The organism is Stenotrophomonas sp. SMYL41, assembly GCF_036319965.1.
Classification (GTDB): Bacteria; Pseudomonadota; Gammaproteobacteria; order Xanthomonadales; family Xanthomonadaceae; genus Stenotrophomonas; species Stenotrophomonas maltophilia_R.
This window is the reverse complement of sequence record NZ_JAWIRX010000004.1, coordinates 1-52504: the sequence shown is the minus strand read 5'-3', so window position 1 is coordinate 52504 and position 52504 is coordinate 1. Positions and strand designations below refer to the sequence as shown.

The 52504-nt window shown below is 66.2% G+C and carries 62 protein-coding genes, 5 tRNA genes and 1 riboswitch (1 of these 68 cut by a window edge); of the genes, 45 read left to right on the top strand and 22 right to left on the bottom strand.

Going from position 1 to position 52504, the window contains the following annotated elements; genetic code table 11:
• Both V3B30_RS06085 and V3B30_RS06080 read left to right on the top strand, forming a co-directional pair.
• Positions 1 to 903, top strand: the 3' portion of a protein-coding gene (locus V3B30_RS06085; RefSeq protein WP_262084448.1) for an NAD(P)/FAD-dependent oxidoreductase. Its footprint begins 204 nt before the window's first position; only the last 903 of its 1107 coding nucleotides appear in the window; the start codon falls outside the window, past its left edge; the stop codon is at positions 901 to 903.
• Between the two features lie 113 nt (positions 904 to 1016).
• Positions 1017 to 1092 (top strand) — tRNA-Gly (locus V3B30_RS06080).
• Positions 1093 to 1161: 69 nt separating this feature from the next.
• Here the strand turns inward: V3B30_RS06080 and V3B30_RS06075 are convergent.
• The gene (locus V3B30_RS06075) at positions 1162 to 1701 is read right to left on the bottom strand and encodes a hypothetical protein (protein ID WP_262084447.1); all 540 of its coding nucleotides are present in this window, start codon (positions 1699 to 1701) and stop codon (positions 1162 to 1164) included.
• Between V3B30_RS06075 and V3B30_RS06070 the strand changes: the two genes are divergently transcribed.
• Genes V3B30_RS06070 through V3B30_RS06055 form a run of 4 tightly spaced genes read left to right on the top strand, consistent with a single transcriptional unit; the run spans position 1700 to position 5949 of the window.
• Positions 1700 to 3163: a TolC family protein gene (locus V3B30_RS06070; protein WP_262084446.1), complete on the top strand. Its 1464-nt coding sequence runs from the start codon at positions 1700 to 1702 to the stop codon at positions 3161 to 3163. The two genes, V3B30_RS06075 and V3B30_RS06070, sit on opposite strands and share 2 nt — an antisense overlap.
• Entirely contained in the window at positions 3160 to 4299 is a 1140-nt protein-coding gene (locus V3B30_RS06065) for an ABC transporter permease (RefSeq protein WP_100471864.1), read from the top strand. The genes V3B30_RS06070 and V3B30_RS06065 overlap by 4 nt, the downstream gene beginning before the upstream one ends.
• A 10-nt stretch (positions 4300 to 4309) precedes the next feature.
• Positions 4310 to 5038 (top strand): ABC transporter ATP-binding protein, encoded by a 729-nt coding sequence (locus V3B30_RS06060; RefSeq protein ID WP_100471865.1) that lies wholly within the window; start codon positions 4310 to 4312, stop codon positions 5036 to 5038.
• On the top strand, positions 5035 to 5949 hold the full coding sequence (locus V3B30_RS06055) for an HlyD family efflux transporter periplasmic adaptor subunit (protein ID WP_262084445.1): 915 nt from the start codon (positions 5035 to 5037) through the stop codon (positions 5947 to 5949). Before V3B30_RS06060 ends, V3B30_RS06055 begins: the two co-directional genes overlap by 4 nt.
• Before the next feature lie 6 nt (positions 5950 to 5955).
• Here V3B30_RS06055 and V3B30_RS06050 read toward each other — a convergent pair whose 3' ends face one another.
• The 3 genes from V3B30_RS06050 to V3B30_RS06040 all read right to left on the bottom strand — a co-directional run bounded on the left by V3B30_RS06050 (position 5956) and on the right by V3B30_RS06040 (position 7363).
• Positions 5956 to 6342 carry a hypothetical protein gene (locus V3B30_RS06050; RefSeq protein WP_157804595.1) on the bottom strand — a complete coding sequence of 129 codons (387 nt, stop codon included), beginning with the start codon at positions 6340 to 6342 and terminating at the stop codon, positions 5956 to 5958.
• Positions 6343 to 6528: 186 nt separating this feature from the next.
• Positions 6529 to 6966: a hypothetical protein gene (locus tag V3B30_RS06045; RefSeq protein ID WP_262084444.1), complete on the bottom strand. Its 438-nt coding sequence runs from the start codon at positions 6964 to 6966 to the stop codon at positions 6529 to 6531.
• The gene (locus V3B30_RS06040; protein ID WP_262084443.1) at positions 6959 to 7363 is read right to left on the bottom strand and encodes a hypothetical protein; all 405 of its coding nucleotides are present in this window, start codon (positions 7361 to 7363) and stop codon (positions 6959 to 6961) included. Before V3B30_RS06040 ends, V3B30_RS06045 begins: the two co-directional genes overlap by 8 nt.
• A gap of 128 nt (positions 7364 to 7491) precedes the next feature.
• Here V3B30_RS06040 and V3B30_RS06035 point away from each other — a divergent pair.
• From V3B30_RS06035 to V3B30_RS06015, 5 genes are all read left to right on the top strand, one after another.
• A tRNA-Gly gene (locus tag V3B30_RS06035) sits at positions 7492 to 7567 on the top strand.
• A 142-nt stretch (positions 7568 to 7709) separates the two neighbouring features.
• Positions 7710 to 7785: transfer RNA gene (locus V3B30_RS06030), tRNA-Gly, on the top strand.
• A 66-nt stretch (positions 7786 to 7851) separates the two neighbouring features.
• Positions 7852 to 7925 (top strand) — tRNA-Cys (locus V3B30_RS06025).
• A gap of 109 nt (positions 7926 to 8034) precedes the next feature.
• A complete protein-coding gene (locus V3B30_RS06020; protein WP_262084442.1) occupies positions 8035 to 8352 on the top strand; it encodes a hypothetical protein in 318 nt (105 codons plus the stop codon).
• A 51-nt stretch (positions 8353 to 8403) separates the two neighbouring features.
• Positions 8404 to 8925, top strand: coding sequence for a GNAT family N-acetyltransferase (locus tag V3B30_RS06015; protein WP_262084441.1), 522 nt, complete (start codon positions 8404 to 8406; stop codon positions 8923 to 8925).
• Between the two features lie 10 nt (positions 8926 to 8935).
• Here the strand turns inward: V3B30_RS06015 and V3B30_RS06010 are convergent, their stop codons facing one another.
• Positions 8936 to 9577: a flavin reductase family protein gene (locus V3B30_RS06010; protein ID WP_262084440.1), complete on the bottom strand. Its 642-nt coding sequence runs from the start codon at positions 9575 to 9577 to the stop codon at positions 8936 to 8938.
• 105 nt (positions 9578 to 9682) lie between these two features.
• On the opposite strand from V3B30_RS06010, the gene V3B30_RS06005 reads away from it, so the two are divergent.
• A complete protein-coding gene (locus V3B30_RS06005) occupies positions 9683 to 10387 on the top strand; it encodes a winged helix-turn-helix domain-containing protein (RefSeq protein ID WP_262084439.1) in 705 nt (234 codons plus the stop codon).
• A gap of 124 nt (positions 10388 to 10511) precedes the next feature.
• Entirely contained in the window at positions 10512 to 10781 is a 270-nt protein-coding gene (locus tag V3B30_RS06000) for a hypothetical protein (protein ID WP_008267735.1), read from the top strand.
• Positions 10782 to 10796: 15 nt separating this feature from the next.
• Here the strand turns inward: V3B30_RS06000 and V3B30_RS05995 are convergent, their stop codons facing one another.
• Together V3B30_RS05995 and V3B30_RS05990 are read right to left on the bottom strand one after the other, a co-directional pair.
• A complete protein-coding gene (locus V3B30_RS05995) occupies positions 10797 to 11561 on the bottom strand; it encodes a thioesterase family protein (protein WP_262084438.1) in 765 nt (254 codons plus the stop codon).
• Positions 11562 to 11616: 55 nt separating this feature from the next.
• Positions 11617 to 12237: an NAD(P)H-dependent oxidoreductase gene (locus V3B30_RS05990; RefSeq protein ID WP_262084437.1), complete on the bottom strand. Its 621-nt coding sequence runs from the start codon at positions 12235 to 12237 to the stop codon at positions 11617 to 11619.
• Positions 12238 to 12343: 106 nt separating this feature from the next.
• On the opposite strand from V3B30_RS05990, the gene V3B30_RS05985 reads away from it, so the two are divergent.
• Positions 12344 to 13276, top strand: coding sequence for a LysR family transcriptional regulator (locus tag V3B30_RS05985; RefSeq protein ID WP_262084436.1), 933 nt, complete (start codon positions 12344 to 12346; stop codon positions 13274 to 13276).
• A gap of 34 nt (positions 13277 to 13310) precedes the next feature.
• Here V3B30_RS05985 and V3B30_RS05980 read toward each other — a convergent pair whose 3' ends face one another.
• A complete protein-coding gene (locus V3B30_RS05980) occupies positions 13311 to 13511 on the bottom strand; it encodes a hypothetical protein (protein WP_100471878.1) in 201 nt (66 codons plus the stop codon).
• Positions 13512 to 13601: 90 nt separating this feature from the next.
• Entirely contained in the window at positions 13602 to 14678 is a 1077-nt protein-coding gene (locus tag V3B30_RS05975; RefSeq protein WP_262084435.1) for an alpha/beta fold hydrolase, read from the bottom strand.
• 260 nt (positions 14679 to 14938) lie between these two features.
• On the opposite strand from V3B30_RS05975, the gene V3B30_RS05970 reads away from it, so the two are divergent.
• A complete protein-coding gene (locus V3B30_RS05970) occupies positions 14939 to 15451 on the top strand; it encodes an ATP-binding protein (protein ID WP_262084434.1) in 513 nt (170 codons plus the stop codon).
• A gap of 96 nt (positions 15452 to 15547) precedes the next feature.
• Positions 15548 to 16381 (top strand): AraC family transcriptional regulator, encoded by an 834-nt coding sequence (locus tag V3B30_RS05965; RefSeq protein WP_262084433.1) that lies wholly within the window; start codon positions 15548 to 15550, stop codon positions 16379 to 16381.
• A gap of 3 nt (positions 16382 to 16384) precedes the next feature.
• Here V3B30_RS05965 and crcB read toward each other — a convergent pair whose 3' ends face one another.
• Positions 16385 to 16777 carry a fluoride efflux transporter CrcB gene (gene crcB, locus V3B30_RS05960; RefSeq protein WP_262084432.1) on the bottom strand — a complete coding sequence of 131 codons (393 nt, stop codon included), beginning with the start codon at positions 16775 to 16777 and terminating at the stop codon, positions 16385 to 16387.
• Positions 16778 to 16858: 81 nt separating this feature from the next.
• Positions 16859 to 16922, bottom strand: a riboswitch (Fluoride riboswitch).
• A gap of 22 nt (positions 16923 to 16944) precedes the next feature.
• A complete protein-coding gene (locus tag V3B30_RS05955; RefSeq protein WP_005415999.1) occupies positions 16945 to 17346 on the bottom strand; it encodes a helix-turn-helix transcriptional regulator in 402 nt (133 codons plus the stop codon).
• A 111-nt stretch (positions 17347 to 17457) separates the two neighbouring features.
• Here V3B30_RS05955 and V3B30_RS05950 point away from each other — a divergent pair, with 111 nt between their 5' ends.
• Positions 17458 to 17661, top strand: coding sequence for a Cro/CI family transcriptional regulator (locus tag V3B30_RS05950; RefSeq protein WP_262084431.1), 204 nt, complete (start codon positions 17458 to 17460; stop codon positions 17659 to 17661).
• Positions 17662 to 18021: 360 nt separating this feature from the next.
• The gene (locus V3B30_RS05945) at positions 18022 to 18258 is read left to right on the top strand and encodes a hypothetical protein (RefSeq protein ID WP_262084672.1); all 237 of its coding nucleotides are present in this window, start codon (positions 18022 to 18024) and stop codon (positions 18256 to 18258) included.
• Positions 18259 to 18267: 9 nt separating this feature from the next.
• On the opposite strand, the gene V3B30_RS05940 is transcribed toward V3B30_RS05945, so the two are convergent.
• Positions 18268 to 19311, bottom strand: a complete 1044-nt coding sequence (locus tag V3B30_RS05940) for a 4Fe-4S dicluster domain-containing protein (protein WP_262084671.1) — start codon at positions 19309 to 19311, stop codon at positions 18268 to 18270.
• Positions 19312 to 19313: 2 nt separating this feature from the next.
• The gene (locus V3B30_RS05935) at positions 19314 to 19598 is read right to left on the bottom strand and encodes a hypothetical protein (RefSeq protein WP_262084430.1); all 285 of its coding nucleotides are present in this window, start codon (positions 19596 to 19598) and stop codon (positions 19314 to 19316) included.
• Between the two features lie 179 nt (positions 19599 to 19777).
• On the opposite strand from V3B30_RS05935, the gene V3B30_RS05930 reads away from it, so the two are divergent.
• From V3B30_RS05930 to V3B30_RS05920, 3 genes are all read left to right on the top strand, one after another.
• Complete coding sequence (locus V3B30_RS05930) at positions 19778 to 20218, top strand: group III truncated hemoglobin (protein ID WP_262084429.1); 441 nt, start codon at positions 19778 to 19780, stop codon at positions 20216 to 20218.
• A 44-nt stretch (positions 20219 to 20262) separates the two neighbouring features.
• Positions 20263 to 21672 carry an oxygen-independent coproporphyrinogen III oxidase gene (hemN, locus tag V3B30_RS05925; RefSeq protein WP_262084428.1) on the top strand — a complete coding sequence of 470 codons (1410 nt, stop codon included), beginning with the start codon at positions 20263 to 20265 and terminating at the stop codon, positions 21670 to 21672.
• Between the two features lie 214 nt (positions 21673 to 21886).
• Entirely contained in the window at positions 21887 to 22357 is a 471-nt protein-coding gene (locus V3B30_RS05920; RefSeq protein ID WP_100471888.1) for a GNAT family N-acetyltransferase, read from the top strand.
• A 514-nt stretch (positions 22358 to 22871) separates the two neighbouring features.
• Here V3B30_RS05920 and V3B30_RS05915 read toward each other — a convergent pair.
• Positions 22872 to 22958, bottom strand: a tRNA-Leu gene (locus V3B30_RS05915).
• A 131-nt stretch (positions 22959 to 23089) separates the two neighbouring features.
• Here V3B30_RS05915 and V3B30_RS05910 point away from each other — a divergent pair.
• The 4 genes from V3B30_RS05910 to V3B30_RS05895 all read left to right on the top strand — a co-directional run bounded on the left by V3B30_RS05910 (position 23090) and on the right by V3B30_RS05895 (position 27117).
• Complete coding sequence (locus V3B30_RS05910; protein WP_100471889.1) at positions 23090 to 23524, top strand: BLUF domain-containing protein; 435 nt, start codon at positions 23090 to 23092, stop codon at positions 23522 to 23524.
• 143 nt (positions 23525 to 23667) lie between these two features.
• The gene (locus tag V3B30_RS05905; RefSeq protein WP_100475181.1) at positions 23668 to 24954 is read left to right on the top strand and encodes a nucleotide sugar dehydrogenase; all 1287 of its coding nucleotides are present in this window, start codon (positions 23668 to 23670) and stop codon (positions 24952 to 24954) included.
• 55 nt (positions 24955 to 25009) lie between these two features.
• Positions 25010 to 26632 (top strand): FMN-binding glutamate synthase family protein, encoded by a 1623-nt coding sequence (locus V3B30_RS05900; RefSeq protein ID WP_100471890.1) that lies wholly within the window; start codon positions 25010 to 25012, stop codon positions 26630 to 26632.
• A gap of 23 nt (positions 26633 to 26655) precedes the next feature.
• Entirely contained in the window at positions 26656 to 27117 is a 462-nt protein-coding gene (locus tag V3B30_RS05895; RefSeq protein ID WP_100471891.1) for a GNAT family N-acetyltransferase, read from the top strand.
• 78 nt (positions 27118 to 27195) lie between these two features.
• Here the strand turns inward: V3B30_RS05895 and V3B30_RS05890 are convergent, their stop codons facing one another.
• Entirely contained in the window at positions 27196 to 28443 is a 1248-nt protein-coding gene (locus V3B30_RS05890) for a TIGR03862 family flavoprotein (RefSeq protein WP_262084427.1), read from the bottom strand.
• Complete coding sequence (locus tag V3B30_RS05885; RefSeq protein ID WP_262084426.1) at positions 28430 to 28864, bottom strand: FKBP-type peptidyl-prolyl cis-trans isomerase; 435 nt, start codon at positions 28862 to 28864, stop codon at positions 28430 to 28432. Before V3B30_RS05885 ends, V3B30_RS05890 begins: the two co-directional genes overlap by 14 nt.
• Positions 28865 to 28934: 70 nt before the next feature.
• Between V3B30_RS05885 and V3B30_RS05880 the strand changes: the two genes are divergently transcribed.
• From V3B30_RS05880 to V3B30_RS05865, 4 genes are all read left to right on the top strand, one after another.
• On the top strand, positions 28935 to 29300 hold the full coding sequence (locus V3B30_RS05880; RefSeq protein WP_100471894.1) for a DUF6164 family protein: 366 nt from the start codon (positions 28935 to 28937) through the stop codon (positions 29298 to 29300).
• Between the two features lie 321 nt (positions 29301 to 29621).
• Positions 29622 to 30389, top strand: a complete 768-nt coding sequence (locus V3B30_RS05875; protein WP_262084425.1) for a sulfurtransferase — start codon at positions 29622 to 29624, stop codon at positions 30387 to 30389.
• 152 nt (positions 30390 to 30541) lie between these two features.
• Positions 30542 to 31537 (top strand): LLM class flavin-dependent oxidoreductase, encoded by a 996-nt coding sequence (locus tag V3B30_RS05870; RefSeq protein WP_100471896.1) that lies wholly within the window; start codon positions 30542 to 30544, stop codon positions 31535 to 31537.
• A 68-nt stretch (positions 31538 to 31605) separates the two neighbouring features.
• Entirely contained in the window at positions 31606 to 32103 is a 498-nt protein-coding gene (locus V3B30_RS05865) for a pyridoxamine 5'-phosphate oxidase family protein (protein ID WP_100471897.1), read from the top strand.
• An 88-nt stretch (positions 32104 to 32191) separates the two neighbouring features.
• Here V3B30_RS05865 and V3B30_RS05860 read toward each other — a convergent pair whose 3' ends face one another.
• Both V3B30_RS05860 and V3B30_RS05855 read right to left on the bottom strand, forming a co-directional pair.
• A complete protein-coding gene (locus V3B30_RS05860; RefSeq protein ID WP_262084424.1) occupies positions 32192 to 32851 on the bottom strand; it encodes an exopolysaccharide biosynthesis protein in 660 nt (219 codons plus the stop codon).
• Entirely contained in the window at positions 32835 to 34139 is a 1305-nt protein-coding gene (locus tag V3B30_RS05855) for a hemolysin family protein (RefSeq protein WP_100471899.1), read from the bottom strand. Before V3B30_RS05855 ends, V3B30_RS05860 begins: the two co-directional genes overlap by 17 nt.
• Before the next feature lie 292 nt (positions 34140 to 34431).
• On the opposite strand from V3B30_RS05855, the gene V3B30_RS05850 reads away from it, so the two are divergent.
• The gene (locus V3B30_RS05850; protein WP_004152833.1) at positions 34432 to 35058 is read left to right on the top strand and encodes a DUF47 family protein; all 627 of its coding nucleotides are present in this window, start codon (positions 34432 to 34434) and stop codon (positions 35056 to 35058) included.
• Positions 35059 to 35071: 13 nt separating this feature from the next.
• Positions 35072 to 36193 (top strand): inorganic phosphate transporter, encoded by a 1122-nt coding sequence (locus V3B30_RS05845; RefSeq protein WP_014036730.1) that lies wholly within the window; start codon positions 35072 to 35074, stop codon positions 36191 to 36193.
• A 314-nt stretch (positions 36194 to 36507) separates the two neighbouring features.
• On the opposite strand, the gene V3B30_RS05840 is transcribed toward V3B30_RS05845, so the two are convergent.
• The 3 genes from V3B30_RS05840 to parE form a co-directional block, all read right to left on the bottom strand.
• On the bottom strand, positions 36508 to 38004 hold the full coding sequence (locus V3B30_RS05840; protein WP_262084423.1) for a S10 family peptidase: 1497 nt from the start codon (positions 38002 to 38004) through the stop codon (positions 36508 to 36510).
• A gap of 110 nt (positions 38005 to 38114) precedes the next feature.
• Positions 38115 to 38693: a GNAT family N-acetyltransferase gene (locus V3B30_RS05835; RefSeq protein ID WP_262084422.1), complete on the bottom strand. Its 579-nt coding sequence runs from the start codon at positions 38691 to 38693 to the stop codon at positions 38115 to 38117.
• A 148-nt stretch (positions 38694 to 38841) separates the two neighbouring features.
• On the bottom strand, positions 38842 to 40731 hold the full coding sequence (parE, locus tag V3B30_RS05830; protein WP_100471902.1) for a DNA topoisomerase IV subunit B: 1890 nt from the start codon (positions 40729 to 40731) through the stop codon (positions 38842 to 38844).
• 172 nt (positions 40732 to 40903) lie between these two features.
• Here parE and V3B30_RS05825 point away from each other — a divergent pair, with 172 nt between their 5' ends.
• The 10 genes from V3B30_RS05825 to truD all read left to right on the top strand — a co-directional run bounded on the left by V3B30_RS05825 (position 40904) and on the right by truD (position 48796).
• Positions 40904 to 41137: a hypothetical protein gene (locus V3B30_RS05825; RefSeq protein WP_262084421.1), complete on the top strand. Its 234-nt coding sequence runs from the start codon at positions 40904 to 40906 to the stop codon at positions 41135 to 41137.
• 399 nt (positions 41138 to 41536) lie between these two features.
• Entirely contained in the window at positions 41537 to 43201 is a 1665-nt protein-coding gene (locus tag V3B30_RS05820) for a CTP synthase (protein WP_014036735.1), read from the top strand.
• An 89-nt stretch (positions 43202 to 43290) separates the two neighbouring features.
• Positions 43291 to 44121, top strand: a complete 831-nt coding sequence (kdsA, locus tag V3B30_RS05815) for a 3-deoxy-8-phosphooctulonate synthase (RefSeq protein ID WP_014036736.1) — start codon at positions 43291 to 43293, stop codon at positions 44119 to 44121.
• A complete protein-coding gene (locus V3B30_RS05810) occupies positions 44118 to 44465 on the top strand; it encodes a hypothetical protein (protein ID WP_262084420.1) in 348 nt (115 codons plus the stop codon). Before kdsA ends, V3B30_RS05810 begins: the two co-directional genes overlap by 4 nt.
• Complete coding sequence (locus tag V3B30_RS05805; RefSeq protein WP_262084419.1) at positions 44465 to 44794, top strand: hypothetical protein; 330 nt, start codon at positions 44465 to 44467, stop codon at positions 44792 to 44794. The genes V3B30_RS05810 and V3B30_RS05805 overlap by 1 nt, the downstream gene beginning before the upstream one ends.
• Before the next feature lie 96 nt (positions 44795 to 44890).
• Entirely contained in the window at positions 44891 to 46183 is a 1293-nt protein-coding gene (gene eno / locus V3B30_RS05800; RefSeq protein ID WP_100471906.1) for a phosphopyruvate hydratase, read from the top strand.
• A 4-nt stretch (positions 46184 to 46187) separates the two neighbouring features.
• On the top strand, positions 46188 to 46541 hold the full coding sequence (gene ftsB, locus V3B30_RS05795) for a cell division protein FtsB (protein WP_100471907.1): 354 nt from the start codon (positions 46188 to 46190) through the stop codon (positions 46539 to 46541).
• A complete protein-coding gene (gene ispD, locus V3B30_RS05790; RefSeq protein ID WP_262084418.1) occupies positions 46538 to 47236 on the top strand; it encodes a 2-C-methyl-D-erythritol 4-phosphate cytidylyltransferase in 699 nt (232 codons plus the stop codon). The genes ftsB and ispD overlap by 4 nt, the downstream gene beginning before the upstream one ends.
• 34 nt (positions 47237 to 47270) lie before the next feature.
• Positions 47271 to 47768, top strand: a complete 498-nt coding sequence (gene ispF / locus V3B30_RS05785; RefSeq protein ID WP_094000066.1) for a 2-C-methyl-D-erythritol 2,4-cyclodiphosphate synthase — start codon at positions 47271 to 47273, stop codon at positions 47766 to 47768.
• Entirely contained in the window at positions 47765 to 48796 is a 1032-nt protein-coding gene (gene truD, locus V3B30_RS05780; RefSeq protein WP_100471909.1) for a tRNA pseudouridine(13) synthase TruD, read from the top strand. The genes ispF and truD overlap by 4 nt, the downstream gene beginning before the upstream one ends.
• A 69-nt stretch (positions 48797 to 48865) precedes the next feature.
• Here the strand turns inward: truD and V3B30_RS05775 are convergent, their stop codons facing one another.
• Positions 48866 to 49405 carry a Smr/MutS family protein gene (locus V3B30_RS05775; protein WP_262084417.1) on the bottom strand — a complete coding sequence of 180 codons (540 nt, stop codon included), beginning with the start codon at positions 49403 to 49405 and terminating at the stop codon, positions 48866 to 48868.
• Between the two features lie 219 nt (positions 49406 to 49624).
• Here V3B30_RS05775 and surE point away from each other — a divergent pair, with 219 nt between their 5' ends.
• Genes surE through V3B30_RS05755 form a run of 4 tightly spaced genes read left to right on the top strand, consistent with a single transcriptional unit; the run spans position 49625 to position 52493 of the window.
• A complete protein-coding gene (surE, locus tag V3B30_RS05770) occupies positions 49625 to 50404 on the top strand; it encodes a 5'/3'-nucleotidase SurE (protein WP_262084416.1) in 780 nt (259 codons plus the stop codon).
• Entirely contained in the window at positions 50401 to 51078 is a 678-nt protein-coding gene (locus tag V3B30_RS05765; RefSeq protein ID WP_100471910.1) for a protein-L-isoaspartate(D-aspartate) O-methyltransferase, read from the top strand. Before surE ends, V3B30_RS05765 begins: the two co-directional genes overlap by 4 nt.
• Before the next feature lie 18 nt (positions 51079 to 51096).
• Positions 51097 to 51711 (top strand): YqaA family protein, encoded by a 615-nt coding sequence (locus tag V3B30_RS05760; RefSeq protein ID WP_100471911.1) that lies wholly within the window; start codon positions 51097 to 51099, stop codon positions 51709 to 51711.
• Complete coding sequence (locus tag V3B30_RS05755) at positions 51708 to 52493, top strand: peptidoglycan DD-metalloendopeptidase family protein (protein WP_100471912.1); 786 nt, start codon at positions 51708 to 51710, stop codon at positions 52491 to 52493. Before V3B30_RS05760 ends, V3B30_RS05755 begins: the two co-directional genes overlap by 4 nt.
• The last annotated feature ends 11 nt before the right edge of the window (positions 52494 to 52504 follow it).

Below are 52504 nucleotides of genomic sequence, written 5' to 3'. Positions count from 1 at the left end.
GAACACCTCGTGCAACGCGTCGCGAATGTGCGCCTGTATGCGCCGAACCTGCGCAGCGTGTTGCTGGCCGCGCCGGGCTACTACTTCCTCACCACCGATACGCCGAACCTGATGCGCTGGTTGGCCAGCGAACTGCGCGCGAACGGGGTCGACCTTCGCCTGCAGCAGTCTTTCACTGATGCCCATCGCAGTGGTGACGGCTGGCAGGTGGATGGGGCAGGGCGATGCGCCTATCTGGTCGGCGCCGATGGCGCACGTTCGCGCGTGGCCCAGCGCACCGGACTCGGGCAGGTGCGCGACAACCTCTTCGGCGTCGAGCGTGAGTTTGCCGGCCGTCAATTGCCGCAGGGCGATGCGTTGCATTGCTTCGTCAGCAAGCGCTACGCGCCGGGCTATATCGGCTGGGTCGTGCAGAATCCAACCGGCCTGCAGGTCGGCTTGGCGCTGCGGCATGATCCGCAACAGGTACGGCCGCCGGATATTGATGGCTTCCTCGGCCACGTGCGCGATGTGGTCGGCATTCCGCCTTCAGCGCGTCCTTCGGCCACCCGTGCCGGCCTGGTGCCCTGTGGTCGGCCGGATGGGCCGATCACCGGCCATCGCCTGATCCTGACCGGTGACGCCGCCGGCATCGTCTCGCCGCTGTCGGCTGGCGGCATCCATTCCTCGTGGCGGCATGGCTGGGCGGTCGGAGAGGCGATTGCCCGCCATCTGCGCGGCCAAGGGCCGGACGCCGAACGGGTGGCGCGGCAGGCCGCCCCGGCCTTCCCTGGCAAGCGCCTGCTGCGCTGGGCGATGGACCATCTGCAGGCCGACTGGCCGCTCAATGCACTGCTGCACACGGGCGCCACGCGGCGTATCGCCGAGCAGATCTACTTCCATCGCCGTGGCCTGCGCCCCTGAGGCCAGGGCCCAGGGCCTGAACGCCGCACCGCGATGCACCTGAAAATTCCTGTTGACGCCGTGCAGCAATATCGACACAATAGCGCTCCTTCGACGCAGGTCGAACGAAATCTGCGGGAATAGCTCAGTTGGTAGAGCGCAACCTTGCCAAGGTTGAGGTCGCGAGTTCGAGTCTCGTTTCCCGCTCCAGATTCAAGAAGAACGCTCCCGCAAGGGGGCGTTTTTCGTTTGTCACACGGGTTTCATCGCAGGGGGGCGCTAGCGCGGCTTGCCGGGCAGGGGGCTGCACCAGGTCCGGGCGTCATGCTGGTCGAAGCCGGGGCAGCGGCTGTCCCGCGGGATGTAGACGTAGGGAACATCGACTTCGTAGGTGAAATGGTAGTAGTAGGTCCGGTCCTTCCCGTACAGCCAGTAATTCGACGAGCCTTCATTGATGGCATAAGGCTCGAAGGTGAGGATCGAGGATTCGGCAGGAATGAAGTTGCTGCGCTCCATCAGGAGCAGCAGGACGTTCGAGGCCAGTGGGGTGGTCAGCGCGACAACGAGCGCACCGGCGATCAGTGACGTAATCGAGGCAGTCAGTAGCCCGGCATGGGTACGATTCACGGGCAGGCAGCATCGAGGCAGGGCGACGCCGCAATGTGCAATACGCAGTGGAGGGCGTCCAGTGTTCCGTGCTGGGAACGCATTGAAAGCGTGGTGAAAGACTGGGGCAGCATTGCCTGAACCGAACGCCTGTTGTGACTGATTTTCGACCAGTTCTCCATGTTTGCTCCACAATCCCACGGTAGCCTTCATGCTCCTTCTACACGTTGGCGGGCTGGTGGTCAGGCGTATCAGTTCAGTGGCAGTGCCCAGGGCCGGGCACGGACTTTCCCTGCATCCAGTGCTCCGCCCCGCTGCGTTGTTGGCAAGCCTGGCCCTGGCCGGTTGCATGCCGGTGCTGGTGCCGGACCTGCCTGATCGCACGCCCAGCACCTGGACCCGGGTGCCGCAGGGCCAGGGCGTGGCCGTGGACGCCAAGCAGTGGTGGAAAGTGCTGGCCGACCCGGCGCTGGATGGACTGGTCGATCAGGCCATTGCCGGCAACCTCGACCTGCAGCAGGCCACGCTGCGCCTGCAGGCCGTGCGGATCGTCGCCGGCACGTCGGACTCGCGTTTCCTGCCCGAAATCTCGGCCAGCGCCAAGCAGGTGCAGGACGCCGCCGCGGTCGACACCTATTTCCACGCAGGTATCGAAGCGATCTGGGACCTGGGGCTGTTCGGCGCTGCCGAGAGCGCGCAGCTCAGCGCGCAGGCCTCGGCCGGGAATGCCGAGGCGCTGCGCAATGCCGCGCAGGTGGCGGTGATTGCCGACGTGGTGCGCAGCTATCTGGATCTGACCATGGCGCAGGCCCAGCAGGATCTGCTGGTGCGCCAACAGGCCGTGGACGATCGCGGCGAACAACTGGCGCTGGTCCGCCAGCGCCTGCGCCTGGATGAGCCCGGCGAACTTGATCGCCTGCGTGCACGCCAGGCCGCCACCCGTGCGGCGACGGCGCAGGCCCGCGAGACTGCGGACAACGCTGCCCGTGCGTTGGCCTTGTTGCTGGGACGTGATGGCCCGGACCCGGCGTGGCGTGCCTATCGCACGCCGCCGACGCTGGGCGCATTCTCGCTGCAGCAGGTCCCGGCCGATCTGCTGCGCCATCGGCCGCAGATCCTGCTGGCCGAATCGGAGGTGATGCAGGCCGCGGCCAGCAAGGGCTCGGCGCGCGCAGCGATGTATCCGCGGGTCAGCCTCGGCGGCTCCATCCTGTACGCGTACAACCTCACCCAGAACGCCCGTTCCAATTCCGATTCCAGTCCGTCGATCGGCCCGTACGTCGATATTCCGCTATGGGACTGGGGCCAGCGTCGCGCGCGCTTCCACGCCGATGAAAAGCAGCTGGATGCCGCGCTGCTTGGCTACCGCAAGGCGGTGCTCGAAGGTGTGAGCGAAGTGGAAGGCGCGCTGGGCAGCCTGGCGCGGCAGGAAAGCAGCATCCAGTCGCTGCGTGCGGCCGATGATGCCGCGGGCCAGCATGTCAAGCGCCAGGCGCGGCAGGTGCAGCTTGGCCTGTCCAGCGAATTCGATGGGCTCGACACGCAGCGTGCCGCACTGGCCGCGCAGGCCGATCTGATCGGTGCGCAGGGCGCGCGCGTGCTCGCATTCGCCTCGCTGTACCGCGCCCTGGGCGGCGCGCCGCTGCCGGTCGAGCCTGAGGGCGGCTCGCAATGATCGCGCTGGCCCGCAAGACCCTGGCCTACGAGTGGCGCCGGTTCCTGCCGGTGGTGCTGGCGATGTGTTTCGCCGGCGTGCTGTTGATCGTGCAGGCGGCACTGGTGCTGGGTATCTTCGGTACCGCGGCGATCTACGTGAAGGCATCCTCCGCCGATATCTGGGCCGGTTTCCCTGGCACCCAGAGCGTCAATTACGGCCATGCCATCAGCGCGGATGTGGAAAGCCATCTGCGCATGGATCCGGACGTCACCCGCGTCGAACCCTACGAATGGGTCGATGGCGAGTGGCGTTCCAGCGCGCAGGGTACCGGCAACGTGTCGGTGTACCTGTCCGGCATCTCTACCCGGGACGACGCGATGATGTTCGCGCGCATCCTGCCTGCCGACCTGCGCGCGCAGCTGCGGGAGCCGGGTGCGGTGATCGTCGACAGCGCTGACCTGGACACGCTGGGCGTGGACCTGCAGAACAACCGTGCGTGGATCAACGGCAAGGCGGTGCGCGTGGTGGCTGCACAACCGGGCCTGCGTGGCCTTGGTGGTGTCAACGTGCTGGCGTCGCTGGATACCGCGCGCGCCATCGCGGGTACCGATCCGCACGAGGGCAGTACCTATTTCGTGGCGGGCCTGCGCTCGACGGACCTGGCCGACCGTGTGCGCGACCGCCTGGCCGCGTCGATGGGCCAGGCCACGCCGGTCGAGTTCTGGACCGCACCGGAGTTCGCCAGCCGTTCGCAGCAATACTGGCTGTTCGATACTGGCGCCGGCATCGCGGTGCTGTTCATGGCGGTCATCGTCTGCTTCGTCGGCGCGGTGATCACCAACCAGTCGTTTGCTTCCGTGGTGGCTGGGTCGGTACGCGAATACGCCACGCTCAACGCACTCGGTGCCGGGCGCTATGCACTGGCGCGGGTGGTGTTCGAGCAGGCATTGCTGATCGGCGGCGTGGGCATGTTGCTGGCGGCGGCGTTCAGCACCGTCGTGCTGTTGATCGCACAGACGCAGCGCGTGCCGGTGCAGCTGACGCCGATGGTCATCATCGGCTGCGTGGCGCTGGTCGCGGTGATGGCCATGCTGTCGAGCATCATGGCGGTACGCAGTGTCGTCCGCTCCGATCCATCGTTGCTGCTGCGTTGAGGGCCGGCCGATGATTTCTACACGCGCCGCCGCCCCGACCCTGCAGGCCGACGCACTGGAAAAGGGCTTCATGTCCGGCGACGTGCAGGTGCCGGTGCTGCGCGGCCTGTCGCTGGACATCTATCCCGGCGAGCTGACCCTGGTATCGGGCCCGTCCGGCTGCGGCAAGAGCACGCTGCTGTCGTTGCTGTCCGGCCTGTCTGCGCCCGATGGCGGCCGCGTGCACGCACTCGGCCAGGACGTGGGCCACATGACGCGCAGCGAAGTGGAGCGCTTCCGCCTGCACCATGTCGGCTTCGTGTTCCAGGGCTTCAATCTGTTCCCGGCGCTGACCGCGCTGGAACAGGTGCAGTTGCCGCTGGGCTACCGCGGGATGAGCAATCGCGAAAGTGAACCGCTGGCCCGCAGGGCGCTGGAAGAGGTGGGCCTCGGCCACCGCAGCCACATGCGCCCGGCGCAGTTGTCCGGCGGTGAGAAGCAGCGTGTGGCCGTTGCCCGCGCATTCGCCAAGTCGCCGACGCTGATCTTCGCCGACGAACCGACCAGCGCGCTGGACGCCGAGAACGGCCAGCGCGTGATCGACATCCTGCACCGCTACGCACGTGCACATGGCGCCACCGTGCTGTGCGTGAGCCACGATCCGCGCCTGATCCGGCATGCCGATCGGGTGATTGCCATGGAAGACGGCATGGTCCGTGATGACCGCCGCCAGAACGAAACTGTAGAGCCCGCCCCATGACCAAGATGTTGTACCTGCTCCCGCTCAGCCTGGCCCTGTCCGCAGCGTTCCTGCTGGGTGCCTGTTCCAGGGGCGTGCCTGCCCAGGCACCCGCAGCCAAAGCCAGCACTGCAACCGCAAGCAAGGTCGCGGTGGCGCGCGGCATCATCGACGTCGAGGGTGGCCTGGTTGCGCTGGCGCCACCGGTGGATGGCTCGATCACCGCCGCGCCGGTGAAGGAGGGCGCCACGGTGAAGAAGGGGCAGCTGCTGCTGTCGCTGGATGGCGCCCTGCTGCAGCAGGAGGTGGCGATGGCCACTGCCGATCTCGCTCTGGCCAATGACCGCCTGAAGGGCAGCCAGGCGCAGCTGCGCGAACTGGAGCGCAATGCCACGCGCCTGTCCACCGGCGCCAGCGAAGGTGTGTCGTCCAACCAGCAGGCCGATGCGGCCAAGCAGCAGCTGGCCGCTGTGCGCGCTGATGTCGACGTGGCCGGTGCGCAGGTTGACATGGCCCAGCACAAGCTGGAGCACGCGAAACTGAAACTGCAGCAGATGTCGCTCAGTGCGCCGGAAGCCGGCACTGTGGTCGGCCAGGTGCCGGGCCTTGGTGCGTTCGTGCAGGCTGGCAAGCCGGCGATTTCGCTGCTGCCGGCGCGCCCGCTGCAGGTGCGTGCGGAACTGAGCGCCGCCTACGCCGATGCCGTGCAGGTGGGCATGAAGGCCACCGTGGTGCCGGACAGCGATGGTGCCGAGAGCACCAGCGCACTGCCGCCCGCACGCGTGGTGCGCATCAGCCCGGTGTTCGCGCAGGCACGCCTGCCTGAAGATGCCGGGCGCGGCGTGGCCAAGGTCGTGGAGTGCGTGCTGGAATTCGACGGTGAGGCCAAGGTGCGCTTCGGCCAGCACGTGCGGGTGGAGTTCCGGAAGTAGATTCGATCAGCCGTTGGGCCAGCGGCGTAGGCGCGGCCAGTACTGGACGGGGACGATGATGGCAAGGGTCAGCAACATGCCTGCGCTGAGCGCCTGCAGCCACTGGGAGTGCAGGCCGCGCACCGGGGGTTGATGGATGGCGGACACGCTCCATAGCAATGTCCAGGCGAGCAGCGGTACCAGCATGATCGTCAGCCGCAACCACAAGCGAAAGAGAGACCAGGGCCGGAGCAGCAACGCAACGACGACGATCTCTCCCAGGCAAAGCATCGAGAATCCAATGACGGCTTGCAGCGGATAGGTTGGTGTCGTGCTTCTTCCCAGGCGTATCTGCCAGTGATCGGGTTGGAAACCAGCGTGCACGAATCCGGCAACAAGCAGCAGCCAAAGCATGGCCAGGCACAAGCAGAACATCCGGGGAGGCCGAGGGAGGAGCGCGCGGGGCGACATTGACGCAGGCCCATTCGAAGGAGGGGCGACAAACTTCCCGCCGCTACCGGGGTTGCGTACATGCAATTGATACGAAATTCTGTGCGTGGCGGCCTGCAGGTGGATCCGTGCAGCGGCCATGCTCCCTGCCTAGGGTTGCGTTCCACGCCGCGCCCTGGCAACTGCCTTCGCTGCACTCACTGCCGATACCGCGCAAAGCGCCAGCAGCAGCCCCACGTCCAGCAGCAGCAACCACAGCAGATGCGTGCCATGCACCGGCGGCTGGTGCATCGCCGACAGCATCCACGGCACCGACCACACCACCAGCAACGCGAACGCGATCAGCAGGCGCAGCCACAGCCGCTTCAGTTTCCATGGGCGCACGATCAGTGCCGCCACCACCAGCTCGACGGCGCCCAGCAGCGCGAACACGATGACGGTGCTGGTCGGGTAGGGCAGCTCGGCGCCTTCCAGGTGGTGCAGCAGCCAGTAGTCCGGAGTGAAGCCGGCATTGACCAGTGCAGCGATCAGCGCCAGCCAGGTCAGTGCGACCAGCAGCCAGAACAGGCGGATGTAACGTCTAGGCATCGGCGGTGTCCGTGGTCGGGCGGGAGGTCCCGCGCGACGAGTAGCGCAGGCTTGCCACGATGGCGGCCAGTGCCAGCAGGCTGGGCCCGGCGGTGAAGTAGAGCAGGCGCAGCGGGTGGTTGTGCATCAGCGTCCAGGTCGCGAAGGCCAAGGGAATGGCCAGCACCAGCAGCTTGGCGCAGAGCGGTCGCAACACCGCGATCATGGGCTGGGCGCCTAGGAACATCCAGAAAAGTTGGAACTGGGCGATGCCCAGGCTGATGCCGCGACCGGAGGTGAAGCCGACATGGTCGCGATACCAGTTCATTCCCAGCGGAATCAGCGCCGAGTACAGCAGCGCCACCAGCAGCAGATGCAACAGCAGGGCGATCAACAGGGGCTTGCCGCGAAGGAACATGGGCGAACGGGGCCGGGCGGGGCAGCGTACCCCAGTGCGGACGCCCATGACCGCATGATGTGAAGACTGTTGACGGCGTGAAGGAATTTGGACACAATAGCGCTCCTTCGACGCAGGTCGAAGAATCTGCGGGAATAGCTCAGTTGGTAGAGCGCAACCTTGCCAAGGTTGAGGTCGCGAGTTCGAGTCTCGTTTCCCGCTCCACATTCTACAGGGCCCCGGTAGGGGCCTTGTTTTTCTCCCGCTGCGGCAAGGCGGGGCACGTTGGGCCACAAGGCTTTACGCGCAGTCAGAAAAGTGAAATCGCTGGTGTGTGTCCCGGATTTCCGGTACCATGTCGGCTTACGCGGGAATAGCTCAGTTGGTAGAGCGCAACCTTGCCAAGGTTGAGGTCGCGAGTTCGAGTCTCGTTTCCCGCTCCATGTTCCGACAGGCCCCATCTTGGGGTTTTGTCTTGTCAGGGCCCTGTTCCTGGCGCGCAGTACGTTGGCCTCATGGCAGAGTGGCTATGCACCGGATTGCAAATCCGTTTACAGCGGTTCGATTCCGCTTGAGGCCTCCAATTGAAAAGCCCTGACTCCGGTCAGGGGTTTTTTGTTTTTCCGCACGGCAACCGCGCTATGCAACGTCTGGCTTGTGGGCGCCGATTCGCGTCGGCCGCAGTGACCTCCGTGCTGTTCAGCGTCGCCACGTTCAGCAACAGCGCCTTCACCACGGGCAGCCCGTGGCACGGCATGCATGCCATCGGCATCTTCTCGACCCTGACCCCGCTGCTGTTCCAGGTAGCGCTCGGTGCCGACGCGTCCCCGCGCATGGCCTGGGTGGCGCCGGCGACGTCGCTGATGGGGATGGCCTACCTGTGGCTGATGATGTCCGAGTTCAGTCCGCCGTCGTACCGCGGTCTGATCCAGCGCATCGCGCTGCTGCCGGCGTTCGGCTGGTACACCTTTGCCGTACTGGAGTTGCGCCGGATGCGTGAACGCCACTGAGGCGGGGCTGGTACGCTGGCTCCAGCACGGAAATGGTGGCAGGCACGCGACATGATCATCCGGCCACTGGGGCACGACGACGCGGACACGCTATGGGCGGCCCGCCTGCAGGCACTGCGTGAATCACCTGCTGCATTCCTGTCCACGCTCGCCGAGGCCGCCGGTGATACCGCACGGCTGATGCAGGCGCAGCTCGATGACCCTCATACCCGTTACTTCGGTGCCTTTGACCAGGCAACACTGGTGGGCTTCCTGCGCTACGTGCGTCCGGTGCGGCTGGCACGGCGGCACACGGCGGAGATCCACAGCGTCCATGTTGGTGCAGGCCATCGTGGTCACGGCATCGCCCGTCAACTGTTCCTTGCGGCATTCGCGGCGGCACGCACGGATGGCATCGAGTCGCTCACGCTTGCGGTGCTGGCAGACAATGCTGCCGCGCGAGGACTGTACAAGTCCCTGGGATTCACCGAATCCGGCGTCGAGCCGCGTGCGGTGAAGCGCGACGGTCGCTATGTGGACATGGTGTCGTACTGGATTCCAGTGACCAGCCACCCACCATCACCGGCACCTTGAATCACCGCTTCTACGCCGGTTCGTGTACCGGCGTCTGCGCGCGGAAGTTGCGCCCGACGGGTTCACCCACGCCCAGATAGTGGCGGAATAGGTAGATCAACGGTTTCCAGCGGGCGACATCGATGTGTTGGCTGCCTGGATGGGTGATCGCCTCATGCGCATGCACACAGCGGATGCGCCCTTCGACGATCACGAAGTGCTGGCCATCGTCATCGCTGGGCTCGTGCATGGCCATCACCGTGACTTCCACCTGCAGCGGGCACTCGGCAATCGTGGCGGGTGCCACCTGTGCTGACGGTACGGCGGTGAAGCCGCCCAGCGCGAACTTGTCACGCACATGCACGTAGCCCATCGCCTGCTTGGCATCGGGTACCGGATCGCGGCCGGTCGAACGCGCGATGGCCTCGACCTCGGCCGCCTGCGCAGAGGATGGGAAATTCAGCACGCACTCGTTGCGCAGCTGCAGGTTGCGATAGCCCTGGCCCTGCGTGCCGAGCCCCAGCACCACCCGGTTGCCCAGTGCCCAGAAAGAAGAGAGCGGGCTGATGTTGCTGCTGCCGTCGGGATTGAGCGTAGTCATCAGCAGCACCGGCGTACCCGGGTACAGCACCGAAGGGGTGATGCACCGACGCTGGATCGAAGGATTCGTCACTGTGGTTCTCGGAAGAGCGGGGCGCTGACTGTGCGCCGAGGCGGGCAGGCAATGCTTCGGTCTGCATCGAACTGTCGGCAGGTCCCTGCATGCCACAATGCCGGCATGGTCCACACCTCCGGTTCCCTTGTCAGTGTCGGTGCCCTGGTCGGTGACCAGGCGCGCGCCGCAATGTTGCTGCAGCTGATGGACGGCCGCGCCTACACCGCGATGGAGCTGGCGCGGGTGGCCGGGGTGACGCCGCAGACGGCGAGCACGCACCTGCGGCGCCTGATCGAAGGCGATCTGCTGGTGGTCATTCCGCAGGGGCGCCATCGATACCATCGGCTGGCGTCGACCGAGGTCGCGGACATGCTGGAGGGCATCCTGCGTGTGGCCGACCGCGCGCCCTCATGCACCGCGGCCGCGTCACGCAAGCTGCCGGCGCTGCGCGAGGCTCGCTCGTGCTACCGGCACCTGGCCGGGGTGCATGCGGTAGCCATCACCGATCGCCTGCTGCAAGCCGGGCACCTTGTGCCGCGCGACGGCTATTGGCAGGTGAGCGTAGAAGGGGCGGCGTTCCTGCGGGAGCTCGGCCAGCCGCTGGCCGAGGTGCTGCAGCATCCGGCAACGGTCAGGCCCGCGCGCTATTGCCGGGGATGCCTGGACTGCACCGAGCGGCACCCGCATCTGGCCGGGCTGGTCGGCGAGGCGTTGCTGGACAGCTTCGTGAACAACGATTGGCTGCGGCGTGTTGAAGGCCGTCGCGAACTGCGGCTGACACCGCCGGGGCGCGAAGCGTTGTGGAAGCGGTTCGGCCTGGCGACCTGAGCGCTCCGGCCAGTCTCATTCACCCGCGACATGCGGAGGCGCTATGGTCAGGTTCCACGTCTCAGGGAGCTGCAATGGCGAGCAAGGACATGATGGACGACAGCACGCAGCCGGAATGCCGCCGATGAGCAAGTCCGCTGCGGAAGTACGCTGGTTGACGTTCCGGCTGATGAACGGCCAATCGATCGGGCCGGACCGGTTGAAGGATGGCTGGGTGATTGCCTCGGAGACCCGCCACTGTGGCGTGCGGCGCGAGGCCATCGAAGGCGCGGGCGTGGTCTACGCGCTGTATGCACCAGCCAATCTGGCTTCACCGCGCCGCGCGGAAATGCGCATGCGCGAGTTCCTGATGAGTTCCGGCTACACCTTCACCATGGGCACGCTGGGCGGCTGATGCCGCCTGTTGCATCTACGGGCGCACCGTCAGCGCCTGGCCGAGTGTTCCGATTGGACCATGCGCATCGTGCAGCACGGTGCTGGTCAGTCCGATGCCCTGGCGGCCGAACGACACCGATGTGTCGAAGCCCAGCCACTCGCCCTCGGGCATGCCGAACAGGTGAGCGGTGAGGTCCAGGTTCGGGAAGGCGACCTCCTTCGGGTCGGCGCGTACCGCCATGCCGTTGGACAGGTCGAACAGCGTGGCGGCGCGCGCCAATGGGCTGACCACCTCACCGTCCAGCAGCGGCTGCGTTGCGCGGGCCCAGTAGGTTGCGCGGCCCGGCCCCTGATGGTGGCGACGGATCTCGATGCTCTGGATGAAGCCCCCGGGCCAGACCGTGCCCGGGTCCCACACCGGCATCGATTCTGGCGGAGCAATGCCGGCGATCGGCGTGCCGGCGATCGCCCCGGTATCGTTCGGGCGCATCAACCAGGCGCGCATGCGCAGCGCCGGACGGTCATCGTGCCGCAGTGTGGCCTCCACCAGTTCGATGGTGCGACCGCCGCGCAGCACCTGTACGTCGGCTTCCATCGCGTCGATCGGAACGGTGCCGAGGATGTCGTAGGACAGGCGCGCGATCAGGAAGCCATGGCCGCGCGCCGCGGCGTCGCGTTCGAGGTGATGGGCCAGCAGGCCGATCGCTGGCGCGATGTGCTGCTCGCGGGTGTTCCAGGCGCCGCCGGTATGCTCGGTTGGCAGGTAGCGGGTTTCGCTCAGTCGTTCGAAGAAGGCCATCGGGTGTTGCTTCAGCGGGGAAAGAGGCGGCAGGGTGCTTGCCGGCCCCTGCATCCTAAGCGTTCGGCAATGGCATGCGCTGCGCCAATGCGGTCAATTGTGCCTGCGCGCGGGCCATGCCCTGCTCGATGCCATGTGGGCGGATGTCCATGCCTTCGGCGTAGACGAAATCAACCTCGGTGATGCCGATCAGGCCCAGCACCGATTGCAGGTAGGGCGTCACCGTGTCGGTGCCCTGGCCGACATGCACGCCGCCGCGCGGGCTGAACACCACCGCTTCCACGCCCTTGACCAGGCCTTGCGGCCAGGTCTCGGTGTAGCGGAAGGTCACGCGCGCGCGGGCGACCAGGTCGAACCAGTTTTTCAGCGGCGTCGGTACGTTGAGGTTGTACATCGGTGCGGCGATCAGCAGCAGGTCGCTGTCCATCAGTTCGCCGATCAGCGCATCGGACAGCGCGATGGCCTGTCGCGCACGCGGCCCCGGGTTCTCTGCACCGCGCAGTGCGTGGAAGATCTCCTCATCCAGCACCGGCAGGTCCAGTGCGGCGAGGTCGCGCACGGTGACGGCGTCATCGAAACCCTGCGCTGCACGCTCGGCAAGGAAACGATTGATCAGGCCGGCGCTGCGCGAAGCGGTGCCGTTGAGGCTGGAATGGAGGACAAGCACTTTGTTCATGGCCGGAAGGCGATCTGCGTGGACGGGAAGGGTGCCCACTCTAGACTTTAAAATCTTCGCCAGTGGCGCTATTTTGTCTTTCCATTGGTTCCTGGGTGGATACATTGTGGCCCTGTCCGATCTGAACGGAATCGACGTGTTCGTGGCCACGGTGCAGGCCGGCAACTTCGCGCAGGCGGCCAACGCGCTGCAGGTCACCCGTTCGGCGGTGGCCAAGAGCATTGCGCGGCTGGAAGCACGGCTGGGCACGCAGCTGTTCCAGCGCACCACCCGCAGCCAGCAGTTGACCGAGGCGGGGGCGCTCTACTACCAGCATTGCCTGCGCGCGCTGGAGGAAATCCGTGCAGGCGAGGCTGCGCTCGAGGGCGGGCGCACCCAGGTTGCCGGTCGCCTGCGCGTGTCCCTGCCGGTGTTGTTCGGCCACCTGTGCATTGCACCGATCCTGCTGGAGCTGGCCCGGCAGCATCCGGCGCTGGCGCTGGATCTGCAGTTCAGCGATCGCGCCGTGGACGTGCGTGAGGAGGGGATCGACCTTGCGATCCGCATCGGCGCGTTGCCGGACAGCAGCGATCTCGTGGCGCGGCCGCTGGGTGAACACCGCATGGCGATCTGCGCCTCGCCGGCTTTCATGGCTGGGCGCGAGCTGCCGCACACTGTCGACGCACTGCGTGGGCTGGAGGCGGTGGCTTACAGCCGGCGCGGCCAGGTGATGGAATGGAGGATGCGGGTGGATGGCGAGCCGCAGGTGTTGAAGCCGGATGCGCGCGTGCTGATGGACGATCTGCAGGGCGTGGCCGATGCGGCCGCAGCGGGGCTGGGCGTGGCCTGGCTCCCGTACTGGCTGGTGCGCGAGGCCTTGCAGCTGGGCCGATTGCAGGAGGTTTTCCCGGCTGCCTCCAGTGCCATCTATCCGATCCATGCGGTGTGGCCGCGTGTTCCCCACCTGCCGCTGAAGACACGGGTGGCGGTGGACGCATTGCTGGAACAGTTGCCGGCGCGCCTGCTTGAGGTGGAATCCGGGCACGCCGGCCGTCGCTGAGCCGGCTCCCGCAGGAGCCGGCCGGGGACGCCGGTCAGGGAGACGGGCAATCCGTTTCGCGGCACAGGCGGTACTCGGCCTCGCACTGCTGCGAGGTCTTGCCCAATGGCCCATGGGTTGCACGCAGGCACTGTTCAAGCTTCAGCGTGCAGAAGTCGCAGGAATCTGCGGCGAAGGCCAGGCCAGTCACGGCCATGCCAAGGAGCATCACGGTCCTCAAGGTCGTCTTGATCATCACGTCAGTCCTTTGTTTGCCCGTCAATGGGCGGGGCTACCATAGCAGTCCTTTCATTGCGGCCTTGATGCACCGCGACACCCGTTGTTTTCACTGCTGTGCAGCCTTCAACGCTTCGACCACGTCTGCTTCAGAGAAGCCGCAATGTCCTTTGCCTGCCGCAGGCAGCACCCGCGGCAACGGCCGTGCGCCGGCATGCGCCGCCAGCTGCGGATACACCGTCTGCATGTGCGGCACGATGGTGGGGTCGTTGTTGTTGAACTGGATCACCAGCGGTCGTTTCAACGCGCCGCTCAGTGCCAGCCTGGCGCGGACATCGGCCTGTGCAGCGGGCACCGCGTCGACACGCTGCACGCCGGCATTGAACGCCGTGTCGTCACCGAAACCCCGGTAGACCACGCCCCTGTTGCTCACCGGCATGCCGCCACTGCGTGCGGCCAGCTCGTGCAGGACCAGTGCATGCAGGCTGATCGTACCGGCCAGTGCATCCGGAGCAACCTGCAGCTGCCTGGCCAGCACCTCGGCATGCTGTGGGTTCTGCTGCAGTGCGCCGGCGATGCCTTGATAGAGCGTTGCCTGCGGCAACGCGGCTGCTTCACGCGAGGCAAGTCCGGCGGCGGGCAGGCCTGCCGCGTTGGGGAAGAAGAAATCGAAGGCGACCAGCGTGGTCAGTAGGTCGGCGGCGATCTGTTCGCCACTGAGGTTGGCACCGCACAGCGAGACGCCACCGGCGTAGTGCTGCGGGTAGCGCTCGAGGCTGGCCAAGGTCACTGCGCCGCCCATCGAGAATCCGAGCAGCCAGGTCTGGCGCACGCGCTTGAGCTCGCCCAGCGCGTGCTGGCGCAGGCGTTCCATGTCGGTGATCGCATCGGCCACCGCCCAACCCTGGCTGGCATACGCGCTCTGCGCGACGGCGTAGCCTGCGGCCAGCAGTGCTGCGGTGCTGTCATTGGCGGCCATCGGCGTAGTGCGTGGCACACCCACCGGCTCGTAGCCGTGCGCCAGCATCACCAGGTCGCCATTCCAGTCAGCCGGTACGTCCAGGCGCCAGGGCGTTCCCTGCAGCTCACCACTGAGCATGCGGGGTGCAGTGGCTGGCGCAGCCAACAACGATGCGGCAGGCAGCAGCAGGCCGAGGACGAGGGCGCATCGAAGCAAGGGGCGCATCGTGGTCATCCATGCGGGAATGGCGCCGAGCATAGATGCCTGCGAATTATTGCGCGCGCTGCACTGCCGCAGGGGATTGCCGGTCGGCCGTGCCGCGCTCTACGCTGGCGGCATGGCCCAGCACACTGCCGCGTCGATTATCCGCGTTCCCCACGGGAAGGCGGGATAGCGCGCGGTCGCCACGGCCATGCAACCCGCCCGGGAAGGCGGGTTGCATGCAGCGCTCTCCCGGGTACTGGAATCCACCGAGGAGAACGCAGATGCACCCTCTTTCATCAACCGGCAATGCCCCGACCCTGCACCTGGTGTGCGGCAAGATCGGCGCCGGCAAATCCACCCTGTCGCAGCAGTTGGTAGCGCAGCCGTGCCACGTGCTGATCAGCGAAGACACCTGGCTGGCGGCGCTGTATCCCGATCAGATCCATTCCGTCGCCGACTACCTGCGGCGCGCGTCAGCACTGCGCGCTGCGCTGACGCCGCATGTCCGCGCGATCCTGCAGGCTGGTGTCTCCGTCGTGCTCGACGTTCCGTTCAACACGCCCGCCGCCCGTGCCTGGGGCCGCGGACTGTTCGAGTCGGCCGGCGTTGCCCATCAGCTGCATTTTCTCGATGTTCCCGACGCCATCTGCAAGGCGCGGTTGCGTGCCCGCAACGCACGCGGTGAGCACCCGTTCCAGGCCAGCGATGACGCCTTCGAGCAGATCACCCGCCATTTCGTGGCACCTGCGCCGGAGGAGGGTTTCGTGGTGATCCGTCATGCACAGGAGGGGTGAGCGCCTGCGAACGGCGACGTTCAGTCGATCATTGTGATGGCGATTCCGATACGATGTGACGCATTGAACCCTATTCGCTTGATCTGGAGTCCCTCCGTGGTCGACCGTCTCGCCATCCTGCTCGAACGCTTCGCGGTCACCGCCTCGGTGTTCCATGCCGGCGCGCTATGCGGTATCAACACCCTGCAGGGGGAGGATGAGGCCGGCCAGCTGCATCTGGTGCGGCGGGGCCCGCTGCAGGTCAGTCATGGCCAGCAGACTGTGCAGGTCGAGGTGCCCAGCCTGCTGCTTTACCCACGGCCGATGCCGCACCGCTTCAGCACCGACCCGCAGCAGGGCGCCGACATGGCCTGCGCCAACCTGCATTTCGAGGGCGGCCGGCTCAATCCGATCAGCGCCGCGCTGCCTGATTTCATCTGCCTGCCGCTGGCCGATCTGTATGGCGGCAACGCGGCGCTGGAACTGCTGTTCGAAGAAGCCTTCGAGCAGCGCTGCGGGCGGGCGGCGATGGTCAACCGGCTGTTCGAGGTGGTGATGATCCAGGTGCTGCGCCAGCTGATGGAAGGCGGCCAGATGCGTGGCGGCCTGTTCGCCGGTCTCGGTCATCCTCGGCTGCGACTGGCGTTGGTGGCGATGCATGAAGCGCCGGCGCGGGCGTGGACGCTGGAAGACCTGGCCGACGTCGCCGGCATGTCGCGCAGTGTGTTCGCCGCCAGCTTCCGTGAGGCGATGGGTACCACGCCGGGCCAGTATCTGCAGGGCTGGCGGGTGGGCCTGGCACAGCAGGCGTTGCGGCAGGGCAGGCTGCTCAAGCGGATTGCCGACGACGTGGGGTACGGCAGCGAAGCGGCGCTGTCGCGTGCGTTCAAGGCGCATACCGGGCAGTCGCCGCGGGAGTGGCGCGGACAGGTCCGCGCGGGCGTGGCCTGAGCCTCAGCCCAGCACCAGCTGCGCCAGTTTCATGCCGCCGAACAGGCCGACCAGGCCCAGTGCCACCGAACCGCCGGCGTACAGCGCTGCCAGGCCGTGCTGGCCACGCTGCAGCAGCAGGCCGATTTCCAGCGCATAGGTGGAGAACGTGGTGTATCCGCCGAGAACGCCCGTGGCCAGCAGCAGGCGCATCTGCGGCGAGGCGCCATTGCGCAGGGCGAAGGCTTCGACCAGCACGCCCATCAGCAGTGCACCGCTGATGTTGATCAGGAAGGTCGACCAGGGCCACGGACTGCCGACCGCTACGCGCGCACCGATCAGGTTGCAGGCGTGGCGCAGGCAGGCACCGAGTCCGCCGCCGATGAAGACCAGCAAATAGTTGTTCAATGCGTGCATCACGTGCCTCGGGTAGGGGTTCGCTGATTCGATGGCGAACGCCGAGGGCGGGCACGGCCTGCCCTCGACGAACACCGGTTCGTCCTGGCAGGAGCCATCAGCCCTTTCAGGCGGTTATCGGGGGAGCCCCATCCCCATCGACGACCATGCTACCAGCGGCAGTGCATTCACGTCATCGAGGTCGTCAGTACCCGGATGACCTTGCTGCGGCTGAAGCCGTCCATCAGCAGTTCGAAGGCCAGCAGGTCCAATGCCGCGTGGCGGCGATGGTCGATCTCCAGACCCTTCTCTTCCACCAGATGGCTGACCAGTTCGTAGGCGTCCTGCCAGACGTCCAGGTGGGCCTGGCTGGGGATATAGGTATTGCCCCGCTCACCGACGCCAAGCCCGCTCACGCCATACAACAGTTCGCGCGCGTCCAGCTTGGCCGCATCGGCGATGCGGAACAGCTGTTCGGCCTTTACATGGGCGGGGCTGACATGGTCGTTGAGCCAGTTGCTGATGGTTGCCGTCGTCGAATCGGCGGCGCGGGCCAGATCGGCCGGGCGAGGGTGCCCGGCTTTCTTCATGGCAATGGCGAGTCGTTGGCCGAGAGTATTCATCTATGCAAGCCAGCTTAACGCGTGGATCGCAAAGTCCCCTTGTTCCAAGAATAAGTCTGGTTAACAGAAGGACCGACCGTGACCGAATTCTGGAGCAAGGGGCAGGTGCGCACCCGACTGGGTTTCCGGACCGATGCCGAACTGGCGCGCTTCTTTGGCATAAGCCGATCTGCTGTGTCGCAATGGCCCAGGGATTTCCCAATTCCTGCGCTGCGCCAATACATCCTCCATCAACGCTACCCCCATCTGTTCCCGGCGACTGAGGCCAAAGAGGCAGAATAGGCCTGAGCTACGCCGCATTTTGTCGCATATAGCACTCTAAGCGTGGTTTGCTAAGTATGCTTAGCAATATAGGAAACTTCGATGGAACGGGGCTTGGCCATCGGTAGTGCCTACTAGAACAGGGGGTGGGGGGGATCGGGTAGTGTGTCGGGTCCGCCCCATCCGACGACCCCGTCTCCCCGTATGTGGTTTTGTGAACGATTAATAATTTCGATCACGAAAGTCGCTGCATGTAATTGACCTGTCGTGAAATCTGTGACTAATTGGCATCAACCGGGCGTGAAGCCCGGGAGTCTTTCAGTAGCTCGCAAGTGAGTCGGTAGACCGTCAACGATGCAGAACAAGTCCAACGGAGGTCGTATGGAATACGGCATGCATGGCTTGGCTGAACGGGTACGCCGCGAACTGGAAGCCAGTTATCACAAACACGGATGCGGTCCGGCGTTCTGGGATACGTACCAGCAGGTGCTGGACCGTCTGGTCCCGCAGGGGACCGAGCGTACCGACGTCACCAATGAAATGGCGCTGATCATCGAGCAGCTTGGCATTGTCCGACGTGCGCAGCTTGTACCGCCGCACGCCAACGGGCCGCGCTGATCCGTTGATTCAAAGCAGGCGCCAGGCGCCACAGGCCAACAGCGCCAGCAGCATCGAAAGCAGTGCCAAGGTCCGCGGTCGCCACCATTGCCGCGGTTGCCCGGCCATGGCCTGCGGGCTGCAGTAGCGCACCAGCCCCGAGCCGAAACCGGCCTGGTGCTGCTGCCGGGAGCAGGCATCCAGACAGGCACCGCAGGCCAGGCAATCGGCGTGCGGTCCCTGGCGGATGTCCAGCTGCATCGGGCAGGCGCTGACACACGCTGCGCAATCGGTGCAGTCGCCCAGGCGATCAGCGCTGAAAGTGGGCACCGGTCCGGCCAGCAGCGGATGTGCTGCGCGGAATACGTAGTCCTGTGCGGTGGTCGGGTCGAGCAGGCCACGGCCGCGGCCGAGCACACCACCCAGGCCCGAAGGGCGCATGCCGCGCGGTTCGCCGCGGCGTGCGTCGTACAACATGCGGGGCGTGTGCGGATCGGTCAGCAGCGGCTGCATGCGTGCGAACGGGCACAGCGAACGGCACACCTGTTCGCGCAGCAAGCCGGCATTGGCCCAGGTCGCTATGGCATAGAACACTACCCAGAATGTTTCCCAGCCACTCCAGCCGGCGTTCGGCGCTGCGTCCACCAGTTCTCTGATCGGGCTGAACAGGCCGACGAAGGTGATGCCGGTCCACAGCGACAGCAACCCCCAGGCCACTTGAGTGGCAGGGCGCACCGCTGGCACTGGCAAGAGCCGGGCCATGCCGTGCGCGATCCAGTCGAAGGCGCGCCGCCACAGCGTCTGCGGGCAGGCGTGGCCGCACCAGACGCGGCCGGCGAGGTGCGTGAGCAACGCAAGGCCAACGGCCAGCACCGCCAGCAGGCCGATCAGTACACCGACGTCGCCGGGCCACAGCGTCCAGCCGAACAGGTCGAAGCGTCGTGCGTTGATGTCCAGCAGCAGGGCCTGCTGCCCGTTCCAGCGCAGCCATGGCAACGCATAGAACAGCGCCAGCAGGAGCACGTTCAGCGCGCCGCGCCAACGCCAGGAGCGTGGAATTCCAGTGCGGGGCATGCTCATCCCAGAGGCAGCTCGTTGTCGTCACCGGGTATCGGGCGCTGCAGGTACCAGGTGACCGCGCTGGACAGGGCTGTCACCGACCAGAACATGAAAAAGCCTGCCGTATAGCCCAGTTCACGACTGATCGGCGTACCCGGGAAACTGATCGCCTGCAGTCGCAGCGGGTCGACGAAGGCGAAGAACACCACGCTGGCCAGGCCCGCGGCAATGAAGCTGGGCCAGAGGATGGCGCCCCAGTGCTGGATCAGCTGCTGGCGGCGGCTGGGAGAGGGTCTGTTCATGCTGTCCCGGATCGGAATGAGGGCGGCGCGTATACTCCGCCGAGGCCGGCGCAGCATCCGCAGGGCATGCTTCCTGCAAGCGTGCCAGCCTAGGTGCAGCGGACCGCGCCGACATTGATCTGGATCAACGGCGGTGCGGCCCGACTGGGACACACTGCCGGCACGCTTTGGGTACCCCGATGAACGCAACACCTCCGCCTGCTCTTCCCGTCGCCTCGCCCGAGTTGTGCACCGAGCAGGAAGTGACCCGCCTGGTCCACGACTTCTACGCGCGCGTGCGCGAAGAAGTGCGGTTGGGGCCGGTGTTCGAGGCGCACGTCCACGACTGGACGGAGCACCTGGCGCAGCTGGTCGACTTCTGGTCGGCGATGCTGCGCGGCACCCGCCGCTTCAAGGGTTCGCCCATGTCCAAGCACATGGCCATCGAACTGGACAAGGACCTGTTCGACCGTTGGCTGGTGCTGTTCCGGATCACCACCGCCGAGTGCGGCAACCCGCCTATGCAGGAGCTGGCCAACGACGTGGCTGCGCGCATCGGTGACACGTTCTGGAAGCGCTACCAGATGCTGCGCTGGCCGCAGGTCGGCCTGCCGGTGCTGGGAATCCCCACCCGGGATTGATCTGGGTCAAGGCGGTCACGGCCGCCCGGCGCGATGCTGGCGGCATGGACACGTTCTCTCCCGCCGCCGGTGGCCTGGCCTGGAACTTCGACCCCGACCTGCTGCGCCGGCATGACCGGCCGGGGCCGCGCTACACCTCGTATCCGACCGCGCCACATTTCCATGATGGCTTCGACGCGCCGGCACTGCGCCAGGCGATCGCTGACAGCAACCAGCTGGCCCGGGCGCTGTCGCTTTACGTGCACGTGCCGTTCTGTTCCAGTCCCTGCTTCTATTGCGGCTGCAACCGGGTCATCACCCGTGATCGTGGCCGTGGCCACAGCTACGTCTCGCGCGTGCTGGCCGAGGCCGACCTGCTGGCGCCGCAGTTCGAGGATGGCCGCGAAGTCATCCAGCTGCATCTGGGCGGCGGCACGCCAAATTTCCTCGATGCCGAGGCGATGACCACGCTGGTGGAGGGGCTGCGCCGGCGCTTCGATTTCAGCGATTCGCCACAGCGCGACTTCTCGATCGAACTCGACCCGCGCTTCATCGATACCCGCGACGTCGCCATGCTGGCGCGGCTGGGCTTCAACCGGGCCAGCCTGGGCGTGCAGGATTTCGATCCGCAGGTGCAGGAATCGATCAACCGCATACAGGGCGTGCAGCAGACGCTGGATATCCTGCGCGCGTGCCGCGACAGCGGCATGCGTTCGGTCAACGTCGACCTGATCTATGGGTTGCCTGGGCAGAGCCTGGAAGGCTTCGGTCGCACCCTCGAACGGGTGCTGGCGCTGCGCCCGGATCGCCTGGCGGTCTACGGCTACGCGCACCTTCCGCACCTGTTCCGCGCGCAGAAGCAGATCGACGAAAGCCGGCTGCCCTCACCGGAAGAAAAGCTGGCGCTGCTGGGGCTGGCGGTGGAGCGGCTCTCTGCCGCAGGTTACCAGTACATCGGCATGGATCATTTCGCGTTGCCGGAAGAGGACCTGTCGCGTGCGCAGCGTGCGGGGCAGCTGCATCGCAACTTCATGGGCTACACCACCCACGCCGATACCGATCTGCTCGGCCTGGGCGTGAGTGCGATCAGCCACATCGGTGCCACCTACAGCCAGAATCCGCGCGACCTGCCATCGTGGGAAGACGCGGTGGACCAGGGCCAGCTGCCCGTCTGGCGCGGCGTGGCACTGAGCGCCGACGACCAGCTGCGTGCGGAACTGATCCAGCAGCTGATGTGCCAGGGCGAGGTGGATGGCACCGTGCTGGGCCAGCGCCATGGCATTGATTTCGAGCAGTACTTCGCCGAAGACCTGCACTCGGTGCAGCAGCTGCAGGAAGATGGGCTGGCCGAATACCGCGATGGTGTAGTGCGCGCCAGCGAGCCTGGGCGGCCGCTGCTGCGGCTGCTGGCGATGTGCTTCGATCCGTACCTGCGCGCCGCCCACGAGCAGCCGCGTTACTCGCGTGCGATCTGACGCTTCAGCATTTCTTGCCGAAGCCGCGCTCCCGATGCCGAGCCGCCACGCCGCCGCTGGCGGCGGAGCGTTCGCGGGATATGGGGTCGCGTTTGCGCCTGATTGCTGTGGCCGTCTGTGTCATTCACCCGGGCCCCCAGGCCGGCTCATGCGCGGAAACAGATAAGATTGGGGCTGAAGCCTTAAAGCGTAGATGGACGGTATGAAGCAATCAATGCAGTTCATCCCACTCAATCGAAGCAACGTTGATGAGTTGTCCGAACTTGCGGTTCGAGAATCCGAGCAGCACTTGATCTGCTCGAACCCCGAGTGGCTTGCGCAAGCGGCCTTCGTTGCGGAATCCCTGACGTTCGGCATCTTCAAGGAAGGTCGACCCGTTGGAGTTATCTCCTTCATCGATCCTCGCCTGGTGGATGAGGATGACGAGGACCATGATCACTATCAGGAGAATTGCCTGTACGTGTGGAGGGTGATGGTCGACAAGAGTTCCCGGGGCGCCAACGTTGGCGTTCAGGCGATCGAGTTCGCCTTGGGTTACGCCAGGCTTGTGGGATTGCAGGGTGTCTCCCTGACAACGATGGATCGAGAAGCCGGCAATGCGCTTCCCTTCTACGAGCGGCTCGGGTTTTCGGCTACGGGCCGTCGATTGGACGACGAGGCGGAACTTGTCTTCCGATTCGGTTGAGTGGAGCAAGCTGTCAGGCATTTCGCGTGCGACCGTTCCGACCTTGACCTGCTTCAGCCTTCTCGCCAACCGATGATGTCTGAACTGCTGACTGTCGCAATTCGCCTGTCCAAACGGTGCAGTGATCGTTCACAGGCTGCGATGCGGACCGACGCCCACCGCTCGCCCATTCGCTTGGACGCCTCCCCTTGACCTGGCGGCACATCGCTTTGCGTAGCGACCAATCTGGCGGTTTTCGATCACGCCGCTCAGCTTCGCGCTCACGAGTCCACTTCGCAGCGTTCTGCTGCGCATGCTTGGTGGTGGAGTCGTGAACGCCGGCTGCGTACACCTGTACGCGCCACTTGTTCCCTGATCGTTGGATGCTGGCCGTGGCCGCAGCATATGGGGAGTTCTTGGGAAGACTGGCCGGGCAAGTCCGGGCAAATCGTCGTGATCGCGAAACTCCAGATCACCCCAAGTGTCTGATTCGCGCCGAATCGTGGCGAACACGTTGGCGCCCCAAAACATGCGATGGTGCCCGGAGCCGGAATCGAACCGGCATGGGGTTGCCCCCGGCGGATTTTAAGTCCGATGCGTCTACCAGTTTCGCCATCCGGGCCTGCAGCGCGGCGCCGATTGTAGCCCACCTTCAGAACAGAGGCTGGTTTGCGGCAGGAGAGCGGCGTGCTTAACTGTCGTCCCTGTTCATGTCATAGTCCATGCCATCGTTCCCAGGGGGGGAGCCACCTGATGTCGCTGCACGCGATTGCCTATGCCAGCGAGGCCCGCGCCGATCTGCAGACAACCGATCTTGACCGCCTGCTGGCCGATGCCACGGCTTTCAACCGTGTAGCGGGTGTCACCGGTGTGCTGATGTTCGATGGCAGCCGTTTCCTGCAGTATCTGGAAGGTCCGGAGGATGGCGTCGATTCGGTGTATCAGCGCATCGTCAACGCGCGCAGCCATGGCCAGCTGAGAGTGCTGTGCCACGCGCCAGTGGCGCAGCGGGCGTTTCCGCGTTGGTCGATGGGAACCCGGCGCATCGATGCGGACCTGCTGGCACAGATCGTCGACGCGGCGTGGCCGGGCTTCCTGCTTGGCAGTGGTGGTTTCGAGCGCCTGCTGCAGGCCTGGACCGGCGCTGATGGTGAACTGGAACCGGCCGCGGTCGCGCTGGGCTCCTGACCCCACCTTGGCGGCCGGGCACCCGGGCCGTTAGGCTGTAGCCTTTCTGGTGTGGATTTGCCCGGAGTGGTGCAGCAAATGAGTAGGTTGGCCGAAGCCAAGGCAGCACGCATGCAATTTCATCCGTTGCGCAGGACGTGCCGGTGAGCGCATCCCTTGCTGCAGCGGAGACCCCTCGCTTCGCGGTGATCGGGCTGGGCTACGTCGGCCTGCCGCTGGCGGTGGCCTTCGGCAGGCACTGGCCGACGCTGGGCTTTGACATCGATGCCGATCGCATCGCCGAGCTGCGTGATGGCCGGGACCACACGCTGGAAGTGGAGGCCGACGAGCTGGCCAGTGCACTGCAGCTGCGGTATGGCAGCGATCCGGCCCTGCTCGATGCGTGCAACGTCTACATCGTCACCGTGCCCACCCCGATTGATGCCTACGAGCAGCCCGACCTGGAGCCGTTGCGTTCGGCCACGCGGCTGATCGCCAGCCACCTGCGCGCGGGTGACCTGGTGATCTACGAATCCACGGTGTACCCCGGGACCACCGAAGAGGTCTGCGTACCGTTGCTGGAAGAAGGCTCGGGCCTGCGCTTCAACGAAGATTTCTACTGTGGCTACAGCCCGGAGCGGGTCAGTCCCGGCGACCGCCAGCGGCGCCTGGCCGACATCCGCAAGATCACCTCGGGGTCGACTACGGAAGTGGCGGCAGTGATCGATGGTCTGTACCAGCGCATCATTGCCGCCGGTACCTTCCCGGCGCCGTCGATGCGAGTGGCCGAAGCGGCCAAGGTGGTCGAGAACATCCAGCGTGACGTCAACATCGCGCTCGTCAATGAGTTGGCGCTGATCTTCGACCGCCTCGGCATCGATACCCAGGATGTGCTGGATGCGGCTGGCAGCAAGTGGAATTTCCTGCCCTTCCGGCCGGGCCTGGTCGGTGGCCACTGCATCGGCGTGGACCCGTACTACCTGCTGCACAAGTCCGAGAGCGTGGGCTACCACCCGGACCTGATCCACACCGCGCGGCAGGTCAACAACCGCGTTGGTGAGCATGTGGCGTCGCGGGTGCTGGCGATGCTCGCCGAACGCGGTCGCGCACCTGCGCAGTCGCGCATCCTGGTACTCGGTGTGACCTTCAAGGAGGATTGCCCGGACCTGCGCAACAGCCGCGCGCTGGAACTGGCGCAGCGCCTGCACGATGCCGGTGCACAGGTCGAGGTCAGTGATCCCTGGGTCGGCCCGGCGGCATTGGCCGATGAGGGCGTGCATTGGCTGGCCGAACCCGTCGCAGGTGCCTATGACGCAGTGGTGCTGGCGGTGGCCCATGCCCGCTTCAAGGCGATGGACGAGGCCGGCATCCGGTCGCTGCTGGCACCGGGTGGCCTGGTCTACGACGTGAAATCAACCTGGCCACGCAACGTGGTTGACGATCGCCTGTAAACCCGGGCGGCGGGCAGCGCGTTAGACTCGCAGGCAGTTGCAACCAAGGAACGCCATGCACCGGTATATCGTCTACCTGCTCGCCATCCTGATGTTCCCCATCTGCCTGTGGTTGGCCACGATCTGGCCGGCCTGGTATTGGGGCGTCGGCCTGACTGCCGCGATGGTGGCGCTGGGGACCTGGGATCTGCTGCAGAAGCGCAGCACGCTGCGCCGGAACTATCCGGTGATGGCGCACTTCCGCTACGGCCTGGAATCGATCGGCCCGGAGATCCGCCAGTACTTCGTGCAGAGCGACCTGGAGGACGTGCCATTCTCGCGCCAGCAGCGTGCGCTGATCTACCAGCGCGCCAAGAACGAGATGGACACGGTGCCGTTCGGCACCCTGCGCAGCACCTATGCTGTCGATTACGAGTGGATCAACCACTCGCTGGCGCCGACCGCCATCGCCAAGCATGATTTCCGCGTATTGATTGGCGCCAACTGCGCCAAGCCCTATTCGGCCAGTGTGTTCAATATCTCGGCGATGAGCTTCGGTTCACTGTCGGCCAATGCGATCCGCGCCCTGAACGAGGGCGCGCGACGCGGCGGCTTCTATCACGATACCGGCGAAGGTTCGATTTCGCCGTACCACCGTGAGATGGGGGGCGATCTGGTCTGGGAGATCGGATCGGGCTACTTCGGTTGCCGTGACGAGAAGGGCGGTTTCAGTGAAGAGCGCTTCGTCGCCAACGCCACCCATGACCAGGTCAAGATGATCGAGATCAAGCTGTCGCAGGGCGCCAAGCCCGGCCACGGCGGCGTGCTGCCGGCGCCGAAGGTGACCGCGGAAATTTCAGTGACCCGTGGCGTGCCGATGGGCGTGGACTGCGTATCGCCGTCGCGTCATTCGGCATTCTCGACGCCGGTCGAACTGCTGCAGTTCGTGGCCCGGCTGCGCGAGTTGTCCGGTGGCAAGCCGGTCGGTTTCAAGCTGGCCATCGGCCACCCGTGGGAGTGGTTCGGCATTGCCAAGGCGATGCATGAAACCGGCCTGCTGCCGGACTTCATCGTGGTCGACGGTGCCGAGGGCGGCACCGGCGCGGCGCCGGCCGAATTCGTCGATCATGTCGGCGTGCCGATGCACGAAGCGCTGCTGCTGGTGCACAACACCCTGGTTGGCCTGGATCTTCGCGAGCGCATCCGCATCGGAGCCGCCGGCAAGATCACCAGCGCGTTTGATATCGCGCGCACCATCGCGCTCGGTGCCGACTGGTGCAATGCCGGCCGTGGCTTCATGTTCGCGCTGGGCTGCATCCAGTCGTTGAGCTGCCACACCGACAAATGCCCAACCGGCATCGCCACCCAGGATCCGGCGCGCTGGAAGCACCTGGATGCACCGGACAAGGCCACCCGCGTGTACAGCTACCATGAGCACACGCTGCATGCCTTGAAGGAACTGCTGTGTGCCGCCGGCCTGAACGATCCGGCCGAGCTGGGGCCGGAGCACATCCTGCGCCGCGTCTCGCCGGTGGAAATCCGTTCGCTGGCGTCGCTGTACCGCTACCTGGAACCGGGTGAGCTGCTGCACAAGGTGCCGGACCATGCGGTGTTCCACGCATTCTGGGCCGATGCACGCAGCGATTCGTTCCAGCCGCCGCCGAAGATCCAGGCGCTGCGCGCCAGCAAGTCGCGATAACCGTTGTTGTAGAGGGGGAAGTCATGCAGTTCAGGACCGGCACCATCGACGACGTGGCCACGCTGTGGGCCCTGCGCACGCGCTGCGTGCGCGAGACCTGTAGCAGCCACTATCCGGCGGAGGTCATCGCACCGTGGTCGGCCTCGCCGCCGCCGTCGCAGTACGCACGGCTGCTGGGGCAGGGCGGTTGCGTGGTGGCCGAGGACGATCAGGGACGCCTGCTCGGTTTCGGCGTGTTCGATGCCAACGCCAATGAAGTCGATGCGCTGTTCGTCGATCCGGATCGTGGCGGCAAGGGGATCGGCCAGGCGCTGATGCAGCGATTGCTGGCGATGGCCGATCGCGAGCGTGAGGTGGTGCTGTCGGCCTCGCTCAATGCCGTGCCGTTCTATCAACGGCAAGGCTTTGTCAGTGTGCGCGAGGAAGCCTATGCGCATCCCAGCGGTGTGGCATTGGCCTCGGTGAGCATGCGCAGGCCGTGGTGAGCATCCGGCATTTGTAGCGCCGAGCCTGCTCGGCTGCTTCTGGAGAGTCGAGCAAGGCTCGACTCTATAACGCAGGCGTCACTGCTCCGCCAACCACCCGATCACGCCCTCGGCAGCACGCAGGCCGCTGGCGTAGCACGCCGTCAGCAGGTAGCCACCCGTGGGTGCCTCCCAGTCCAGCATCTCGCCGGCACAGAACACGCCAGGCACTGCCCGCAGCATCAGGCGGTCATCCACTGCATCCAGGCGCACGCCGCCGGCGGTGCTGATCACCTCGGCCATCGGCCGTGGCCGTTGCAGGCGCAGTGGCAGGCGCTTGAGCGTGGCGGCCACCGCAGGCAGGTCGTGGCCGGCTTCCTTGCCGAGAATCTCGAACACCAGCGCGGCCTTCACCGCATCCAGGCCGGCCTGGCGGCGCAGGTGTTCGCCGAAGCTGCGACCCTTGCGCGGGCGCGACAGATCGGCCAGCAGGCGTGCTTCATCGCGTCCCGGCACCAGGTCCAGCCACAGCATGGCGTGGCCATCACGGTTGATGGCCTCGCGCAGGTCTGCGGCCAACGCGTAGATCAGGCTGCCTTCGATGCCGTACTCGCTGGCCACGCATTCGCCTTGCAGCGCCTGCGGTTGTCCAGCCAGGTCGAGCCAGTGTGCGACCACCGGCTTCAACGGCGCGCCTGCATTGCGTTGGGCGAAGAACGGCGTCCAGTCGATGTCGAAGCCGCAGTTGGCCGACTGCAGCGGTGCGATGTCCACGCCTCGTGCCTGCAAGGGGGCGATCCAGGCGCCGTCGCTGCCCAGCTGCGGCCAGCTGCCGCCACCCATCGCCAACACGGTGGCATCGGCGTGGACTCCGATCTCGCCCGCTTCGGCGGCGAAGCGCAGCGCGCCGTCGTCGCCCCAGCCGATCCAGCGGTGGTTGGCGTGCAGGCGCACACCCTGTTCTTTCAGGCGGCGCACCCAGCCGCGCAGCAGCGGCGCGGCCTTGCGGTCGACCGGGAACACGCGGCCGGAACTGCCGACGTAGGTTTCCACGCCGAAGCTGGCGGCCCAGTCACGCAGCGCCTGCGCGTCGAAGCCATCCAGCCAGTGGCCAACGGCTTCGGCCTGCTCGCGGTAGCGGCTGTCGAACAACGGGCGCGGGTCGGAATGGGTAAGGTTGAGGCCACCCTTGCCGGCGATCAGGAACTTGCGGCCGGGTGAACCCTTGGCCTCGTACAGGTCCACGTCCAGCCCCGCGGCGCGCAGGCGCTCGGCGGCGAACAGGCCGGCCGGGCCACCGCCGATGACGGCGACCCGATGGGGCGTTGCGGTATTACGGTTTGACATTGAGCAGCTCGACATCGAACACCAGCGACGAGCCGGCCGGAATCGTGCCGGCCCGGCGGTTGCCGTAGCCGTAGTCCGGCGGGATCATCAGCGTGCGCTTGCCGCCGACCTTCATGCCGGCCACGCCTTCATCCCAGCCGCGGATGACCTGGCCGGCGCCGAGCGCGAAGGTGAACGGTTCGCCACGGCCGACCGAACTGTCGAAGGTCTTGCCATGCTTGGTCTCGGTGCGGTTGTCGTAGATCCAGCCGGTGTAGTGCACGGTGACCTTGCTGCCGGGGACGGCCTCGGCGCCGGTGCCGGGAAGGGTATCGATGCGTTCGAAGGTGGTCAGCGTGCCGCCCGGCGGCGGGCCGGCGGGCTCGCTCGAGCAGCCAACGGCGGCGAGGGACAGCAGCAGGGGGAGCAGCAGGCGGCGCATCGGGCGTCTCCGGTAGGGCGCAGGGCGAGGGCGGCAAGGGTAGCGCATCGGCGCCGGGTATCATGGGTACATGGCAAAACTCCTGCTCAATCTGCGCAATGTCGGCGACGACGAATATGCCGATGTCTGCACGCTGCTCGACCAGCACGGCATCGCCTGGTATCGCACCGAACCCAGCCCCTGGGGCATTTCCAATGGCGGCCTGTGGCTGCGCGAGGATGCTGATCATCCGCGTGCGAAGGCGCTGATGGCCGAGTACCAGGCGGCGCGCGGCATACGCGTGCGGGCCGAGCGCGAGCAGGCGCTGCGCGACGGCACGGCGGAGACGTTCGGCAGCCTGTTCCGGCGGCGGCCGGTGTTCGTGGTGCTGGTACTGCTGGGAATGGCAGTTGCGGCGGCGCTGGTGCTGCTGCCGTTCATGCTGTTGCGGGGGTAGGGGGCTTCTGGCCGGGTTGCACCCGGCACCCGCAGAGGCAACGACAACGGCAAAAGCTGGTTTCCGTGGGATGGCGTGGCGGTGTGGGCAGGCGGGGACGGCAAAAATTGCTCCTGCGTGCCTCGTGGAGCGCCTTGCTCGTGTGCGCTGTCCTGCGCATACGGCAAGACCGGGGTTGGGCGTCCTGCCCAACCCGCCCGGCGCATGCCCCGGGCCCACACCGCCACGCCTCTGACAGGTTCATGAGCTCTGTAGATCCACGCCATGCGTGGATGAACGGGCAAGTCTGCCCCTGGAGTGGTCTGGCGCTAAAATAGTGGGATGATCGCCAATACCGCCGCCTACCATTTCGCCGTCATCGACGCCCCCCAGGCCCTGTGCGACCAGTTGCTGGCGCGCGCCGAGGCGGCGGAGCTGCGCGGCACGATCCTGGTGGCCGGCGAGGGGCTGAACCTGTTCCTGGCCGGTGCGCCGGAGGCGGTCGAGGGCTTCTACGCCGCATTGCATGCCGATGCGCGTTTTGCTGATATGCGGGTCAAGACCAGCCTGAGCGAGCATCAGCCCTTCGCGCGGCTGAAGGCCAAGGTGAAGGACGAGATCATCAGCTTCCGTCGCGATGACGGCCAGCCGCTGGACTATCCGCGTGCACCGGCGGTCGATCCGGCCACCGTGCAGCGTTGGTTGCGGCAGGGACATGACGACGCTGGCAAGCCGGTGGTGATGCTCGATACCCGCAACCTGCAGGAAGTGGAGTACGGCACCTTCAAGGATGCGCTGGTATTGCCCATCCACAAGTTCACCGACCTGCCCGAGGCGCTGGCGCCACACCGCGACGCGCTGAAGGGCAGCACTGTGGTCAGTTTCTGCACCGGGGGCATCCGCTGCGAAAAGGCAGCGTTGTGGATGGTCAACGATGGCATGGACAACGTGCTGCAGCTCGACGGCGGCATCCTCGGCTACTTCGAGGAAGTGGGGGGCGAGGGCTACGAGGGTCGTTGCTTCGTGTTCGACGAGCGCGTCGCGCTGGATGCCGAACTGAAGCCGATGGTCGACCAGCCGCTGCCGGAGCCGCGCCCCAGCGCGTTCTGACGCGGTCGCGCCGGGCCATGCCTGGCGGAAGTATCGAATCAAGCGCGGCCAGCCCTGAACCCGTCCCACGGGAATCAGCATCCCGCCACCGTCACTGGCCGCCGCGCCTGGCCGACCCCATGCATGGGGGATCCTGTAACGGAAAACCGCTGATGATCCCGTTGTCGATCCTTGACCTGGCCCCGGTCTGCGAGGGCAGTGACACCACCGCCGCGTTCGCCAACATGCTGGAACTGGCGCAGCACGCCGATGCGCTGGGCTACCGCCGGTACTGGCTGGCCGAACACCACAACATGCCCGGCATCGCCAGCGCGGCCACTGCGGTGCTGATCGGCCATGTGGCGGGCGGCACCACGCGCATCCGCGTCGGCGCAGGCGGCATCATGCTGCCCAACCATGCGCCGCTGCAGGTGGCCGAGCAGTTCGGCACGCTGGCCTCGCTGTATCCGGATCGCATCGACCTCGGCCTGGGTCGTGCCCCGGGCACCGACCAGCCGACCGCGCGTGCCCTGCGCCGCTACTTCGACAGCGCCGACCAGTTCCCCCAGGACGTGCGCGAGCTGCTGCACTATTTCGAGCCGGTGCAGCCCGGGCAGGCGGTGCAGGCCGTTCCCGGTGGCGGCCTGCGGGTGCCGACCTGGATCCTCGGTTCGAGCCTGTTCGGCGCGCGCATGGCTGCCTCGATGGGCCTGCCGTATGCGTTCGCCTCGCACTTCGCGCCCGACGTGATGGACGAAGCGCTGGCGGTCTATCGCCGCGAGTTCCGCCCCTCGGCCACGCTGAAGCAGCCCCACGCGATGCTGGCGCTGAACGTCGTTGCCAGCGACAGCGAAGCGGAGTCGCGCCGCCTGTTCACCAGCCAGCAGCAGAGTTTCGTGAACCTGCGCCGTGGTCGACCGGGCAAGATCCCGGCACCGATCGACGATATCGATACTTTCTGGGAACCGCATGAAAAGCTGGGTGTGGAGCGGGCATTGGCCTGCACCGTGCTGGGTGATCCTCAGCAGGTGGCCGACGGTATCGCCGCCTTTGTCGAGCGGCACCAGCCCGACGAGCTGATGCTCACCGCCAACCTGTATGACCACCGCGCGCGACTGCGTTCGTTTGAACTGGCCATGCACGCCTGGCATGCCCGCCACGCGGGCTGAACAATTGCGTCACGGCCCATTGCGGCCAAACCGCGTCTGATGGGGGCTCACACCGATGGAGCCCCCACATGGCTGATACCCGCGCCGAACACATCGCCCAGCTGGCCGAGCTGATCAAGGACGTGGAGGTGGCGATGTTCACCACGACCGGCGTTGATGGACGACTCTACAGCCGGCCGCTGGCTACCCAGCAGGTCACCTTCGATGGTGATCTGTGGTTCGTCATCACTGCCGACAGCCCCAAGGTCGCCGAGATCGCGCTGGATCCCTACGTCAACGTGGCCTATGCCTCGCCTTCGAAAAACACCTATGTGTCAGTGGCAGGGCGTGCGTGCATCGTCGACGACCGCGCGAAGATCGAGGAGCTGTGGTCGCCGGCGATGAAGTTGTTCTTCCCGGGCGGCAAGGACGACCCGAACCTGCGCCTGATCCAGGTGCGCGCCGACTCGGCCGAGTACTGGGATGGCCCGGGCACGCTGCTGGGGACGGCGCTGAGTTTCGTGCTGTCGGCAGTGCAGGACGAGCCCGCGCCGTTGGCTGACAATGGCTTCATCGACCTGCGCTGATCGTTCCATCCACGCGTGGCGTGGATCTACTGCATCCCGGTAGATCCACGCCATGCGTGGATGGGGTAACCCCGATGAGTTCCGGTGCTCAGAACCAGCGCTGGAACAGCTCCACCGTGTAGCCCACCAGCTGCCCCGAACTGAAGCCGAAGAACGCGATCGCCGCCAACGCCGCGATCCAGTTGAACAGCATCAGCGCACCGTCGCGTTCCAGCAGCGCCAGCGAGAACAGCAGCAGCTGGAAACCGAACAGGAAATTGGTGAACGGAATCGGCAGCGACAGCAGCGCGCCCAGCAGCACCAGCAGCAGGCCGGTGAAGGCATGCGCCGGCAGCGGTGTCAGCAGCTGCGGCAGGCGCGGCTTCAGCATCTTGTCCAGGCGCCGCAGCGGGCGATCGATGCGGTCCAGGAAACGGTGCATGGTGCTGCGCTTCGGTCCGCGTCGGGCAATGAAGCCAGGCAGCCAGGGCCGGCGAAGGCAGCACAGCATCTGCAGGCCGATCAGCATCACCAGCGGGCCGCTGACCGCGCCACCCATGCCCGGAATAGGAATGAACGAGGGCAGGATCGCCACGAACAGGAACACGCCGAACGCGCCCTGCTGCAGGTTGCACAGGATCTGGCCGAGCGGCATGTGCTCGGCCGGGTCGCCGGAGGCGAACATCTCCAGCAGGGTCCTGATGCCCTCGTTACGGTAGGCCGGGCGCTCCGCGCCCGGACCCTGGCCGGCCTCAGGCGGTGAGCTCATCGGCGTGCTCGTCGGACAACGTACGCAACAGCAGCTTGTCCACCCGCGCACCGTCCAGGTCGACCACCTCGAAGCGCCAGCCGGCCCAGTCGAAATACTCGCCCGCGTGCGGGATGCGGCCGAAGTAGTGGATGCACATGCCGGCCAGCGTGTAGTAGTCGCCGTCCTCGGCATCAGGCAGGTCGTTGCTGCCGATCAGCTCGCGCAGGTCCTCGATCGGCAGCGAACCGTCCACCAGCAGTGAGCCGTCTTCGCGGGTCACTACCAGCGCATCCTCGTCGGCGTTCTCCACCGCCTGCAGGCGGCCGACCACGGCGCCCATCAGGTCGCTGATGGTCACCAGGCCCTGGATCTCGCCGTACTCGTCCACCACCAGCGCCATCGACTGCTGCTCCTCGCGGAAGATCTCCAGCAGCTTCATCGCGTGGGTCGATTCAGAGACGTACAGCGGTTCGCGCAGGGTCTGGAACAGCGCGTTGTCACCGCGTGCCATGCGCGTGGCCAGCGATTTCAGTTCAAGCACGCCGACCACGTCCATGTCGTTGTCGCGGTATACCGGGTACCGCGAGAACTCGTGCTCGGCCATGATTTCCAGGTTGCGCTCAAGCCCAGCCTGGGTATCGAGCCAGGCGATGCGGTTGCGCGGGGTCATCAGGCTGTCGGCGGTGCGGTCGCCCAGGCGCATGACGCGGTTCATCATGTCGCGCTCGTGGGCGTCGATCACGCCGGCCTCGTGGCTCTCGGCCACCAGCATGCGGATCTCTTCTTCAGTCACCGAGGCCACTTCATCCTTGCCCAGGCCGAACAGGCGCAGCACCAGCTGGGTGGTCCTGGACAGCAGCCAGACGAAGGGCAGGGCCAGCTTGGCCAGCCAGCTCATCGGCATCGCGACCAGGCCGGCAATGGCTTCCGAGCGGGTCAGCGCCAGGCGCTTGGGCACCAGCTCGCCGAAGATCAGCGTGATGAAGGTGATCAGGCTGACCGCCAGCGCGGTACCGATGTTGCCGGCGTAGGCAAAGCCGGGCATCAGGCCCTGGATCCAGCCGGCGAAGGCCTCGCCCAGCGCTTCTCCGCCGAGGTAGCCGGTCAGCACGCCGATCACGGTGATGCCGATCTGCACGGTGGACAGGAAGCTCTCCGGCTTCTCCGACAGCTCCAGTGCCTTGGCGGCGCGCTTGGAGGTGGCGGCCATCTGCTTCAGGCGGCTCTTGCGCGAGGTCATGACCGACATCTCGGACATGGCAAAAAAGCCGTTCAGCAGAACAAGCGCGAAGACAATCAGGATCATTTCAAACACGGGCGTCGTCCCCGGTTGGTGGCAGGGAGGGCGGGTGCTTGCGATGGCGGCAGGCGCTCAGGAGCAGGGTCCGGCGCGGCGCAGGGGGATAAGGGTCGTCGTCCATAAGGTGCGCCCGGAGGCGCGCTGGCATCTTAGCAAAGGGGCGTGGCAGGGTGGCAACCGCCTGTTCAGGTTGAGGGTTCCAAGCCCTTGAAAGGGGGCGGGGATACCCGAGATGGTCATCTAGCCGTCATAATTCCGTCTGGTGCCGTCCTTCCCGCGACGGCTGACAGGTTTCTCAATGTTCTCTCTGCAGACCATTTTCGGTTCCGGCAAACAGTTCTACACCCTGCTCGATGAGGCTGCCGTCGCGGCTTCCGATGCTGCCAAGGCGCTGCATTCCATGTTGCGCGAGGCCGACCGCCAGCCTGCGCTGGATGCTTTCAAGCTGGCCCGCCTGCGCGAACGCGCGGCCTCGGACAAGATCAGCCAGGCGCTGGTGGACAGCTTCATGACCCCGATCGAGCGCGAAGACATCGAAGCGCTGGGCTCGGCGCTGTACAAGATTCCCAAGCAGATCGAGAAGTTCGCCGATCGCTATTCGCTGGCCACGACCCACCTGGAGCACATCGACTTCGCGCCGCGCGCGGCGATGCTGGAACAGGCTGCCGGCGTGGTGGTGGAGATGGTGGCCGACCTGCGCCACATGAACCTGGACCGGATGACCGCGCTCAACGAGAAGCTGCGCTCGCTGGAGAACGAAGCCGACCGCCTGATGCTCGAGCTGTACCGCGACATCTATTCGGGCCGCCTGGACAACCTGCAGATGTTCCTGCTGAAGGAATTCTTCGAGATCCTGGAAAAGGCCATCGACCGTTGCCGCGAGGCCGGCGTGGTGGCGTACCAGATCGTGTTGAAGAACAGCTGACGGACGCCGCCGCATGTTGACCCTTGTCCTGGTGGTGATCCTGGCCGCGCTCGTCTTCGAGTTCATCAACGGCTTCCACGACACCGCCAACTCCATTGCCACCGTGGTGGCGACCAAGGTGCTCTCGCCCGGCTGGGCGGTGATGCTGGCCGCCTTCATGAACCTCATCGGTGCACTGACCGGTACCGCGGTGGCGCTGACCATCGCCTCGGGCCTGCTCAACACCAACGTGGTCGACGTCACCCCGCAGGTGATCCTGTGCGCCCTGCTGGGCGGCATCATCTGGAACCTGATCACCTGGTGGAAGGGCCTTCCGTCCTCGTCCTCGCACGCACTGATCGGTGGCCTCTGCGGCGCCGGCCTGGCCGCCGCCCACAACAACTGGGACGCACTGATCTGGTCCGAGCGCCTGGGCAGCTGGGCACAGAACAAGGGCCTGCTGTGGAAGGTGTTCGTGCCGATGATCACCTCGCCGATCGCCGGTTTCCTGCTTGGCATCGTGGTGATGGTGCTGCTCTGGGCGCTGATCGCCGGCCTGGCCAAGATCGGTGGTGCCATCGGTCGCCTGGCCCGTCCGCGCATCGTCAATGCCTTCTTCGGCAAGGCGCAGATCGCCTCGGCGGCCTACATGGGCTTTGCCCACGGCCACAACGACGCGCAGAAGACCATGGGCATCATCGCCATGACCCTGATCGGTGCCGAAGCGACCGGCGCACTGAATGACCTGCCGTCCTGGCTGGCCTTCATGCACCCGGACGCGCATGCCGGTGACGGCATCGCCATGTGGATCGTGCTGACCTGTGCGGTGGTGATGGCCGCCGGTACCGCATCGGGCGGCTGGAAGATCATCAAGACCCTGGGTCACAAGATGGTCAAGCTGCACCCGATCCACGGCTTCGCTGCGGAGACCAGCTCGGCCACCATCCTGACCCTGGCCGCCCACTTCGGCATGCCGGTCTCGACAACGCACAGCATTTCCACCGCGATCATGGGCGTTGGCTTCGCCAAGAACCCGCGCTCGCTGAAGTTCGGCGTGATCGAGCGCATCGTCTGGGCCTGGATCCTGACCATCCCGGCGGCAGGCGGCTGTGCCTACCTGATCCTGAAGCTGTTCGAACTGTTCGGCTGGACCTGATCGCCACGCCAAGGTTGCAACCGAAAAAGCCCGCCGGATACCGGCGGGCTTTTTTCATGGCCAGAGAATTTTCCGCATCCAGCATGCTGACCAACGGTCGGCACCCACCAACAGCAGCAGGAACCTGTCAGCGGCGGGGTGGGGTGGGGTGGGGACGCAGGACCGTTGGCGCCCTGGATGGCGCCATCGAGCCCCCAGGGCCGGGTTTACGGCGTGTCCTGCCTCCCCACCCCGCCGCGCCCCGGCCTGGAAACCCGGCTGTTGGCGTTGCCATTGATCCAGCGGGTGCCGGCCGCAGGCCCGGCCGCACCCCCTCAATTACGCTGGAACAACGCCTGCACATCCCTGCGGAACGCCGCCTGGCTGTCGGCCCGGCTGTAGAACATGTGCCCCCCCGGATAACTGCGCACCTGCACCCGGTCCGGATTGCTGCCCATCGTGGGCATCTGGTCCACGGTCAGGATCGAGCCCATGAATGGGCACGACAGGTCGTTCCAGCCATGCACGATCAGCACCTGCAGGTGCGGATCGATCGCCACCGCCTGGCGCAGCTGGGTCACCGCGCCCTGGCGCAGCTCGCCATTGCGGTCCCACAGCCGGTTCACGTCGTAGTTCAGCGCCTGGTAGCGCGCATCCACTTTCCAGCCAACCACCCGCGTCACGAAGTCGACCATCGCCGTGGTGGTCGGCGCAATGATGCTGTCCAGCAGCGGATCGTTGGCGCGCTGCTCCGGATCGTTCGGGAACGGATCGAATGCGGTCACGTTGGAGTCGTAGCGGCTGCCCAGCGTGCCCTTGTCGCGGAATACTTCACGCAGGTAGGCCTGGGTTTCCAGGCGCCCGCCAGCGCGGCGCACGAACTGCGGGTCCAGTCCGGTCAGCTCGGTCACCCGGCGCAGCATCGCCTCGGTCGCCTGCGGATCGCTGCGGCCCTTCATCAACGCGGTGGCGTAGTCGCCACGGGTGTAGTCCACCACCTCGCGCATCGCCGCATCGGTCAGCTTGCCCTGGCGCTCCAGGTGCGCTGCAGCGATCGACGGCAACGTCTGCATCCACGCCATCGGCGAGACGTCGGCGTTGTCTTCCAGGGTCGGGCTCAGGTAGGGCGACACCAGCACCAGGCCGTTCATCGCCACGCCCAGCCGGGTCTGCAGGAAGTGCGTGATGCGTGGGCCACGGTAGCCACCGTAGCTCTCGCCAGTCAGGTACTTGCGCGAGGCCATGCGCTGGTTGCGAAGCAGCCAGTCGTAGATCGAGCGCGACAGGTACTCGATGTCGGCGCTGGGGTTGTAGAGCGCCTTCTTGGCTTCATCGTCGCCGATGCGCGCGCGGCTGAAGCCGGTACCGACCGGGTCGATGAACACCAGATCGGTGAAGTCCAGCCAAGTGCCCGGGTTGTCGTGCAGGGTGGCCGGCGCCGAGGCGCTGTCACCCTCGGAGCCGAAGGTCACCACCTTGGGCCCGATCGCGCCCATGTTGAGGTAGACCGACGACGCACCGGGGCCACCATTGAGCGCGAAGGTCACCGGCCGGTCCTTGCCCGGCATCGTGTAGGCGGTGAACACCACGTCGGCGATCATCTTGCCCTTGGCATCGCGTACCGGCAGGGTGCCGACGGTGGCGGTGTAGTCGAGGGTGCGGCCGGCCAGGCGCATGCTCTGGCGGGCCGACGCATCGGCGGGTAGCGCGGGCGCTTCGGTCTTGTCGTCTTTCGGATCGGGCTTGGCCTCGGCGTCAGGCGCGGCCAGCGCGCTGGCTGGGGCGATGAGCAGGCCGACGCAGAGCGCGGCAGTATGCAGCAGGGACTTCATGGCACCGGATCGGCAGCGGAAGGGGGTTCCGATGCTAGGTCGGTTGCGGCCCATGCCGTATGTGTCCAAAGGCATGGCCGGGCGTTGAGGCCGCTAATGGCCAGATCGGGTCAAGCGGGCAGGGTGGTTGCCGCTTCGTCATCGGCCAGCAGGCCATAGACGGCCGAGTCGGCCAGTTGCCCCTGGATGCGCCAGCGCTGGCGCAGCACCCCCTCGCAGTGGAAGCCCAGGCGTTCGAGTACGCGTGCGGAGGGCGCATTGCGCGGGTCGATCTCGGCTTCCACGCGATGCAGGTGCAGGATGCGGAACAGGTAGGCCAGTACCCGTTGCAGGGCCTCGTGCATGTAGCCCTGGCCCTGGTGATCGGGTGCCAGCAGATAGCCGATCTCAGCGCGCGCTGCATCGCGGTCGAGCGCGAATACCACGCAGATGCCCAGCAGCGGACCTTCCAGCGATTCGCGCACCGCCAGCTTCAGCTGGGAGCCGATGGCATGGGCGGCGAGGTCATCGTCGATCTGTTCGCGTGCCTCGGCCTGTCGCGTCCAGGCTGGATGGTTCCACCAGCGCATCACGTCCGGGTCGGACTGCAGCGTGAACAGCGCGGCAGCGTCGTCACGGCGGATCGGGCTCAGGACCAGCCGTGCACTGTGCAGCGGCAGGCCGGGGAACAGCAGCGAGTGGCTGGCCAATACGGTGATCCACACGGATGGACGCGCATTATGCCGCCGCTGGGTTTGCCGATGGGGGCGGATGGCCCCGAGGGGGCATGAACCGCAGTGCCGGGCAAAGGGGTCGGCGCCGTTTCCAGGCAGGAAACGGATCCGACCCCGCGCCGGATCAGACTTCCAGGGAGGCGAGGTCGCCCTTCGACTCCAGCCAGCCCTTGCGGTCGGACGCGCGCTTCTTGGCCAGCAGCATGTCCATCAGCGAACGGGTCTGCTCGCCATCGTCCACCGTCAGTTGCACCAGGCGGCGCGTATCCGGGTGGATGGTGGATTCACGCAGCTGCGGCGGATTCATCTCGCCCAGGCCCTTGAAGCGGGTCACGTTGATCGCGCCCTTGATCTTCTCGCGCTCGATCCTGTCCAGCATCGTGCGCTTCTCTTCCTCGTCCAGGGCGTAGAACACCTGCTTGCCCACGTCGATGCGGAACAGCGGCGGCATCGCCACGAACACATGCCCGGCATCGACCAGCGCCGGGAAATGCTTGAGGAACAGCGCGGTGAGCAGAGTGGCGATGTGCAGGCCGTCGGAGTCCGCGTCGGCCAGGATGATGACCTTGCCGTAGCGCAGGCCGGTGATGTCGTCCTTGCCGGGATCGCAACCGATGGCGATGGCCAGGTTGTGCACTTCTTCCGAGGCCAGCACGCTGTTGGACGAGACTTCCCAGGTGTTCAGGATCTTGCCGCGCAACGGCATGATTGCCTGGAAATCCTTGTCCCGTGCCTGCTTGGCGCTGCCACCTGCCGAGTCACCTTCCACCAGGAACAGTTCGGTGCGCGACAGGTCCTGGCTGATGCAGTCGGCCAGCTTGCCGGGCAGGGCAGGGCCTTGCGTGACCTTCTTGCGGACGACCAGCTTCTCGGTCTTCAGGCGCGCACTGGCGCGTTCGATGGCGATCTGCGCGATCTTCTCGCCCAGTTCCACGTTCTGGTTCAGCAGCAGGCTGAAGGCATCGTGCGCGGCGCCCTCGACAAAGCCGGCGGCCTGGCGCGAGGACAGGCGTTCCTTGGTCTGGCCGCTGAACTGCGGGTCGGTCATCTTCAGCGACAGCACGAACGACACACGGTCCCACACGTCTTCCGGAGCCAGCTTGACGCCGCGCGGCAGCAGGTTGCGGAAGTCGCAGAACTCGCGCAGTGCCTCGGTCAGGCCGGTACGCAGGCCGTTGACGTGGGTGCCATGCTGGGCGGTGGGAATCAGGTTGACGTAGCTTTCCTGGACCAGCTCACCTTCCGGCAGCCAGGCCACGGCCCAGTCCACCACTTCGGTGTCCTTCTTCAGGTTGCCGACGAACAGGTCGGCCGGCAGCGATTCGCGCTCGCCCAGTTCGAGCTTCAGGTAATCGCGCAAGCCGTCTTCGTAGTACCAGGTATCGACTTCACCGGTGGCTTCGTCGGTCAGCTTGACGGTCAGGCCCGGGCACAGCACGGCCTTGGCGCGCAGCAGGTGCTTCAACGCGCGCACCGCGAACTTCGGCGTATCGAAGTACTTCGGGTCCGGCCAGAAGCGCACGCGGGTACCGGTGTTCTTCTTGCCGACGGTGCCGACCACTTCCAGCGGCGTGGCGCGGTCGCCATTGCGGAAGGTGATGCGATGTTCGGCACCTTCGCGCTTGATGTGCACTTCCACCAGGGTCGACAGCGCGTTGACCACGCTGACGCCGACGCCGTGCAGGCCGCCGGAGAAGGTGTAGTTGTTGTTGCTGAACTTGCCGCCGGCATGCAGGCGGGTCAGGATCAGCTCGACGCCCGGGATCTTCTCTTCCGGGTGGATGTCCACCGGCATGCCGCGTCCGTCATCGCTGACCTCCACGCTGCCGTCCTTGTACAGGGTGATCTCGATCGAGCGGGCGTGGCCGGCGAGGGCCTCGTCCACCGAGTTGTCGATCACTTCCTGCGCCAGGTGGTTCGGGCGCGCGGTGTCGGTATACATGCCGGGACGGCGCTTGACCGGGTCAAGGCCGGACAGGACTTCAATATCGGCGGCGTTATAGCGGGCGTTCATCTATCTTCTAAAGCGCGGAGCGACGCGCAAGTGTGCGGTCTGGACGGGGAATTTGCACGCCTGCGGTTCAGCCTCGGCGCCGGGGAGGGGGTAAAATGGCAGCCGCTGGAATCTGAACGCCGGCGACCCCCGTTGGGTTGAAACGTCCAAGCCATACCGCGAGGAGGACTCCATGAAGAAGTTGCTGACCATTGCAATCCTGGCCGCTGCCGCCGTTGCAGTGCCGCTGGTGATGGCGCAGAACGCCGGCCAGCCCGCCCCGGAGCAGGGTAGCCAGGCCGACAAGGCGCAGGCCGAGGCCGATGCCAAGGCCAAGCGTCGTGCCCAGGCCAATGCCGAGATGAAGGCGCAGGGCCAGCCGGCCCCGCAGAAGGAAGAAGAGGAAGAGGCGCGGAAGAAGCGCTGATCCCGCAACCTGCCAGGCGCCCTTGCCACAAGGGTTGCGCACCGGAACGCCCCGCCCAGCGGGGCGTTTTTTTGTTGGATCGGCCGTAAGCCCCTTGGGTTGGCGGCCATCAATCTGTAAACTATGGCTTTCCGGGAGTAAGTGCGTGTCCACCATTTGCGAATGGGCTGGAGCGGCCAAGCGTGGCTTCCAGCATGGCGGGTCGCAGGTGACGGTCGATTTGACCGGCACGGCCGCCCCGACCTCGCACGATGGTCCCCGTCCGGCGCCTGCCGCCGCACGGATCGGCACCTCCCTCGCTGTCCCAGCGAACCGGAAAACCCCTTCCGAGCACCATGCCCGCCCCCTGGGTGCGCGTGGTGCTGCCGTTTTCCATTTCCAGACAGGATGCTTGCAGCCATGACTCCCTTGATTTTCGTAACCGGCGGCGTGGTGTCCTCGCTCGGCAAAGGCATTGCCGCCGCGTCGCTGGCCGCCATTCTCGAAGCCCGTGGCCTGAAGGTCACGATGATGAAGCTCGACCCGTACATCAACGTCGATCCGGGCACCATGAGCCCGTTCCAGCACGGTGAGGTCTATGTCACCGACGACGGCGCCGAGACCGACCTCGACCTTGGCCACTACGAGCGCTTCGTGCGCACCCGCCTGAGCCGCAAGAACTCGGTCACCACCGGCCGCATCTACGAGAACGTCATCCGCAAGGAGCGCCGCGGCGACTACCTGGGCGCGACCGTGCAGGTCATTCCGCACATCACCGATGAGATCCGCCGCTGCATCGATGAAGCCACCGAAGGCTATGACGTGGCGCTGGTCGAGATCGGTGGCACTGTCGGCGACATCGAGTCGCTGCCGTTCCTGGAGGCGATCCGCCAGGTGCGCACCGAGCGTGGCCCGGAGAAGGCGCTGTTCATGCACCTCACCCTGGTGCCGTACATCGGCGCCGCCGGCGAGCTGAAGACCAAGCCGACCCAGCACTCGGTGAAGGAACTGCGCTCGATCGGCATCCAGCCGGACGTGCTGCTGTGCCGTTCCGAGCAGGCAGTGCCGGATTCGGAGCGCCGCAAGATCGCCCAGTTCACCAACGTTTCCGAGCGCGCGGTGATCAGCGTGCCGGACGTGGACGTGCTGTACCGCATTCCGTCGGGCCTGCACGCGCAGGGCCTGGACGAGATCGTGGTCAACCAGCTGAAGCTGGCCGACAAGGCCGGCCCGGTCGATCTGTCGATGTGGGAAGACGCAGTCGATGCGACCCTGCACCCGCTGGACGAAGTGACCATCGCCGTGGTCGGCAAGTACGTCGACCACCAGGACGCCTACAAGTCGGTCGGCGAAGCACTGAAGCACGGCGGCCTGCGCCAGCGCACCAAGGTCAACCTGAAGTGGCTGGAAGCACAGGACCTGGAAGGCACCGACATGGCCGCACTGGCTGATGTCGACGGCATCCTGGTGCCGGGTGGCTTCGGTGACCGGGGCTTCGAAGGCAAGGTGCTGACCTCGAAGTTTGCCCGCGAGCAGCACGTGCCGTACTTCGGCATCTGCTATGGCATGCAGGCGGCGGTGGTCGATTACGCGCGCAACGTGGTCGGCCTGGAAGGCGCCAACAGCACCGAGAACGACCGCCAGTCGCCGAACCCGGTGATCGGCCTGATCACCGAATGGCGCACCGCCACCGGCGATGTCGAAAAGCGTGACGACAAGAGCGACCTGGGTGGCACCATGCGCCTGGGCCTGCAGGAGCAGCGCCTGAAGCCGGGCACGCTGGCCCGTGAGCTGTACGGCAAGGACGTGGTCGCCGAGCGCCACCGCCACCGTTATGAGTTCAACAACCGCTACCGCACCCAGCTGGAAGATGCGGGCCTGGTGATTGCCGGCAAGTCGATGGACGACACCCTGGTGGAAGTGGTCGAGCTGCCTCGCGATGCGCATCCGTGGTTCCTGGCCTGCCAGGCGCACCCGGAGTTCCTGTCCACGCCGCGTGATGGCCACCCGCTGTTCATCGGTTTCATTCGTGCCGCGCGCGAGCGCAAGGCCGGCGGCAAGCTGCTCCAGGAAGCCCGCGCCTGACTTGTGATGGGGGCCGCCGGCCCCCATCTTGCACGCTTCAACCCCCAGCGCGCCGGCCCGGCCGGTGCCGCGGACAACAAGGAAACGCCATGAAACTGTGTGGATTCGAGGTCGGGCTGGACCAGCCCCTGTTCCTGATCGCCGGCCCCTGCGTGATCGAGTCGATGCAGCTGCAGCTCGATACCGCCGGCAAGCTGAAGGAGGTCACCGACAAGCTCGGCGTCAACTTCATCTTCAAGTCCAGCTTCGACAAGGCCAACCGCACCTCGGGCACCGCGTTCCGCGGCCCGGGCATGGAAGAGGGCCTGAAGGTCCTGGCCGAGGTCAAGAAGCAGATCGGCGTGCCGGTGCTGACCGACGTCCACGAATACACCCCGATGGACGAAGTGGCTTCGGTGGTGGACGTGCTGCAGACCCCGGCGTTCCTGGTCCGCCAGACCGACTTCATCCGCAAGGTGTGCTCGGCTGGCAAGCCGGTCAACATCAAGAAGGGCCAGTTCCTGGCGCCGTGGGACATGAAGCCGGTGGTGGAGAAGGCCAAGGCCACCGGCAACGAGCAGATCATGGTCTGCGAGCGCGGTGCCAGCTTCGGCTACAACAACCTCGTCAGTGACATGCGCTCGCTGGCGGTGATGCGCGATACAGGTTGCCCGGTGGTGTTCGACGCCACCCATTCGGTGCAGCTGCCGGGCGGGCAGGGCACCAGTTCCGGTGGCCAGCGCGAGCACGTACCGGTGCTGGCCCGCGCTGCCGTGGCGGTGGGCATCTCCGGCCTGTTCGCCGAGACCCATCCGGACCCGTCCAAGGCCCTGTCCGATGGCCCCAATGCATGGCCGCTGGACCAGATGGAAGCGCTGCTCGAGACCCTGATGGAGCTTGATGCGGTGACCAAGAAGCACGGCTTCTCACGCTTCGCGTGAGTCGTGACCCGTGGCTGGCGCTGGAGGCCCAGCGTCATCGCCGGCACTGGAAACAGTGGCCGTGGGGCCTGATCGCGCTGGGCCTGGCCGTGCTGTTCACTGTGGGCATGTTCGGCCTGCTCCTGATCGGCGCTGCGTCGGTGCGGCCCCCGGGTGATGGCAGCAGCACGCTCGATCTGCGGGCGTACTTCATTGCGCTGCTGGTCGCAGAGCTGCTCGGTGCCGCGGGATGCATCGCTGCCGCTGTGCTGGCCTGGCGACTGAATCGCGGCAAGGTGGCGGCTGGCCTGGGGATCATCCTGCTCTCGCTGTGGCTGGGCGCCCTGTTCTACGGGGTGATTTGATGAATACGAGCGCGGTGGCGCGCGGATGGCCCTGGGGCCTGATCGCGCTGGGGCTGTCCGTGTTGACCTGGATGGCCCTGGTGGTGGGCGTGCTGGCCTTCACGTCCGGTTTCCGGCCGCCGGGGGACGGAAGCAACAGTGATCAGGCCACGCAGTGGTGGTTGCTGGGTGCGCTGGTCACGATGGTGCTGTCCTTTCTGGGTAGCCCGGTAGCGATGGTGTTGGCCTGGCGGCGACGACGTGGCCCCATCCTGGCGGCGATTGCCGGTGCGTTGCTGGTGATGCTGGTGTCGATGGTCCTGATCGTGATCGGGTCCAGCTGGGGCTGATGCCGCCCAGGCCATTTGGCAAGTGGCGGGCAGCCGGGGATAATCACGCGGCATTCGTTTTGTCGCCCCCTCTCCAGACAGGTAACCGGCCCGACCATGAGTACGATCCGCAGCATCCACGCCCGTGAAATCCTCGACAGCCGTGGCAACCCCACGCTGGAAGCCGAAGTCATCCTGGAGGACGGTTCGTTCGGTCGTGCCGCGGTTCCCTCCGGCGCCTCGACCGGCACCAAGGAAGCGGTCGAGCTGCGTGACGGCGACAAGACCCGTTACCTGGGCAAGGGCGTGCGCAAGGCCGTGGACAACGTCAACGGTGCCATCGCCGCGGCGCTGAAGGGCATGGACGCGTCCGACCAGGCTGCCCTGGATCGCCGTCTGATCGATCTTGACGGCACCGAGAACAAGGGCCGCCTGGGCGCCAATGCACTGCTGGGTGTTTCTATGGCCACCGCGCACGCCGCCGCCGCCTCCAGCAAGCAGGCGCTGTGGCAGTACCTGGCAGGCAAGACCGGCGTCACCCCGTCGCTGCCGGTGCCGATGATGAACATCATCAACGGCGGCGCACACGCCGACAACAACGTCGACTTCCAGGAATTCATGGTGCTGCCGGTGGGCTTCACCTCGTTCTCGGAGGCACTGCGTGCCGGTACCGAAATCTTCCACTCGCTGAAGTCGGTGCTGAAGGGCCACGGCCTGAGCACGGCGGTCGGCGACGAAGGCGGCTTCGCGCCGGACTTCCGCAGCAACGTCGAAGCGCTCGACACCATCCTCGAAGCGATCGGCAAGGCCGGATACACCGCCGGTGAAGACGTGCTGCTGGGCCTGGACGTGGCCTCCAGCGAGTTCTTCGAGAACGGCAAGTACAATCTGGTCGGCGAGAACAAGCGCCTGACCTCCGAGCAGTTCGTGGATTTCCTCGCCGATTGGGCGGCGCAGTACCCGATCATCACGATTGAAGATGGCCTGGCCGAGAACGACTGGGCCGGCTGGAAGCTGCTGACCGACCGCATCGGCAAGAAGGTGCAGCTGGTGGGTGACGACCTGTTCGTGACCAACCCGAAGATCTTCCAGGAAGGCATCGACTCGGGCACTGCCAACGCGATCCTGATCAAGGTCAACCAGATCGGCACCCTCAGCGAAACCCTGGAAGCGATCGCCATGGCGGATCGCGCCGGCTACGCCGCCGTGGTCTCGCATCGCTCGGGCGAAACCGAAGACACCACCATCGCCGATATTGCTGTGGCCACCACCGCCACACAGATCAAGACCGGCTCGCTGTGCCGCAGCGATCGCGTGGCGAAGTACAACCAGCTGCTGCGCATCGAGGAAGCTCTCGGGGCCGGCGCGCGTTACGCCGGTCGTGACGCGTTCGTTTCGCTGAAGCGCTGAGCCGATGCGCGACTGGCGCTGGATGCTGCTGGTGCTGGCCCTGTTGCTGGGCTGGCTGCAGTACCGCTTCTGGTTCGGTCCGGGCAATTCGGGTGAAGTGATGATGCTCGAAGCCCAGGTGGCCAACCAGGAGCGGGACAATGAGGGTCTGCAGCAGCGCAACGACGCGCTGGCTGCCGAAGTGAAGGACCTCAAGGAAGGCCAGTCTGCCATCGAGGAGCGCGCGCGCAGCGAGCTGGGCATGATCAAGCCCGGCGAGAAGTTCTATCGCGTGGTCGAGGATGCGCCGGTCCATCCGGCGCAGCCCGCGGCGGGCGTCAGTGCCCAGGCCGGCGAACACCCGGCGGACGTCCCATGAGCGCGGCGATCTGGGTGGTGGTTCCGGCCGCCGGCCGTGGCACCCGCTTCGGCGCGCCGCTGCCCAAGCAGTACCTGCAGGCGGGCGGGCAGATCCTGCTCGCCCACACCCTGGACGCACTGCTGGCGCATCCGGCCGTGGCTGGGGCGATGGTGGTGATCGGCCAGGACGACGCTGACTGGCCGGGCTGGAATGAGTGGTCAGGCAAGCCGGTGCTGACCTGCATCGGCGGCGCGACCCGTGCCGCCTCGGTGCTGGCCGGGCTGCAGGCGTTGCCGGATACCGTGCGTGCCGATGAGTTCGTTCTGGTCCACGATGCCGCGCGCCCGAACCTGTCGCTGGCCGATCTCGGTCGTCTGCTTGAAGTGGGTCGTGCCGATCCGGTCGGGGCGATCCTGGCCGCACCGGTGCGTGACACCCTCAAGCGCGCCGGCGACGACGGCGGCATCGACGGTACCGAGCCACGCGAGCGCCTGTGGCGGGCGCTGACGCCGCAGCTGTTCCGGCGCCACCAGCTCAGCCGTGCGCTGGCTGAAGCCGCCGCTGCCGGTGTTGATGCCACCGACGAAGCCATGGCCATGGAGCGCCAGGGACAGCGCCCGCTGCTGGTCGAAGGCAGCGAGGACAACTTCAAGGTCACCACACCGACCGATCTGGACCGGTTCGAATTCGTACTTTCCCGCCGCGCCGGCTGACCGTCCGCGTGGCCCTGTAGCAAGGGTTGCATCCATGAGTACCGCACCGTTCCCGCCTGTCCGCATCGGCCAGGGCTACGACGTCCATGCCTTCGGTGAAGGCGACCACATCATGCTCGGCGGAGTGAATGTGCCGCACAGCTGTGGCGTGCTCGCACACAGCGACGGCGACGTGATCCTGCATGCCCTGTGCGATGCCATGCTCGGCGCGCTGGCGCTGGGGGACATCGGCCAGCACTTCCCGCCGAGCGACGATCGCTGGAAGGGCGCCGACAGCAGTGACTTCGTGCGCCACTGCGACAGCCTGCTGCGTGAGCGCGGCTGGCGCGTCGGCAACACCGACATCACCGTGATCTGCGAGCGACCCAAGGTTGGCCCGCATGCACTGGCGATGCGCGAGCGCATCGGCGGGCTGCTGCAGCTGCCGATGGACGCGGTCAGCGTCAAGGCCACTACCTCGGAAAAGCTCGGCTTCACCGGCCGCGGTGAAGGCATCGCCGCACAAGCGGTGGTCCTGCTGGTGGCGGCATGATCCCGGTTCCGCTTGCGTTCGGTGCGCCGTTGCTGACGGCGCGCATCCGCACCACGCCGGAAGATTTCCAGGTCGACGAGCTGCCGGCCTTCGAAGCCACCGGCGAAGGCGAACACCTGCTGCTGCACATCCGCAAGCGTGGTGCCAACACCGTGCATGTGGCAAAGGTGCTGGCCCAGTGGGCCGGCCTGCCGGAAATGGCGGTGAGCTATGCAGGGATGAAAGACCGCCATGCGGTCACCACCCAGCGTTTCAGCGTGCACCTGCCCAAGCGCATTGCGCCGGACCTGGCCGAGCTGGCCAGTGACGAGATCGAAGTGATCGAAGCGACCTGGCACAACCGCAAGCTGCAGCGCGGCGCACTGGCTGGCAACCGCTTCAAGCTGGTGCTGCGCGAAGTGCAGGGCGATGCTGCAGCGATCAGCGAACGCCTGCAGCAGATTGCCGGGCGTGGCCTGCCGAACTGGTTCGGCGAGCAGCGCTTCGGTCGCGACGGTGGCAACGTGCCGGCGGCACTGGCGATGTTCGGTGGCCGCCGTATGCGCAAGGACCAGCGTTCGCTGCTGCTGTCAGCCGCCCGCTCGGCGTTGTTCAACCGCGTGCTGGCCGCACGCGTGGAGCAGGGCAGCTGGGACCAGCCGCTGGATGGCGAAGTGTGGATGCTCGACGGCAGCCGCAGCGTGTTCGGTCCCGAGCCGTACACCGATGTGCTGGCCGAGCGCCTGGCGCGTTTCGACATCCATCCCAGTGCGCCGCTGTGGGGCGAGGGCGAACTGCGCAGCACCGGCGCGGCACGTGAGCTGGAACTGGCCGCGCTGGACGACGAAGAGTCGCAGGCGCTGCGGGCCGGCCTGGAAGACGCGCGCCTGAAGCAGGAGCGCCGCGCGCTGCGCCTGCGCCCGGCGCTGCTGCAGCACCAGTGGCTGGCCGGTGACGTGCTGGAACTGTCGTTCGCGCTGCCGCCAGGCTGCTACGCCACCGCCGTGCTGCACGAACTCGGCCCGGTCGAAGACGCCTCGCAGGCCTGACAGAAAAAGGGGACGGAGGGAATTAAGTCGTTTGTGGCACAAACGACTTAATTCCCTCCGTCCCCTTTTTCATCTACGCGCCAGCAGTACCAGTACCGCACCGGTGCCGCCTTGTCCGGTGGGCGCCGAATGGAATGCCAGCACGTCATTGCGCAGCCGCAGCAGGCGATCGACCAGGTTCTTCAGCACCGGCGCACCGCCATCGGACTGCAATCCCTTGCCGTGGATGATGCGCACGCAGCCATATTCGTGTGCATGCGCTTCCAGCAGGAACTGGCGCAGCAGGGCTTCGGCCTGCGCGGTGGTAGCGCCGTGCAGGTCCAGCTCGTCCTGCACCGAGTACTGGCCGCGCTTGAGGCGCTGGAACAGGCGTGGTGGCAGGTTGTCGCGGCGATAGCTGGCCACGTCGCCGGCTTCCAGAGGCGTACTGTCGCGCAGCAGCCGGGCAAACTCGCCGGCCGCTTCAGCCTCGTCACGTTCGGCCATGCGTGCACGCGGTTTCGGCCGGGGCGCGGCAGGTGCCGGCTCGGCATCCTTGCGCAGCGGCGTCACTTCGCCGATGGCCGCACGGAACAATGCAGCCGGATCTTCGTCTTCAGGGTGCGACATGCGCACAGGGTAAACCGCCGGCGCAGGTCTGCCTATGACGGTCCGATGCCGGTCATGGTCGGTCATGACCGCCGACAGGGTAGGACCGAGGGCTCGCATGCGGCACAATAGACGATGCCCTTGCAGGGTCGACCGCTTCCGCAGGGGAGCGCGACGGTCCCGCCCACACTGCACGGTGATGGAATCGAATTCTTGGAAAATCAAGCGGTTAAATCGAAGATGCGAATCCTGGTCAGCAATGACGATGGTGTCGACGCCGCAGGCATCCGGATGCTTGCCTCGGTTCTGCGCGAGGCCGGTCATGAAGTCACGGTGGTCGCGCCCGACCGCGATCGCTCCGGCGCCAGCAACTCGCTGACCCTGGACCTGCCGATCCGCCTCAAGCGCATCGACCATTACACCGTCTCGGTGGCCGGTACCCCGACCGACTGCGTGCACCTTGCGCTGACCGGGCTGCTCGAGTTCGAACCCGACATTGTCGTGTCCGGCATCAACAATGCAGCCAACCTCGGCGATGACGTGATCTATTCCGGCACCGTCTCGGCGGCGATGGAAGGCCGCTTCCTCGGCCTGCCGGCGGTGGCGGTCTCGCTGGTTACCCGCAGCCACGATCCGAAGCACTTCGAGACCGCCGCGCGCGCCGCAGTGGAGATCGTTGCCCGGCTCAAGGCGGATCCGCTGCCGGCCGACACCATTCTCAACGTCAACGTGCCTGATTTGCCGTGGAGCGAGGTCAAGGGCTTCGAGGTCACCCGGCTCGGCAACCGCCATCGCGCCGAAGGCTGCATCGCGCAGAAGGACCCGCGCGGCAACGAGGTGTACTGGATCGGCCCGGCCGGCCGTGAGCAGGATTCCGGCCCCGGCACCGATTTCCACGCGGTGCGCACCGGCCACATCTCGATCACTCCGATCCAGGTGGACCTGACCCGCTACCAGGCGCTGGAGAAGGTCGCCAGCTGGGTGGGCGGCCTCAGCGCCGCGCTGGACCAGCCGGCATGAGCCCACGCCTGCGACTGCAGCCGGAAGCCGTTGGTATCGGCATGACCTCGCAACGCGTGCGTGATCGCCTGGTCGATCGCCTGCGTGAAGCGGGCATCGCCGACGAATCGACCTTGAATGCGATCCGGGTGGTGCCGCGCCATCTGTTCATCGACGAGGCACTGGCGTCACGGGCCTACGAAGACACCGCACTGCCGATCGGCCATGGCCAGACCATTTCGCAACCCTGGGTGGTTGCGCGGATGACCGAGGCGGTCCTGCAGGTGGCACCGAAGCGGGTGCTGGAAGTTGGCACCGGTTCCGGTTACCAGGCGGCCATCCTTGGTGCGCTGGGCCTGGAGGTCTACACCGTGGAGCGCATCGGCGATCTGCTGCGCCAGGCCCGCAAGCGCTTCCGTGCGCTGGGTATGAACATCCGCACCAAGCATGACGACGGCCGCGTCGGCTGGGCCGAGCACGGTCCGTTCGATGCCATCGTGGTCACTGCGGCGGCACCGGCATTGGTCGACGCACTGATCGAGCAGCTGGCCGAGGGCGGCCGGCTGGTGGCGCCGGTCGGGGGGCCCGGGGCGCAGTCGCTGGTACAGCTGGACCGCAAGGCCGACGGCAGCATCGAACAACACGTGCTGGCGCCGGTCACGTTCGTGCCGCTGCTGTCTGGCATGCTGGACTAATCCACGGAGCAGGGTTGCATGAAGATTTTCGGGCCGCTGTACGAGCGGGCGATGAAGTGGGCGGCGCACGAGCGCGCGCCGACCTACCTGACCGTATTGAGCTTCTTCGAAGCGATCATCTTCCCGGTGATGCCGGAGGTGATGCTGGCACCCATGTGCGTGGCCCAGCCCAAGCGCGGCTGGTGGTTTGCCACCCTCAGCCTGGCCGGCTCGATGGTCGGCGCGCTGGTCGGCTACGCGCTGGGTCACTATGCCTTCGAGGCGATCAAGCCGCTGTTCGAGGCGCTGGGCATGCTGCCGGCGATCGAGCAGGGCATCACCACCGTGCAGGCGAAGATGGCCGAGTCGCCGTGGGCGGTGTTCACCTTCCTGGTGCTGGGCGGCTTCATGCCCATTCCAATGAAGGTTTTCACGTGGGCATCGGGTATCGTCGGCGTACCGATGCCGCAGTACCTGTTGAGCATGCTGATCGGTCGCGGCAAGCGCGTGTTCGTGCTGGCCGCGGTCATCCGTATCGGTGGTGTGCGTGCCGAAGCGGCATTGCGTCGCTGGATTGAACCGCTGGGCTGGATCGCCACCGCGCTGGTGGTGGTGCTGATCGCCTGGCTTGTATGGAGGTCGAAGTTCGCATGAGTCCTGATCGTCTGAGCAAGGGAGTGCGCATCGGCGCGCTGGCGTTGCTGGTTTCCACCCTGGCCGCCTGCGGTACCGCCACTGTGGTTCGTCCTGGTGGTGGCAGCCCCGGCGGTGGTGTGACCACGCCGAAGACTTCGGTGCCCAAGCCCGGGCAGACCGTGGTGGTGCGCAAGGGGGACACAATCTATGCGCTGGCCCGCATCCATGACATCACTCCGGCTGACCTGATCGCCTGGAACAGCCTGGACAATCCTTCGACCATCTACCCCGGCCAGGTGATCCGCCTGTACCCGCCGGGTGCGGGCAGCGGTCGTGCGCCGACCACGGTGGTCACCCCGCCGCGCTCGGGTGGCAGCAGCGCCGGCAGCACCGCGCCGACCACGGCGCCGACTGGGCCGGTGAAGAGCAACATCGCCTGGCGCTGGCCGGCCGATGGCGCGATCGTCGGGCGCTACGTTGCAGGCGACGCGACCAAGCAGGGCGTGGACATCGCCGGCACCAGCGGCCAGGCGGTCAAGGCTACCGCCAACGGTGTGGTGGTGTATTCCGGTGCCGGCCTGGTCGGCTACGGCGAGCTGATCATCATCAAGCACAGCGACCAGTGGCTGTCGGCCTATGGCCACAACCGCAAGCGGCTGGTGAATGAAGGGCAGAGCGTGAAGGCCGGCGAGCAGATCGCCGAGATGGGCCGCACCGGTGCGAACCGCGACATGGTCCACTTCGAGATCCGCTACAACGGCAAGCCGGTCGACCCGCAGCAATACCTGCCGGCGCGTTGATCGCCGATTCG

Bases quoted from the DNA above. Each gene is read 5' to 3' on its own strand.
- ispD (WP_262084418.1), top strand. From the start codon at position 46,538: ATGAGCGCGGCGATCTGGGTGGTGGTTCCGGCCGCCGGCCGTGGCACC.
- V3B30_RS05855 (WP_100471899.1), bottom strand. From the start codon at position 34,139: ATGATCCTGATTGTCTTCGCGCTTGTTCTGCTGAACGGCTTTTTTGCC.
- V3B30_RS05975 (WP_262084435.1), bottom strand. From the start codon at position 14,678: ATGCGCCCCTTGCTTCGATGCGCCCTCGTCCTCGGCCTGCTGCTGCCT.
- V3B30_RS06015 (WP_262084441.1), top strand. From the start codon at position 8,404: ATGATCATCCGGCCACTGGGGCACGACGACGCGGACACGCTATGGGCG.
- crcB (WP_262084432.1), bottom strand. From the start codon at position 16,777: ATGCACGCATTGAACAACTATTTGCTGGTCTTCATCGGCGGCGGACTC.
- kdsA (WP_014036736.1), top strand. From the start codon at position 43,291: ATGAAACTGTGTGGATTCGAGGTCGGGCTGGACCAGCCCCTGTTCCTG.
- V3B30_RS06070 (WP_262084446.1), top strand. From the start codon at position 1,700: ATGCTCCTTCTACACGTTGGCGGGCTGGTGGTCAGGCGTATCAGTTCA.
- V3B30_RS05910 (WP_100471889.1), top strand. From the start codon at position 23,090: ATGTCGCTGCACGCGATTGCCTATGCCAGCGAGGCCCGCGCCGATCTG.
- V3B30_RS06055 (WP_262084445.1), top strand. From the start codon at position 5,035: ATGACCAAGATGTTGTACCTGCTCCCGCTCAGCCTGGCCCTGTCCGCA.
- V3B30_RS05805 (WP_262084419.1), top strand. From the start codon at position 44,465: ATGAATACGAGCGCGGTGGCGCGCGGATGGCCCTGGGGCCTGATCGCG.
- eno (WP_100471906.1), top strand. From the start codon at position 44,891: ATGAGTACGATCCGCAGCATCCACGCCCGTGAAATCCTCGACAGCCGT.
- V3B30_RS05870 (WP_100471896.1), top strand. From the start codon at position 30,542: ATGATCCCGTTGTCGATCCTTGACCTGGCCCCGGTCTGCGAGGGCAGT.
- V3B30_RS05955 (WP_005415999.1), bottom strand. From the start codon at position 17,346: ATGAAGAAAGCCGGGCACCCTCGCCCGGCCGATCTGGCCCGCGCCGCC.
- V3B30_RS06075 (WP_262084447.1), bottom strand. From the start codon at position 1,701: ATGAAGGCTACCGTGGGATTGTGGAGCAAACATGGAGAACTGGTCGAA.
- V3B30_RS05850 (WP_004152833.1), top strand. From the start codon at position 34,432: ATGTTCTCTCTGCAGACCATTTTCGGTTCCGGCAAACAGTTCTACACC.
- V3B30_RS05990 (WP_262084437.1), bottom strand. From the start codon at position 12,237: ATGAACAAAGTGCTTGTCCTCCATTCCAGCCTCAACGGCACCGCTTCG.
- V3B30_RS05820 (WP_014036735.1), top strand. From the start codon at position 41,537: ATGACTCCCTTGATTTTCGTAACCGGCGGCGTGGTGTCCTCGCTCGGC.
- V3B30_RS05825 (WP_262084421.1), top strand. From the start codon at position 40,904: ATGAAGAAGTTGCTGACCATTGCAATCCTGGCCGCTGCCGCCGTTGCA.
- V3B30_RS06065 (WP_100471864.1), top strand. From the start codon at position 3,160: ATGATCGCGCTGGCCCGCAAGACCCTGGCCTACGAGTGGCGCCGGTTC.
- V3B30_RS05765 (WP_100471910.1), top strand. From the start codon at position 50,401: ATGAGCCCACGCCTGCGACTGCAGCCGGAAGCCGTTGGTATCGGCATG.
- V3B30_RS06000 (WP_008267735.1), top strand. From the start codon at position 10,512: ATGAGCAAGTCCGCTGCGGAAGTACGCTGGTTGACGTTCCGGCTGATG.
- V3B30_RS05885 (WP_262084426.1), bottom strand. From the start codon at position 28,864: ATGCGCCGCCTGCTGCTCCCCCTGCTGCTGTCCCTCGCCGCCGTTGGC.
- V3B30_RS05935 (WP_262084430.1), bottom strand. From the start codon at position 19,598: ATGAACAGACCCTCTCCCAGCCGCCGCCAGCAGCTGATCCAGCACTGG.
- V3B30_RS05920 (WP_100471888.1), top strand. From the start codon at position 21,887: ATGCAGTTCATCCCACTCAATCGAAGCAACGTTGATGAGTTGTCCGAA.
- V3B30_RS05940 (WP_262084671.1), bottom strand. From the start codon at position 19,311: ATGCCCCGCACTGGAATTCCACGCTCCTGGCGTTGGCGCGGCGCGCTG.
- V3B30_RS05995 (WP_262084438.1), bottom strand. From the start codon at position 11,561: ATGGCCTTCTTCGAACGACTGAGCGAAACCCGCTACCTGCCAACCGAG.
- V3B30_RS06005 (WP_262084439.1), top strand. From the start codon at position 9,683: ATGGTCCACACCTCCGGTTCCCTTGTCAGTGTCGGTGCCCTGGTCGGT.
- V3B30_RS05755 (WP_100471912.1), top strand. From the start codon at position 51,708: ATGAGTCCTGATCGTCTGAGCAAGGGAGTGCGCATCGGCGCGCTGGCG.
- V3B30_RS05970 (WP_262084434.1), top strand. From the start codon at position 14,939: ATGCACCCTCTTTCATCAACCGGCAATGCCCCGACCCTGCACCTGGTG.
- V3B30_RS06060 (WP_100471865.1), top strand. From the start codon at position 4,310: ATGATTTCTACACGCGCCGCCGCCCCGACCCTGCAGGCCGACGCACTG.
- V3B30_RS05980 (WP_100471878.1), bottom strand. From the start codon at position 13,511: ATGATCAAGACGACCTTGAGGACCGTGATGCTCCTTGGCATGGCCGTG.
- V3B30_RS05930 (WP_262084429.1), top strand. From the start codon at position 19,778: ATGAACGCAACACCTCCGCCTGCTCTTCCCGTCGCCTCGCCCGAGTTG.
- V3B30_RS06050 (WP_157804595.1), bottom strand. From the start codon at position 6,342: ATGCTTTGGCTGCTGCTTGTTGCCGGATTCGTGCACGCTGGTTTCCAA.
- V3B30_RS05860 (WP_262084424.1), bottom strand. From the start codon at position 32,851: ATGAGCTCACCGCCTGAGGCCGGCCAGGGTCCGGGCGCGGAGCGCCCG.
- V3B30_RS06040 (WP_262084443.1), bottom strand. From the start codon at position 7,363: ATGTTCCTTCGCGGCAAGCCCCTGTTGATCGCCCTGCTGTTGCATCTG.
- V3B30_RS05890 (WP_262084427.1), bottom strand. From the start codon at position 28,443: ATGTCAAACCGTAATACCGCAACGCCCCATCGGGTCGCCGTCATCGGC.
- V3B30_RS05775 (WP_262084417.1), bottom strand. From the start codon at position 49,405: ATGTCGCACCCTGAAGACGAAGATCCGGCTGCATTGTTCCGTGCGGCC.
- truD (WP_100471909.1), top strand. From the start codon at position 47,765: ATGATCCCGGTTCCGCTTGCGTTCGGTGCGCCGTTGCTGACGGCGCGC.
- ispF (WP_094000066.1), top strand. From the start codon at position 47,271: ATGAGTACCGCACCGTTCCCGCCTGTCCGCATCGGCCAGGGCTACGAC.
- V3B30_RS05880 (WP_100471894.1), top strand. From the start codon at position 28,935: ATGGCAAAACTCCTGCTCAATCTGCGCAATGTCGGCGACGACGAATAT.
- V3B30_RS05875 (WP_262084425.1), top strand. From the start codon at position 29,622: ATGATCGCCAATACCGCCGCCTACCATTTCGCCGTCATCGACGCCCCC.
- V3B30_RS05760 (WP_100471911.1), top strand. From the start codon at position 51,097: ATGAAGATTTTCGGGCCGCTGTACGAGCGGGCGATGAAGTGGGCGGCG.
- V3B30_RS05865 (WP_100471897.1), top strand. From the start codon at position 31,606: ATGGCTGATACCCGCGCCGAACACATCGCCCAGCTGGCCGAGCTGATC.
- V3B30_RS05900 (WP_100471890.1), top strand. From the start codon at position 25,010: ATGCACCGGTATATCGTCTACCTGCTCGCCATCCTGATGTTCCCCATC.
- ftsB (WP_100471907.1), top strand. From the start codon at position 46,188: ATGCGCGACTGGCGCTGGATGCTGCTGGTGCTGGCCCTGTTGCTGGGC.
- V3B30_RS05840 (WP_262084423.1), bottom strand. From the start codon at position 38,004: ATGAAGTCCCTGCTGCATACTGCCGCGCTCTGCGTCGGCCTGCTCATC.
- V3B30_RS05945 (WP_262084672.1), top strand. From the start codon at position 18,022: ATGGAATACGGCATGCATGGCTTGGCTGAACGGGTACGCCGCGAACTG.
- hemN (WP_262084428.1), top strand. From the start codon at position 20,263: ATGGACACGTTCTCTCCCGCCGCCGGTGGCCTGGCCTGGAACTTCGAC.
- V3B30_RS05895 (WP_100471891.1), top strand. From the start codon at position 26,656: ATGCAGTTCAGGACCGGCACCATCGACGACGTGGCCACGCTGTGGGCC.
- V3B30_RS06045 (WP_262084444.1), bottom strand. From the start codon at position 6,966: ATGCCTAGACGTTACATCCGCCTGTTCTGGCTGCTGGTCGCACTGACC.
- parE (WP_100471902.1), bottom strand. From the start codon at position 40,731: ATGAACGCCCGCTATAACGCCGCCGATATTGAAGTCCTGTCCGGCCTT.
- V3B30_RS05845 (WP_014036730.1), top strand. From the start codon at position 35,072: ATGTTGACCCTTGTCCTGGTGGTGATCCTGGCCGCGCTCGTCTTCGAG.
- surE (WP_262084416.1), top strand. From the start codon at position 49,625: ATGCGAATCCTGGTCAGCAATGACGATGGTGTCGACGCCGCAGGCATC.